This window comes from Nocardioides perillae (assembly GCF_013409425.1).
In the GTDB taxonomy this organism is placed as follows: Bacteria; Actinomycetota; Actinomycetes; order Propionibacteriales; family Nocardioidaceae; genus Nocardioides; species Nocardioides perillae.
On sequence record NZ_JACCAC010000001.1, the window covers coordinates 1715778 to 1773448 of the forward strand.

At 67.3% G+C, this 57671-nt stretch carries 52 protein-coding genes, 1 tRNA gene, 1 pseudogene and 1 other annotated feature (1 of these 55 only partly in view); of the genes and pseudogenes, 26 read left to right on the forward strand and 28 right to left on the reverse strand.

What is annotated here, in order from left to right; genetic code table 11:
- Positions 1-18 precede the first annotated feature (18 nt).
- The 3 genes from BJ989_RS07905 (at position 19) to BJ989_RS07915 (ending at position 1015) form a co-directional block, all read left to right on the forward strand.
- On the forward strand, positions 19-342 hold the full coding sequence (locus BJ989_RS07905; protein ID WP_179517738.1) for a WhiB family transcriptional regulator: 324 nt from the start codon (positions 19-21) through the stop codon (positions 340-342).
- A gap of 116 nt (positions 343-458) precedes the next feature.
- Entirely contained in the window at positions 459-587 is a 129-nt protein-coding gene (locus BJ989_RS18225) for a hypothetical protein (RefSeq protein WP_281363162.1), read from the forward strand.
- A gap of 167 nt (positions 588-754) precedes the next feature.
- Complete coding sequence (locus BJ989_RS07915) at positions 755-1015, forward strand: hypothetical protein (RefSeq protein ID WP_179516469.1); 261 nt, start codon at positions 755-757, stop codon at positions 1013-1015.
- A gap of 19 nt (positions 1016-1034) precedes the next feature.
- Here BJ989_RS07915 and BJ989_RS07920 read toward each other — a convergent pair whose 3' ends face one another.
- Positions 1035-2018: a hypothetical protein gene (locus tag BJ989_RS07920; protein WP_179517740.1), complete on the reverse strand. Its 984-nt coding sequence runs from the start codon at positions 2016-2018 to the stop codon at positions 1035-1037.
- Positions 2019-2186: 168 nt separating this feature from the next.
- Here BJ989_RS07920 and BJ989_RS07925 point away from each other — a divergent pair, with 168 nt between their 5' ends.
- The 3 genes from BJ989_RS07925 to BJ989_RS07935 all read left to right on the forward strand — a co-directional run bounded on the left by BJ989_RS07925 (position 2187) and on the right by BJ989_RS07935 (position 5002).
- Positions 2187-3005, forward strand: coding sequence for an enoyl-CoA hydratase/isomerase family protein (locus BJ989_RS07925; RefSeq protein ID WP_179517741.1), 819 nt, complete (start codon positions 2187-2189; stop codon positions 3003-3005).
- Between the two features lie 319 nt (positions 3006-3324).
- The gene (locus tag BJ989_RS07930; RefSeq protein ID WP_343049183.1) at positions 3325-4392 is read left to right on the forward strand and encodes a PHP domain-containing protein; all 1068 of its coding nucleotides are present in this window, start codon (positions 3325-3327) and stop codon (positions 4390-4392) included.
- A 79-nt stretch (positions 4393-4471) separates the two neighbouring features.
- Positions 4472-5002 (forward strand): M48 family metallopeptidase, encoded by a 531-nt coding sequence (locus BJ989_RS07935; protein WP_343049493.1) that lies wholly within the window; start codon positions 4472-4474, stop codon positions 5000-5002.
- Here the strand turns inward: BJ989_RS07935 and BJ989_RS07940 are convergent.
- Together BJ989_RS07940 and BJ989_RS07945 are read right to left on the reverse strand one after the other, a co-directional pair.
- Positions 4921-5565, reverse strand: coding sequence for an NUDIX domain-containing protein (locus tag BJ989_RS07940; protein ID WP_179517743.1), 645 nt, complete (start codon positions 5563-5565; stop codon positions 4921-4923). The two genes, BJ989_RS07935 and BJ989_RS07940, sit on opposite strands and share 82 nt — an antisense overlap.
- Positions 5562-7025, reverse strand: a complete 1464-nt coding sequence (locus tag BJ989_RS07945; RefSeq protein ID WP_179517744.1) for a zinc-dependent metalloprotease — start codon at positions 7023-7025, stop codon at positions 5562-5564. Before BJ989_RS07945 ends, BJ989_RS07940 begins: the two co-directional genes overlap by 4 nt.
- A gap of 37 nt (positions 7026-7062) precedes the next feature.
- Between BJ989_RS07945 and BJ989_RS07950 the strand changes: the two genes are divergently transcribed.
- The 8 genes from BJ989_RS07950 (at position 7063) to BJ989_RS07985 (ending at position 18527) form a co-directional block, all read left to right on the forward strand.
- Positions 7063-7500 carry a molybdenum cofactor biosynthesis protein MoaE gene (locus tag BJ989_RS07950; protein ID WP_343049184.1) on the forward strand — a complete coding sequence of 146 codons (438 nt, stop codon included), beginning with the start codon at positions 7063-7065 and terminating at the stop codon, positions 7498-7500.
- Between the two features lie 57 nt (positions 7501-7557).
- Positions 7558-7800: a hypothetical protein gene (locus BJ989_RS07955; RefSeq protein ID WP_179517745.1), complete on the forward strand. Its 243-nt coding sequence runs from the start codon at positions 7558-7560 to the stop codon at positions 7798-7800.
- Positions 7801-7846: 46 nt separating this feature from the next.
- Complete coding sequence (locus tag BJ989_RS07960; RefSeq protein WP_179517746.1) at positions 7847-8947, forward strand: YlbL family protein; 1101 nt, start codon at positions 7847-7849, stop codon at positions 8945-8947.
- The gene (locus BJ989_RS07965; protein WP_179517747.1) at positions 8947-9552 is read left to right on the forward strand and encodes a PPA1309 family protein; all 606 of its coding nucleotides are present in this window, start codon (positions 8947-8949) and stop codon (positions 9550-9552) included. Before BJ989_RS07960 ends, BJ989_RS07965 begins: the two co-directional genes overlap by 1 nt.
- Positions 9545-12538: a UPF0182 family membrane protein gene (locus BJ989_RS07970; RefSeq protein WP_343049185.1), complete on the forward strand. Its 2994-nt coding sequence runs from the start codon at positions 9545-9547 to the stop codon at positions 12536-12538. The genes BJ989_RS07965 and BJ989_RS07970 overlap by 8 nt, the downstream gene beginning before the upstream one ends.
- A gap of 94 nt (positions 12539-12632) precedes the next feature.
- Positions 12633-12709 (forward strand) — tRNA-Met (locus tag BJ989_RS07975).
- 392 nt (positions 12710-13101) lie between these two features.
- On the forward strand, positions 13102-16902 hold the full coding sequence (locus BJ989_RS07980) for a GTPase (RefSeq protein WP_179517748.1): 3801 nt from the start codon (positions 13102-13104) through the stop codon (positions 16900-16902).
- Positions 16899-18527, forward strand: a complete 1629-nt coding sequence (locus BJ989_RS07985; RefSeq protein WP_179517749.1) for a GTPase domain-containing protein — start codon at positions 16899-16901, stop codon at positions 18525-18527. Before BJ989_RS07980 ends, BJ989_RS07985 begins: the two co-directional genes overlap by 4 nt.
- Positions 18528-18789: 262 nt before the next feature.
- Here the strand turns inward: BJ989_RS07985 and BJ989_RS07990 are convergent, their stop codons facing one another.
- From BJ989_RS07990 to BJ989_RS08025, 8 genes are all read right to left on the reverse strand, one after another.
- Positions 18790-20109: a PGN_0703 family putative restriction endonuclease gene (locus tag BJ989_RS07990; RefSeq protein WP_179517750.1), complete on the reverse strand. Its 1320-nt coding sequence runs from the start codon at positions 20107-20109 to the stop codon at positions 18790-18792.
- Positions 20110-20149: 40 nt separating this feature from the next.
- Positions 20150-22588, reverse strand: a complete 2439-nt coding sequence (locus BJ989_RS07995) for a GmrSD restriction endonuclease domain-containing protein (protein ID WP_179517751.1) — start codon at positions 22586-22588, stop codon at positions 20150-20152.
- A complete protein-coding gene (locus BJ989_RS08000; protein ID WP_179517752.1) occupies positions 22585-24411 on the reverse strand; it encodes a DUF262 domain-containing protein in 1827 nt (608 codons plus the stop codon). The genes BJ989_RS07995 and BJ989_RS08000 overlap by 4 nt, the downstream gene beginning before the upstream one ends.
- Positions 24412-24582: 171 nt before the next feature.
- A complete protein-coding gene (locus tag BJ989_RS18745; protein ID WP_179517753.1) occupies positions 24583-25554 on the reverse strand; it encodes a DUF3039 domain-containing protein in 972 nt (323 codons plus the stop codon).
- An 84-nt stretch (positions 25555-25638) separates the two neighbouring features.
- Entirely contained in the window at positions 25639-26034 is a 396-nt protein-coding gene (locus tag BJ989_RS08010) for a helix-turn-helix domain-containing protein (RefSeq protein WP_179517754.1), read from the reverse strand.
- A 143-nt stretch (positions 26035-26177) separates the two neighbouring features.
- Positions 26178-27011 (reverse strand): hypothetical protein, encoded by an 834-nt coding sequence (locus tag BJ989_RS08015; protein WP_179517755.1) that lies wholly within the window; start codon positions 27009-27011, stop codon positions 26178-26180.
- 351 nt (positions 27012-27362) lie between these two features.
- Positions 27363-27722 carry a hypothetical protein gene (locus tag BJ989_RS08020; RefSeq protein WP_179517756.1) on the reverse strand — a complete coding sequence of 120 codons (360 nt, stop codon included), beginning with the start codon at positions 27720-27722 and terminating at the stop codon, positions 27363-27365.
- The gene (locus BJ989_RS08025; protein WP_343049188.1) at positions 27719-28114 is read right to left on the reverse strand and encodes a helix-turn-helix transcriptional regulator; all 396 of its coding nucleotides are present in this window, start codon (positions 28112-28114) and stop codon (positions 27719-27721) included. Before BJ989_RS08025 ends, BJ989_RS08020 begins: the two co-directional genes overlap by 4 nt.
- A 281-nt stretch (positions 28115-28395) precedes the next feature.
- Between BJ989_RS08025 and BJ989_RS08030 the strand changes: the two genes are divergently transcribed.
- The 7 genes from BJ989_RS08030 to BJ989_RS08060 all read left to right on the forward strand — a co-directional run bounded on the left by BJ989_RS08030 (position 28396) and on the right by BJ989_RS08060 (position 34668).
- Positions 28396-28566 carry a hypothetical protein gene (locus BJ989_RS08030; protein ID WP_179517758.1) on the forward strand — a complete coding sequence of 57 codons (171 nt, stop codon included), beginning with the start codon at positions 28396-28398 and terminating at the stop codon, positions 28564-28566.
- Positions 28567-28596: 30 nt separating this feature from the next.
- Entirely contained in the window at positions 28597-29742 is a 1146-nt protein-coding gene (locus BJ989_RS08035; protein WP_179517759.1) for a hypothetical protein, read from the forward strand.
- A 350-nt stretch (positions 29743-30092) separates the two neighbouring features.
- Complete coding sequence (locus tag BJ989_RS08040; protein WP_179517760.1) at positions 30093-30272, forward strand: helix-turn-helix domain-containing protein; 180 nt, start codon at positions 30093-30095, stop codon at positions 30270-30272.
- Entirely contained in the window at positions 30269-30565 is a 297-nt protein-coding gene (locus BJ989_RS08045) for a hypothetical protein (RefSeq protein ID WP_179517761.1), read from the forward strand. Before BJ989_RS08040 ends, BJ989_RS08045 begins: the two co-directional genes overlap by 4 nt.
- A 76-nt stretch (positions 30566-30641) precedes the next feature.
- Complete coding sequence (locus BJ989_RS08050; protein WP_179517762.1) at positions 30642-30983, forward strand: hypothetical protein; 342 nt, start codon at positions 30642-30644, stop codon at positions 30981-30983.
- Positions 30984-31084: 101 nt separating this feature from the next.
- Entirely contained in the window at positions 31085-32860 is a 1776-nt protein-coding gene (locus BJ989_RS08055) for an AAA family ATPase (protein ID WP_179517763.1), read from the forward strand.
- Entirely contained in the window at positions 32857-34668 is a 1812-nt protein-coding gene (locus BJ989_RS08060; RefSeq protein WP_179517764.1) for an ATP-dependent helicase, read from the forward strand. Before BJ989_RS08055 ends, BJ989_RS08060 begins: the two co-directional genes overlap by 4 nt.
- 20 nt (positions 34669-34688) lie before the next feature.
- On the opposite strand, the gene BJ989_RS08065 is transcribed toward BJ989_RS08060, so the two are convergent.
- From BJ989_RS08065 to BJ989_RS08090, 7 genes are read right to left on the reverse strand one after another with little or no spacing between them, the layout of a single operon-like run.
- Complete coding sequence (locus BJ989_RS08065) at positions 34689-37772, reverse strand: type III restriction-modification system endonuclease (RefSeq protein ID WP_179517765.1); 3084 nt, start codon at positions 37770-37772, stop codon at positions 34689-34691.
- A 4-nt stretch (positions 37773-37776) separates the two neighbouring features.
- Complete coding sequence (locus BJ989_RS08070) at positions 37777-39738, reverse strand: site-specific DNA-methyltransferase (protein ID WP_179517766.1); 1962 nt, start codon at positions 39736-39738, stop codon at positions 37777-37779.
- A 42-nt stretch (positions 39739-39780) separates the two neighbouring features.
- Complete coding sequence (locus tag BJ989_RS17155; protein WP_218848765.1) at positions 39781-39930, reverse strand: hypothetical protein; 150 nt, start codon at positions 39928-39930, stop codon at positions 39781-39783.
- Positions 39920-41668 carry a DNA methyltransferase gene (locus tag BJ989_RS08075; protein WP_218848766.1) on the reverse strand — a complete coding sequence of 583 codons (1749 nt, stop codon included), beginning with the start codon at positions 41666-41668 and terminating at the stop codon, positions 39920-39922. Before BJ989_RS08075 ends, BJ989_RS17155 begins: the two co-directional genes overlap by 11 nt.
- 2 nt (positions 41669-41670) lie before the next feature.
- Positions 41671-42354, reverse strand: a complete 684-nt coding sequence (locus BJ989_RS08080) for a DUF4391 domain-containing protein (protein WP_179517767.1) — start codon at positions 42352-42354, stop codon at positions 41671-41673.
- Positions 42347-45607 (reverse strand): helicase-related protein, encoded by a 3261-nt coding sequence (locus BJ989_RS08085; protein ID WP_179517768.1) that lies wholly within the window; start codon positions 45605-45607, stop codon positions 42347-42349. The genes BJ989_RS08080 and BJ989_RS08085 overlap by 8 nt, the downstream gene beginning before the upstream one ends.
- The gene (locus BJ989_RS08090) at positions 45607-45813 is read right to left on the reverse strand and encodes an excisionase family DNA-binding protein (protein ID WP_179517769.1); all 207 of its coding nucleotides are present in this window, start codon (positions 45811-45813) and stop codon (positions 45607-45609) included. Before BJ989_RS08090 ends, BJ989_RS08085 begins: the two co-directional genes overlap by 1 nt.
- A gap of 120 nt (positions 45814-45933) precedes the next feature.
- Here BJ989_RS08090 and BJ989_RS08095 point away from each other — a divergent pair, with 120 nt between their 5' ends.
- Positions 45934-46887 carry a hypothetical protein gene (locus BJ989_RS08095; protein WP_179517770.1) on the forward strand — a complete coding sequence of 318 codons (954 nt, stop codon included), beginning with the start codon at positions 45934-45936 and terminating at the stop codon, positions 46885-46887.
- An 83-nt stretch (positions 46888-46970) separates the two neighbouring features.
- Here the strand turns inward: BJ989_RS08095 and BJ989_RS08100 are convergent, their stop codons facing one another.
- From BJ989_RS08100 to BJ989_RS08145, 10 genes and pseudogenes are all read right to left on the reverse strand, one after another.
- Complete coding sequence (locus BJ989_RS08100) at positions 46971-48080, reverse strand: tyrosine-type recombinase/integrase (RefSeq protein WP_179517771.1); 1110 nt, start codon at positions 48078-48080, stop codon at positions 46971-46973.
- A gap of 312 nt (positions 48081-48392) precedes the next feature.
- Positions 48393-49541 carry a tyrosine-type recombinase/integrase gene (locus BJ989_RS18750; RefSeq protein WP_179517772.1) on the reverse strand — a complete coding sequence of 383 codons (1149 nt, stop codon included), beginning with the start codon at positions 49539-49541 and terminating at the stop codon, positions 48393-48395.
- Between the two features lie 165 nt (positions 49542-49706).
- Positions 49707-50971: pseudogene (locus BJ989_RS08110) on the reverse strand (IS3 family transposase).
- Positions 50550-50693: a sequence feature (AL1L pseudoknot), on the reverse strand. (Overlaps the previous pseudogene by 144 nt.)
- 5 nt (positions 50972-50976) lie before the next feature.
- A complete protein-coding gene (locus BJ989_RS08115; protein ID WP_179517773.1) occupies positions 50977-51438 on the reverse strand; it encodes a hypothetical protein in 462 nt (153 codons plus the stop codon).
- Entirely contained in the window at positions 51435-52226 is a 792-nt protein-coding gene (locus BJ989_RS08120; protein WP_179517774.1) for a protein NO VEIN domain-containing protein, read from the reverse strand. The genes BJ989_RS08115 and BJ989_RS08120 overlap by 4 nt, the downstream gene beginning before the upstream one ends.
- Positions 52223-52540, reverse strand: a complete 318-nt coding sequence (locus BJ989_RS08125) for a hypothetical protein (protein ID WP_179517775.1) — start codon at positions 52538-52540, stop codon at positions 52223-52225. Before BJ989_RS08125 ends, BJ989_RS08120 begins: the two co-directional genes overlap by 4 nt.
- Positions 52540-52794 (reverse strand): hypothetical protein, encoded by a 255-nt coding sequence (locus tag BJ989_RS08130; RefSeq protein WP_179517776.1) that lies wholly within the window; start codon positions 52792-52794, stop codon positions 52540-52542. Before BJ989_RS08130 ends, BJ989_RS08125 begins: the two co-directional genes overlap by 1 nt.
- Positions 52795-52863: 69 nt before the next feature.
- Positions 52864-53610, reverse strand: coding sequence for a hypothetical protein (locus BJ989_RS08135; protein WP_179517777.1), 747 nt, complete (start codon positions 53608-53610; stop codon positions 52864-52866).
- 348 nt (positions 53611-53958) lie between these two features.
- A complete protein-coding gene (locus BJ989_RS08140) occupies positions 53959-54837 on the reverse strand; it encodes an IS3 family transposase (RefSeq protein WP_179517778.1) in 879 nt (292 codons plus the stop codon).
- The gene (locus BJ989_RS08145) at positions 54834-55121 is read right to left on the reverse strand and encodes a transposase (protein ID WP_179517779.1); all 288 of its coding nucleotides are present in this window, start codon (positions 55119-55121) and stop codon (positions 54834-54836) included. The genes BJ989_RS08140 and BJ989_RS08145 overlap by 4 nt, the downstream gene beginning before the upstream one ends.
- A gap of 187 nt (positions 55122-55308) precedes the next feature.
- Between BJ989_RS08145 and BJ989_RS08150 the strand changes: the two genes are divergently transcribed.
- From BJ989_RS08150 to BJ989_RS08165, 4 genes are all read left to right on the forward strand, one after another.
- Positions 55309-55749, forward strand: a complete 441-nt coding sequence (locus BJ989_RS08150; protein ID WP_218848767.1) for a metalloregulator ArsR/SmtB family transcription factor — start codon at positions 55309-55311, stop codon at positions 55747-55749.
- A gap of 283 nt (positions 55750-56032) precedes the next feature.
- Positions 56033-56560 carry a DUF305 domain-containing protein gene (locus BJ989_RS08155; protein ID WP_179517780.1) on the forward strand — a complete coding sequence of 176 codons (528 nt, stop codon included), beginning with the start codon at positions 56033-56035 and terminating at the stop codon, positions 56558-56560.
- A gap of 37 nt (positions 56561-56597) precedes the next feature.
- Positions 56598-56942, forward strand: coding sequence for an NADH-quinone oxidoreductase subunit A (locus BJ989_RS08160; RefSeq protein WP_179517781.1), 345 nt, complete (start codon positions 56598-56600; stop codon positions 56940-56942).
- A protein-coding gene (locus BJ989_RS08165; protein WP_179517782.1) for a hypothetical protein crosses the window boundary here: on the forward strand, positions 56933-57671 show its 5' portion. Its footprint extends 626 nt past the window's final position; the window shows 739 of its 1365 coding nt (coding positions 1-739); the start codon lies at positions 56933-56935; its stop codon lies beyond the right edge, outside the window. Before BJ989_RS08160 ends, BJ989_RS08165 begins: the two co-directional genes overlap by 10 nt.

Consider the following 57671-nt stretch of genomic DNA (forward strand, 5'->3'; position numbering starts at 1 on the left):
GACGGAAGGAGGTGACACATGACCATCAGCGTTCTCGACCGCGCGACGGAGCAGCTCCCGGCAACCCTGGGCCAGCTGCACGACGCGGCGGAGGAGGTGGACGAGGAGCGGTTGCCGTGCCGGGTGGAGAACCCCGAGCTCTGGTTCGCCGAGACCCCGTCCGACGTGGAGTTCGCCAAGTCCCTGTGCCAGGGCTGCCCCGTGCAGTCGCTGTGCCTCGACGGGGCGCTCGAGCGGCGCGAGCCGTGGGGCGTCTGGGGAGGCCAGCTCTTCCTGCAGGGCGTGGTGATCCCGCGCAAGCGCCCGCGTGGCCGGCCCCGCAAGAGCGAGGCAGCCGCCTGAGCCCCCGACCGCCCGTCCCGACACCTGCACCACCGGAGAAGACCACCCTCATGAAGCACCGAGCGAACGGAAGCACCGACATGGAACTCATGCACGAACACCTGGCACGCGCACAAATGTCCGCGCGCCTGGGAGAGGCGCAGCAGCTGCGGCGCGGCCACCAGCTGGCCATCCACCAGCGGATGAGCCGCAAGGCGGAGAAGGCGGCGCTGCAGGCGCGCCTCGCCATCGCCCGCGCCCTCTGAGCAGGGCGCGGCACCGACCCTCGACGATCGACCTGGTCGTGGGACACCCGAGCCGGGTCCGGCCCCGCACGCACCGCGTGCCGGGGTCGGGCCCGGCTCTCGTGCGTGCCGCCGTGCCACCCGGAGCGTGCACGGCGAGGCCGGCCGGGTCCGGCTACGGTGGTGGGGTGGTCGGAGCCGAGCGCACGCCGCCCGAGACGGGCCCCGAGACGGGCCTCGAGACGGGCCCCGAGGCGGGACCCGAGGTCAGCCCCGCGCCCGGCCCGCGCACGTGCGACTTCTGCGGCGCCCACGAGGCGGACGCGGCCCGGGCGGCGCTGACGTGGACGACCGCGACGGAGCGGGGCCGCACCCGCAGCTTCTGTCCGCGCTGCTCGCGCGAGCACCTGCGGGCGATGGAGTCCAAGCTCGACAGCGAGTGGTGGTGACCGGCCCGCCGCGCTGAGGTCAGGCCGCCCAGTCGCACCCGCAGCGCGGGTGCAGCGGCCAGCGCCGCGGCGTGAGGTCGAGCCGGTCGTCGACCTCGACGGTCGCCGACCAGGTCTGCGGTCGCCGCCCGTCGACCCAGCGCAGGAGGTCAGCGGCCGCGAGGCCGAGCGCGACGGCGACCAGCGTCGGGTCGCCCGGCGCGGGCGCCACCGTGTCGCCGCGCACGGTCGCGCGGGCGCGGCTCAGCTGCAGGTCGACCAGCGGCGCCGCGGGATCCTGGTCGGCCCGGGCGGCGGAGAGGCAGCGCACGCAGGCCGACTCGCCCGGGGCGGTGAACGGGCCCACGCGCGCCCCGCCCCGCGGCGTGGCGACCACGTGGAGGTGCGGTGTCGCCGTGCGCAGCAGGTCGTCGGCGGCCTCGGGCCGGTCGAGCAGCACCCACGCCGCCGGGGCCGCCCCACCGCCGGTCCGGCGTCGGGGCTCCGGGTCGGTCCACGGGACGAGCCCGGCGTTCGCGAGCAGCGGGGCGACGCGAGCACACCAGTCGGCCCGCCCGGCGACCCCGACCGCCAGTGAGCGCCGCCGGGCGAGCAGCGTCGGGGCGGCCTCGCCGTGCACGGCGTACGCCGCGGCGACAGCGGCCCGCGCCGGCTCGCCTCCCTCACTCGCCGCACCGACCGCGCCTCCTGCGGCCGTGAGGTCGCGCCGCAACGACGCGGCCGGCACGACGAGTCGCTCCTCGCGCAGGCGCCGCCACACCAGGTCGTGGCGGCCCGGCGTCCGCACGGCACCGCTCGTGCCCAGCCGGTCGAGCAGGCCGCGTACGGCGTCACGGGCGCCCACCACGACCGCCCGGTCGCCTGTGCCGACCTGCACGTGGTCGGGCGGGCGGCGGACGACGGCGACCCCCGGGGCGAGGACCCACACCACCGGGTCGGGGTCGCGCCCCGCCGCGGCCGGGGCGGACGGCACGGGGCCGGGATCGAGGCGACGGCTGCTCACCCCGCGAGGGTGCCACCGGCCGGCCGTCACCGTGGGCCGCTCTCCACAGCCCCGCACCCGCAGCGTCGGCGGCGTCGGCAGAGGCTGCGGTCCGGGCAGCGGCCGTGGTCCCCGGGCTGCGGCGTCGGCTGCGACGCCGTCGTCCGCGCCGACCACTAGCCTGCCGCCATGGCTGCCAGCGCTGGGACCTCCGACCTCGACCTCACCCACCTCCGGCTCGACCGGCCCGCGCCGGGCGTCGCGCGGCTGACCCTGGACAACCCGGGGCAACGCAACGCCATGTCGGCGGAGATGACCGCGAGCTGGGTGCGGGCGGTCGACGCGCTGCGTGGTGACCCCGAGGTGCGGGTCGTCGTCGTGACGGGGGAGGGCAAGGCCTTCTGCTCCGGCGGCGACACGTCCTGGTTGGCCAGCGAGCCGGGGGCGTCGGTCGACCGGCTGCGCACGCGGATGGTGGCGTTCTACCGCGCCTGGCTCTCGATCCGCAGCCTCGAGGTGCCGACCATCGCCGCGCTCAACGGCGCGGCGATCGGTGCCGGGTTGTGCGTCGCGCTGGCCTGCGACGTGCGCCACGCCGCGGCCGGCGCGCGGCTGGGGGTGCCCTTCACCCGCCTCGGTCTGCACCCCGGGATGGCGGCGACCCACCTGCTGCCCGACGTGGTGGGCCCCGCCCGGGCCCGCGACCTGCTCCTGACCGGCCGCCTCGTCGACGCCGACGAGGCGCTGGGGCTCGGTCTCGTCTCCCGCGTGGTCGACCCCGCGGACTTCGAGGCGTCGGTGATCGAGACTGCCCAGCAGGTCGCCGGCGCCGCGCCGATCGCCACCCGGCTGACCAAGCTCGCGCTGCTGCAGGGTGGGCACGCCGACCTGGAGGCGGGGTTGCAGTGGGAGGCGATGGCGCAGCCGATCACCCTGGCGACGGCCGACCTGCAGGAGGGCATCGCCGCCGTGCAGCAGAAGCGGGCCCCGGTCTTCCGGGGGGAGTAGCGGCCACCTCAGGTGGCAGCGGGCCCCCGGCTCGTCCCTGCGGCTGGGCTTCCCCTTCCCGACCGCAGCGGACCCGCCGGGGGCCCTCTGGGCAGCAACCTAGGAGCGTCGGGCGCGCGGGTCAACGCCTGTCTGTCCACCCCTGTGGACAGGGCTGTGGACAACGTGTGGACCCAGGCACGACGACGGTGGACAGGGGTCCGCAGGTGGGGGACCGGGCTGTGCACGACACGCCCGGGCGGTGTCACCGCCCCACCGGTGACCAGCCAGGATGGGCGGGCACGGGCTGTGGAGGAGAAGTCGTCGGGAGGAGCACGGCGTGTCGTACGACGCGGGTCCGGTGGCAGCGCTGCGCCGCATCGCGTTCCTGCTGGAGCGGGCGCGCGAGGACACCTACAAGGTCAAGGCCTACCGGGCGGCGGCGGCGACCCTGCTCCCGCTGCCCGCGGACGAGGTCGCCGCCCGGGTCGACGCGGGCACGCTCACCGAGCTGCCCGGGGTCGGTGCCAGCACCGCGAAGGTCGTCGCGGCGGCGGTGCGCGGGGAGGTGCCCGAGCGGCTGGCCCGGCTCGAGGCCGAGCAGGCAGGCCCGCTCGTCGAGGGTGGGCGCGCCCACCGCGCGGCGCTGCGCGGCGACTGCCACAGCCACTCCGACTGGTCCGACGGCGGCTCGCCGATCGAGGAGATGGCCTTCACCGCCATCGAGCTGGGCCACGACTACCTCGTGCTCACCGACCACTCGCCCCGCCTCAAGGTCGCTCGCGGGCTCTCGGCCGAGCGCCTCGCGCGCCAGCTCGACGTCGTCGACGCGGTCAACGCCCACCTCGTGGCCCGCGCCGACGCCGGCCCGGGGGAGGGCTTCACCCTGCTGAAGGGCATCGAGGTCGACATCCTCGACGACGGCGGGCTCGACCAGAGCGACGAGATGCTGGCGCGTCTCGACCTCCGCGTCGCCAGCGTGCACTCCAAGCTGCAGATGGAGCGTGCCGCGATGACGCGGCGGATGGTCGCGGCCGTGCGGCACCCGCGCACCAACGTGCTGGGCCACTGCACGGGCCGGCTGGTCACGGGCGGGCGCGGCACCCGGGCCGAGTCGTCCTTCGACGCCCGCGCGGTCTTCGAGGCGTGCGCCGAGAGCGGCACCGCGGTGGAGATCAACTCGCGGCCCGAGCGGCGCGACCCGCCGACCCGGCTGCTCGAGCTGGCGCGCGACGTGGGCTGCCTCTTCTCGATCGACAGCGACGCCCACGCCCCCGGCCAGCTCGACTTCCTCGACCACGGCTGCGAGCGTGCGGAGGCGGCGGGCATCGAGCCCGACCGCATCGTCAACACCTGGCCGCGCGACAGGTTGCTCGCGTGGGCCGCGGGGGACACCTCCGTCCGCTAGCGTGCGGAGGGTGGCGGTCGCGGACGCGGGTGAGGACGCGGTCCCCCCTGCCCGAGGCCCGCTGCCGGCCAGTCCCCGGGTGGAGGTACGCCGCTCGTCGCGACGCCGCCGCACGGTCTCGGCGTACCGCGACGGGGACACCGTCGTCGTGCTGGTCCCCGCGAGCCTGAGCCGGCGCCAGGAGGCCGACTGGGTGGCGCGGATGGTCGCGCGGCTGCAGCGCGCGGAGGCACGGCGCAGCCCGAGCGACGCCGACCTGCTGGCGCGGGCGCTGCACCTGAACGACACCTACCTCGGCGGCCTGGCCGTCCCCGACTCGGTGCGGTGGGTCGACAACCAGCGAGCGCGGTGGGGGTCCTGCACCCCCGGGGACCGCTCGATCCGGCTCTCGAGCCGGCTGCGCGGGATGCCCACCTGGGTCGTCGACTACGTGCTGGTGCACGAGCTCGCCCACCTGCTCGAGCCTGGGCACGACGCGAAGTTCTGGTCGTGGGTCGAGCGCTATCCCCGCGCGGAGCGCGCCCGGGGCTACCTGCTCGGCTGGTCGGCCGCGGCCGACGTCGAGCCCCCGGCCAGCGAGGCCGACGCGCCGGGGACCGACACGCCCTGAGCCGGCGCGAGCGTCGCGAGCCGCTCGCGGGCCAGCGCCACCAGCTCGACGAGGTCGGGGTCGGGGTCGGGCAGCGCGTCGACCGGCCACCACCGCACGTCGAGGCTCTCCTCGCTCACGACGTGCTCGTCGGCCTCGGGACCGTGCTCCGCCACCGCGGCGAAGCGCACGTCGAGGTGGTGCACGCCGCCGGCACCGCCGCAGAAGGGGACGGCGTGCTCGCTGAGCTGCACCGGCTGCGGGTCGAGCCGCAGCCCGACGAGGCCGGACTCCTCCGCTGCCTCCCGCGCCGCCGCGCCGGCGAGGGAGCGGTCGCCCTCTTCGCAGTGCCCGCCGACCTGGAACCAGCGCCGTGCCTTGGCGTGCAGCGTCAGCAGCACCCAGGCGCCGTCGGGGGAGAGGACGGCGGTGCTGGCCGTCAGGTGGTCGGGCCGGCAGCCGCGCTCGACCCCGTCGGGGTGCTCGCGCAGGTGGGCGGTGAAGCGGGCGCGCAGCGCCTCCTGCGCGGGCGAGGGGGCCGCCCAGCCGTCGAGGGTGTGCAGCGCGTCGGCGTGCAGGCTCACGCCGGCCGGTCGCCGGCGTCCCCGCCGTCGTCCTCGGCCTCGCCGTCGGTGCTCCCCTCGGTGCCCCCGTCCGGGCCTCCGTCGCTGCCCCCGTCGCTGCCCCCGTCGCTGCCCCCGTCGGTGCCCGGGGCCTCGCCGGAGAGCAGCCGCTGCAGCTCGGCGTCGAACTCGTCCTCGCTCAGCGCGTCGGGCGCGGCGGCGTCCTCGCGGAAGCCGAGGGGGTCGTCGAGGTCGGCCGCGGTGGGCAGCAGGTCGGGGTGGGTCCACACCCCGTCGCGGGCCTCGGCGCCCTGCCGGGTGCGCAGCGAGCCCCACAGGGTGGAGGCGTCGCGCAGACGGCGGGGGCGCAGCTCGAGGCCGACCAGGGAGGCGAAGGTCTGCTCGGCGGGGCCGCCGGCCGCGCGGCGTCGGCGCACCGCCTCCTGCAGCTTCGCGGCCGCCGGCATCCGCTCGGCCGTCGCCTGGCCGACGACCTCGTCGACCCAGCCCTCGACGAGCGCGAGCGTCACCTCGAGGCGCTGCAGCGCGGCCAGCTGGGCGGGGGACTGGGCGAGGTCGAAGAGCCCGCCCTCCATCGCCGACTGCAGGGCGGCGGGGTCCATTGGGTTGAGCCCGCGCACCTGCTCCTCGAGGCCGCTGACGTCGATCTCGATGCCGCGGGCGTAGTCGGTGACGGCGCCCAGGAGGTGCTCGCGCAGCCACGGGACGTGGGCGAAGAGCCGCTGGTGGGCGGCCTCGCGGAGCGCGAGGTAGAGCAGCACGTCGTCGGCGGTGACGTCGAGGCCGTCGGCGAAGTCGGCGATGTTGGCCGGCACCAGCGCGGCGACCCCGTCAGGGCCGAGGGGGAGGCCCACGTCGCTGGCGGTGAGCACCTCGCCCGCGAGCGCCCCGAGGCCCTGACCGACCTGCGTCGCGACCATCGCGCCCGTGGCGCGACCCAGGATGTCGAGCACGGGTCCGGCCATCGCGCGCGCCTCCTCGGGCAGCGCGTCGGCCAGCGCACCGGTGGCCTGCGCGGCGATCGGCTCGACCAGGCCCTTCCAGACCTGGGTCGTCGAGGTGACCCACTCGGCGCGCGACCAGGCGGCAGTGGTGGTGACGCCGGAGGGGAAGCCGGTGGCGGTGTCGAGCCAGTGGTCGGCGAGGCGCACCGCGTCGGCGACGGCGTCCCTCTGCTTCTGCGTCGGCGAGGGGTCGGGCTCCTGCGCGACGGCCTTGCGGGCGACGTCGAGGGCCAGGGTCCAGTTGACCGGCCCCTCGTGGGGGGCGAAGAGGTGCTGCACCTGCCCCATCAGCGCGGCCAGGTCGGGCATCCCCGGGATGCCGCCCGGGGCACTTGGGACCCCGAAGCCGCCGACACCGCCGGCGCCCCCCGACAGGTTGCGGAAGAGCTGCTCGAAGGGCGTGCCCTCGAACGGGTTCTGCCCGTCCCCGGGCCGGTCCGCGGCGTCGTCGCTCATGGGGTCCACGGTACTGCCGGCGCACTAGGGTGGCGGCGTGGCCGCCGACCTGCACCCCGCCGTACGCCTCGTGGACCTGCGGGAGACCCCGCTCGACGTCGCCGAGGTGGTCGGGGCCCTCGACGACGACGCCTCCGGCGGTCTGGTGCTCTTCGTCGGCCGGGTGCGTGACCACGACGCCGGCAAGGGCGTGGTGGGCCTCGACTACTCCGCCCACCCGGCCGCCCTCGACCGGCTCCGCGACGTCTGCGGGCGGGTGGCCGAGGAGCACGACGTGCAGGGCGTCGCCGCGGTCCACCGCGTCGGGAGCCTCGGGATCGGCGACGTCGCCGTGGTCGTGGCGACCACCGCCGGCCACCGCGGCGAGGCGTTCACCGCCTCGCGCGCCCTCATCGACACCCTCAAGGCCGAGGTGCCGATCTGGAAGCACCAGCGCTTCGGCGACGGCACGGAGGAGTGGGTGGGCACGCCCTGAGCGCGCGCTCCGGCGTGGCGGCGCCGCGACCTCCGGCGCGCGCCGCACACTGCGGTGGTGGAGATCCTGCTGTGGCTGGTGCCCCCCGCCGCCGTGACGGCTGCGGCGATGGCGTGGGCCGGGTGGTCGGGCCGCAAAGGTCGCGACGAGGTCGACCGCGAGGCCGCGCTCGCCCGGATGGCTGCCGCGCTCTCGCAGGAGCCGCCCGCGCGGGCCACCGGCGTGGCGCGGCCGCGCGACCGCAGCACCGGCATCGCGGTGCGCCCGTCGCGACGCGCCCCCGGCGCCGGTCCGCGCTGACCCGGCCCCCGGCCCGGACCCTTCTCCGGGGTGAGAGGCTGGGGCCATGACGGGCGCCACCGAGGTCGACGCCGGTGCTGACGCGCCCGCCGGACGACCGAGCCAGCGCACGGTGGCGGGCCTCGTGGCCGTGCCCCTGCTGCTGGTGCTGTGGCTGGCGGCTGCGCTGCTGCCCGTGCCGTTCGTGACCTACGAGCCCGGCCTGACCCTCGACGTCCTCGCCTCCGACGACGGCCGCGAGCGCATCCAGGTGCAGGGCGCGCGGACCTACCGCACCGACGGCGAGCTGCGGATGACGACGGTCTACGTCACCCAGCCGCGCGCGCGGGTCAACCTGTTCTCCGCGATGGGCGCCTGGCTCGACGACGAGCGGGCGGTCTACCCCTACGACGCCGTCTACGACGAGGACGAGACCGCCGAGGAGACCCGGCGGGAGTCGTCGGTGCAGATGGTCTCCTCGCAGGACGCCGCCACCGCCGCGGCGCTGCGCGAGCTCGGCTACGACGTCACGCCGGTCGTCGAGGTGCTCAACGTGACCGAGGGCCTGCCGGCCGAGGGGCGGCTGCAGGTGCGCGACGTCATCGAGGCCGTCGACGGCCAGGAGATCTCCTCGGCTGAGCAGGTCGGGCAGGTGGTGCGCGCCGCGGGTGCCGGCACCCCGGTGGAGTTCGAGGTGCGCCGCGACGGCCGGGAGCGCACGGTCACCGTCGAGCCTGAGGCGACCGAGGACGGCCCGCTGGTCGGCATCCTCCCCGGACCGGGCTACCGCTTCCCCTTCCAGGTCGACGTGGAGGTGCCCGACAGCATCGGCGGGCCGAGCGCCGGGCTGATGTTCTCGCTGGCGATCTACGACACCCTCACGCCGGGCTCGCTGACTGGCGGCCGCGTCGTCGCCGGCACCGGCACCGTCGACGCGCAGGGCGACGTGGGGCCCATCGGCGGCATCGCGCAGAAGATCCCCGCCGCCCGCGACGCCGGCGCCGGGCTCTTCCTCGTGCCGCCCGACAACTGCGCCGAGGCGCTGCGCGCGCCCCGCGGCGACGTGCGGCTCGTGCGCGCCGAGACCATGCACGACGCGCGGCTCGCGATCGAGGCGTGGGTCGAGGACCCCGACGCCGAGCTGCCCGCGTGCACCGAGGAGGGCTGATGAGCGACCACGACCCGCTGGCCGACCTCGACGGCGACCCCGCGCTGGCCGCCGCCGTCCTGGAGATCGAGGCCCACAGCGCGGAGGGCGGGTGGGACCGGCCCGCGCAGCTCTACGCGCTGGTCGACACCGCCGAGCTGGTCGCCCGCGAGCCGGCCCTGGCCTCGCTCATGGGCCTCGACGACTCCTCGGCCGCCGGGTCGCTGACGCCGGTGGAGCAGGACACCCTCGCCCCCGACCGCCCCCTCGAGCAGGTGCTCGAGCAGATCACCTGGCCCGACGGCGTCGCCGGCTGCGCCGCCGTCGTCGAGCGCCTCGTGCTGCCCCCGGGGGCCGACGAGTCGCTGCCCGAGGATCCCTCGGCGGCGCAGGAGTTCGCGCGCGAGCACCCCGACCGCCAGGAGGTGCGCATCGTCGCCGGCGTGACGCGGGCGGGTGCGTCGTACTGCGCCCTGCGGCTGCGCGCCCACGACGACGCGGCCTCCGTGGTCGGCGGCACCGACCTGGTGCCGGCGCTGCTGCAGCTGCTGCGCGACACCCTCGACGACGGCCCCGAGCCGACCCCCGACACCCCGCACCCCCACCAGGAGGACGCACGTGAGTGACCTGTTCGGCGACCAGCCCCGGCGACCGGCGCCCCCGCCGCGACCCCAGGCCGCCTCGGGGAGGTCACGGGCCCTCGTCATCACCGCGGTGGTCCTGGCCGGCCTGTTCGTCCTGCTGACCGCGCTGTCGTCGGTCTACACCGAGCGGCTCTGGTTCGACGCCGTGGGCTACCTCGGCGTCTTCAGCACGGTGCTGTGGACCCGGGTTGGGCTCTTCCTGGTCTTCGGCGCCCTGATGGCGATCGTCGTCGGCGTCAACATGGCGGTGGCCTTCAAGACCCGCCCGCTCTTCCGCCCGCCCTCACCCGAGCAGGGCAACCTCGACCGCTACCGCGAGGCCGTGCTGCCGATCCGCACCTGGCTGCTGGTCGGCGTCGCCGTCGTGATGGGCATCTTCGCCGGCACCTCGGCGACCGGGCAGTGGCGCTCCTACTTGCTGTGGCGCAACGGGGTGGACTTCGGCACGACCGACCCCTACTTCGACCGCGACGTGGGCTTCTACGTCTTCGAGCTGCCGTGGTGGCACTACCTCGTCGACTTCACCATGGCCGCCGCCGTCATCGGCGCGATGGCCGCCGCGGTCGTGCACTACCTCTTCGGCGGCATCCGGCTCCAGGGCCGCGACCGCCTCACCGGCGCCGCGCAGGTGCAGCTGTCCGTGCTCGTCGGCCTCTTCGTGCTCGCCAAGGCCGTCGACTACTGGCTCGACCGCTTCGACCTGCTCAACGACGCCGGCGGGCTGATCACCGGCATCACCTACACCGACGACAACGCGGTGCTGCCGGCCAAGAACATCCTGGCCGGGATCGCGGTGATCTGCGCGCTGCTGTTCTTCCTCAACGTCTGGCGCCGCACCTGGATCCTGCCCTCGATGGGCCTGGCCATGCTGGCGCTGTCGGCCGTGCTGCTCGGCGCGGTGTGGCCCGGCGTCGTCCAGCAGTTCCAGGTCGACCCGACCGAGGCCGACAAGGAGGAGCCCTACATCCAGCGCAACATCGACGCGACCCGCGCGGCCTACGACCTCGAGGACAGCGAGGTGGTGCCCTACACCGCGGGCGGCGTCGAGGTGTCGGCCGCCGAGGACGAGATCGTCGCCCAGCAGGCGATCGAGAGCTCCGGTGTGCGCCTGGTCGACCCCAACATCATCCCGGCCGCCTTCGAGCAGAGCCAGCAGATCCGCGGCTACTACTCGGTGGCCGACGTGCTCGACGTCGACCAGTACGACGTGGAGGGCACGCCGCGCGACCTGGTCCTGGGCGTGCGCGAGCTGAACCAGGCCGGCATCGCCGAGACCAGCCAGAACTGGGCGAACCTCCACACCGTCTACACCCACGGCGACGGCGTGATCGCCGCCTTCGGCAACCAGCGGCCCGCCGACAACAGCGCGCAGACCGCCTCCGGCAACGAGGAGCCGCGCTGGGCCAACCCGCCGCTGGGCGACCTCACCGACATCGTCGGGGAGTACGAGTCGCGCATCTACTACGGCGAGAACGCCCCGGCCTACTCCGTGGTGGGCAAGCGCGAGGCCGACGACCCCGACCTCGAGCTCGACCTGCCGATCTCGGTCGGCGGCGAGGAGACCGAGGAGTCGGAGGCGACCTCGACCTACGACGGCGAGGTGGGCGTCGACATCGGCAGCCTCTTCCGCAAGGTGCTCTACGCCGTGCGCTTCGGCGAGCCCAACCTGGTGCTCTCGGACCGCGTGCACGAGAACAGCCGCATCCTCTACGACCGCGACCCCGCGCTCATGGTCGAGAAGGTGGCGCCGTGGCTCACCGTCGACGCCGACCCGTTCCCGGCGGTCGTCGACGGCAAGGTGCTGTGGATCCTCGACGGCTACACCCTCAGTGACCAGTACCCGCTCTCGGAGCGCGAGTCGTTCGACGAGATGACCGACGACGCCCTCGACGACGGCTCGGCCTTCCAGACCCTGCCGACCGACGAGATCAACTACATCCGCAACTCGGTCAAGGCCACCGTCGACGCCTACGACGGCACGGTCACGCTCTACGCCTGGGACGAGAGCGACCCGATGCTCGAGGCGTGGATGAACGCCTTCCCCGGCACGGTGCAGGCCAAGGACCAGATCCCGGACGCGGTGCTCGAGCACATGCGCTACCCCGAGGACCTGTTCAAGGTGCAGCGCTTCCAGCTCGCCCGCTACCACGTCACCGACGCGGCGGACTTCTACCAGGGCAACGAGCGCTGGGAGGTCCCGACCGACCCCAACCAGCAGGCGCTGCAGCCGCCCTACCGCCTCTCGGTGGAGCGTGACGGGGCGAACCGTTTCTCGCTCACCTCGACCTTCGTGCCGGTCAACCGCGAGAACCTCGCGGCCTACATGACCGTCGACGCGGAGGCGAACAGCGAGACCTACGGCACGCTGCGGGTGCTCGACCTCGCCGCCGGCGGCGGCCGCCAGGTCTCGGGCCCGGGGCAGGTGGCCAGCCGCATCAACGCCGACGAGGACCTGCAGGACGCGCTGCTGCGCTTCACCGCGGGCTCGGAGTCGCGAGCGGTCTACGGCAACCTGCTGACCATCCCGGTCGACGACCGGCTGCTCTACGTGCAGCCGATCTACACCATCCGCCAGACCGGCGACGGGTCCTTCCCGGTGCTGCAGTACACCGCGGTCTCCTTTGGCGAGGACGTCGGCTTCGGCGCGACGTACGCCGACGCGGTGCGCGACCTCCTCGGCATCGAGGAGGGCGGTGTGCAGACGCCGAGCCCCGAGCCCCCGGCAGGCGAGGGCGACCCCGGTGAGGGACAGGTCCCGAACCAGCCCGAGCCGGGTGCGGAGGCGACGGTCGCCGAGCTGCTGCGCCAGGCCGATGGCCTCTACGACCAGGCGCAGGACGCGCTGCGGCAGGGTGACCTCGCCGAGTACCAGCGCCTGAACGACCAGGCTGCGGCGCTCGTCAACCGCGCGCTCGCCGCGGCCGACGCCGAGGCGGGCGGCGGCGCCGGGCAGGAGAGCGGCCGCTGAGCCCGCGGCGTGGGCCGGCCCTCGGCTGAGAGCCGGCTCACGCCACCCCGGTTTGGTGCTCCGCGGGTCCGTCCCGTAAAGTCGGGATCACCGACGCGGGGTGGAGCAGCTCGGTAGCTCGCTGGGCTCATAACCCAGAGGTCGCAGGTTCAAATCCTGCCCCCGCTACCAAGAGAAACAGCAGGTCAGGGGCGGTTTCCGGAGAGATCCGGAAGCCGCCCCTGATTCGCGTTTTCGGCTCTTGTCCGCAACTTGTCCGCAGATGCTGCCGTGTGCCGTCGGTCGCGACGGCGCTGGATTCGGCTGGATCTCAGCGGATCCGGCTGGAATCTGCGATGGCCCGGTCAGAAGTTCGCGCGGTAGTCCAGGCCCTATCTGCACACGGTCCGGGGACATCACCGAGCTCGTTACCGGCAAGTGGAAGTCGGCGACTCATCTCAGCACCTACTCTGAGGAGAGCAGGACCATTGAGCTCGTCGGTCTCCTCGCGGTGGATGCCTCGCGGCCAGTGGGGCTGTAGACGGCCGAGCCTCGCCGCCGTTGAAGACGTGGTTGGAGGTTGTATGCAGGGCACCGAGCAGGCGCTTCTCGATGCCGTCGCGCGTTCGATCCGCGAAGGTGAACTGGCTCTTGATGAGATCGCTCAGATCGTGGACGCGTCTACCGGGCAGTTGCGTGCTGCCGTCGGTGACTTAGATGAGAACAGCTCTGGATCGGAATCGGCTCTTGCAAAACTCGCACTGGCAGCCGCTGATGATCTTGAGCGGCGCGTCGCTGATAGTCGCGCACGTCTGAGTAGTTTCAACATCGTCTTCTTCGGGCGAACCGGCGCCGGCAAGAGCACGCTGATGTCGGCGATGGGGCGCTTGGATGGCGGGCGGGTGTCACCAGGTGACAGCGACTGGACGGTCGAGGTCGACGCCATCGACTGGCACGGATGCCGCCTCTACGACACCCCGGGGACCGGGGGTTGGGGAGGCCGACGCAGTCGAAGCGAGCTCGAGGACAAAGCGCGAGAGGCTACGGAGATCGCAGACGTCGTGATCCTCTGCTTCGACAGCCAAAGCCAGCAACAAGCCGAGTTCGCCAAAGTCGCCGCCTGGGTGCAGGAGTACGGTAAGCCAGCCATCGCTGTGCTCAACTTCCGAACGGACCGATGGCGGCATCCCATTCGCACCCAGGACCGCGAGAGTCGAAGATCGCTCAACGCAACGGTGCGCCAACACGTCGACAACATCAACGCCGAACTGGCCCGGATCGGCCTTGCCGGTGTGCCCGTTGTGGCGCTGAACTCGCGTCGCGCCCTGGTTGCCAGAGCAACTCGCCCCTTTAGGGGCCCCGAAGCGCCAGCCGTTAACGCCGAGCTTGAACGTTTCGGGGCGGAGTACCTCGAGCACTGGTCGAATCTCCCCGCATTGGAGGCGCTCCTTGGAGCGTGTCTCTCAGTCGGCGGACATGATCTCCGACTGGCGGCGCTGCGCGACGGTCTGCGTACCACGTTCGGGCAATGGGTGTCCGCACTCGACACGCTCGCGCAACTACGACTCGAGCAGGCCGTCGTGTTGGAACGAAGCATCGCGCAGATGCTCGCCGTTCTCGGCTACCCCGATGAGGACCTGCGTGTGCAGCATCTCGGACCGGCGTCCTCCGAAGTTCCCGATCTGCTCACCCGGCTTGAGGCCGCCAGAGGCGAGCCTTTCGATGCTCCGGTGACCGGTAGCCTCGCACGGCACGCGAAGTCGCTACTCACGTCGCATCTCGGTGCCGAGCGATCCAAGTCATTGCGCCGCGCGGAGAATCTCGTCACTGACGCCTTCGACAGACGCAAGAAGGTTGGCGGAAAGGCCTTCGACAAGGCCGTGTATCGGCCGAAGGATGTCGCTGCGGCCTTGCAAGCGGTGGGCCGCGACGTCGATCAATTCATCAACGACAACCTGAAACTTACGGGCACTGAGGGGCGCGAGGATCTCGACCTGATGGGTCGTCGGTCGTCCGCGGTGCACGGGGCCGCTGGCAAGGGGCGTAGGCAGATCGCAACCGCGCTCCAGGCCGGCGGTATCGCGGCCAGCGGCACAGGCGCTGTTCTGGGAATCGTCGCCACCACTCAGTTCTGGAATCCAGCAGGCTGGACCGCTGCGGCCATCCTTGGCGGCCTCGCGATCGGGGCCGCGATGGCTGGCTTCCTTGGCCGGAAGAACCGCAAGAAGGCCGAGCAGAAAAGGGTGGCTGCCCGCTCGTCTGCGATTGGGGAGGCGAGGTCGGCTGTCTCCACGCAGTTTGACGAGTGGCATTCCAGTCACCTTGCGGCGCTCTTGGGGACGGCATGGGCTGAGGCAGCGGAATCCGTGCGAACTCTCATCGAGGAGACCGTCGACGCACACGAAATGCATGACGAGTTGGAACGCCTCGCTGAGGTCCTCGAATCCCACGCGGGAGGGATTCCCGCCGCACCGTCAGCAGCGACAGTCATCCAGCATGGAATCCAAGTCGTGCTCGACTCCGCAGGCTACGGCACTACTGAGAGCGATGTGCTGCTCGGCGAGAGCTGGGAGCTCGTCGACGTTGCCGAGGGTGATCACCGCTCCTTCTCGCCCCACGACGTGGAAGAGTTCCAGAAGCGAGCGGGCCAAGGCTTGCATAGGTTCCAGGACTTCGTCACTTCATTGTCAGCGACGGTTGATACCGATGAACTACAGAAGTGGATCGAGGATGCACGGCTTGCGGTGCATCTCGAGGATTCTGCGTCTAGGGTTGCGACCGGTTCGGCCGGCCCGCCGCGGATCGTCCTCCTGGGTGACTACAGCTCCAGCAAGTCGAGCCTGGTCAAGCGCCTGCTCGTCGAACTAGGAGAGCCGGTCCCTCCCGGACTCAAAATTCACGCCGCTCCCGAGACCGCCAAGGCCTCGGTCTATCAGGTTGGCCACGTGTCGCTTGTCGACCTTCCGGGATTCCAGGGTCACAACAAGGCGCATGATGAGTTGGCGGTCGCCGAGTCCGCCGATGCTGCTTTAGCCGTGGTCGTGCTCAGCACGAACCTCTTGCTGGGAAACACGGCTGCACTGGTCGAGGTGCTGGGCGGATCGCGGCGCATGGTTGCCAAGGCGGCGAGAGCCTTCTTCGTGGTGGGTCGCATCGACGAGATCGGAGCAGATCCGGAGGAGTCCCCACGTGACTTCTTGACGCGCTGCCGGCGCAAGGAAGCCGAACTCGTTGCTGCTTTGCATTTCCACGGCATTCCGGTGACTCCGGAGCGTGTCTGGTCCGTGTCTGCGGATCCGTTCGGCATGGTCGGCAACCGTGTGCCTGTGACCGCAGCTGACTACGTCGACCGTCATCGCATCTGGGACGGGATCCGCCCGCTCGTTGACGGGCTAGTGAGCATCGACGCGTCAACCGCATCCATCCTCGCGGGAGTCGGCGAGCGCGACGGCCTTCTAGCGCTCTTGATGACTAGTTCTGAGGCCGAAGGCCTCGCGATCGAGGAACTTCAGGCAGAGGTTGCCGATTGCATCGATCTCGCTACCACGTACGACGAGGGCCTCGCCGATCTCCGACTTCTGATGAAGTCACTGATCCGGCAGGTCGAGCAACTCGTCGACGACCATGCCAATGAGCTGATCGGCGAGGCGTTGGGCGCCGGACCCGAGGAAGCTGATGCTCTTGCTGACGCGTTTGAGGAGTGGTGGCGAGATCCACGTCTCAAGGCCGGCCTGACGGCATTCTTCGCTTCGGCCAACCGAGAAGTCGACGAGTGGTGGGCGAACAACGCGTCCGCCATTGACCGCAGGGTCCGCAAGATGGAGGCTCGAGTCAACGCGAGCAGTCGGAACGGTGCCCTGCGAACGTCGTCCGGTGCCGGAGGTGAAGCGCTCGCGCGCCGTGTTCTCAACGAAGCATCTCGAATCGTGTCAGCCTTCGGCAGCCGCGAGCCGGTCTACAAGATCGGCAAGGCGCTTGGGGTCAAGTTCCCGCCTTGGGGCGCCGTCAAAGGCGGAATACGAGTCGCCAAGGCGGGTGCAGTCCTTGGCGTCGTCGCAACCGCATGGGACGTCCTTGCCTTCCTCCAAGATCTCAAGGCTGAAGATGGTCGTGAGGCTGCGCGCCATAGGGCGGTCGATTACGTTCGGGACACGATGTCGGAGGTTGTTGCGAGCATCGTGCGGGGAACAGACGAGAAGCCCGGTTTCATACTCGATCTAGAAGAGCAGGAAGCCATGCTGTTGGCTCAGGTGGACGCGCTCACCGACCGTGGTGCCTCGATCGAGGTTGCGATCGAGGAACTTCGTGCTCGACGCGCGGCTTCGCTGCGTTTGATCGAAAGGGCGCCTGGAGTCCAGGCCGGCGCCAAGGAGGAGTTCTCGTGAGTGAAGTGCTAGAGGACCGGCGATTCCAGGAATGGCTTCGGCGCGCGGTGGGCGAGGATCGGGCCGACGAACTTCGCAAGTCGCTCGATGAGTTCGCCCAACGCGAGAAGCCGGTGATAACGCTGTTCGGCGCCTTCGACACGGGCAAGAGCGCGATTGCTCGCCGCCTGCTGGTGGATGCTGGCCTCGATGTACCTGAGTGGCTCACGATCAGTGCTCGTCACGAGACCTTCGAGTCGAGGCACGTTGAGGTCGATGGGTATGTCTTGCAAGACACTCCGGGCATCTCGGACCCTGACGTAGATCTCCCCACGGACCTGCGCGCCGAGGTCAACACCAGACAGGCGATGGACGCCATCGCCTTGACCGACGTCGCGTGCATCGTCGTGAACCCGCAGCTTCCGACGGGGGAGCGGGATCAACTTCTCGCGCTCATCGAGGAGGGCTGGATTCCTGGATCTCTGATAGTCGTGATCTCACGCTTCGACGACGCCGGTGCGAACCCGCTCTACGACCTCGACGGGTATCGCGACCGGGCAGCCAACAAGGTTGCCGAACTGCGACGATCGCTGGAGCTGGACGAAACGATCCCCATTCATGTAGTGGTGCCCGACTTCGAGCAGGTTGCCGGCGCTTCGTCGTCGCCGGACCCCACTGTATGGGATGAATCCCGCGACTTCGACGGCATGAGCGACCTTGCCGCGGCCTTCTCACATGTGGCGACTCGCGACACCAGGGCCTTGCGTGCGGCGGCGGTGGCTCGTTTCTGGGCTTCTCACGTTCGACGAGCATTGCTGAGCAGCGAGGCCGAGCTCGAAGATCTCGAGGCAGGACTCAATCACGCCGAAGGTCTCATCAAGCGGAGAGACATCCAGATCAGCCAGTTGGACGTCCTGGATGCGGCGGCCAGGGTCTCGATTATGGGGGCGGTTGAGGACGCCATCAACGCGTCAGTCCGGCGGCAGTCGGTCAGTGCCGAGGGGATCCAGTCGTCCGTCGACCACGTGCTTGAAACGTGGTGGCTGCGAGAGTGCGCTGCCCTCGACAAGCTCGCGAGCGAAGCGGGAGTGACGTTCGAGCGGCAACGGGAACGTCCCGGCTGGCAGGTCCTAACTCAGTTGTTTGAGCCTGACGCTGGACCTGCGGCGAAGGATGGGCAGCGCAAGTATGCCGGCCGGCTCGGAGGCGTCACGGACAAGGTCAAGTCGAGTTTCGACGCCGTCAAGAAGCTCGAGGAAGCGGCGAAGGAGACCCCCAAAGAGGCTTCCGGCGGTGCGACGAAAGCCGTGGCAAACGCGAGCAAGTCGGTGCCGAAGGTCGAAGTTGCCGTCCACGCACTACCAGCCATCGTCGAGCTCGCTGGCTTAATCGAAGACATCGTCCAGGACAAGCAGGCTGCCAAGCGGAGGCGCGAGCGTCGTGACGAGCTCCATAAGCAGGTGCGGGGAATCGCGCAGGACGCCGCCGATCAAGCACTTGTTAGCTGGCAACATGAAGTCGAAGCGACGCGCGCGACGATCGCCGAGTCGGTCGGGATCGACGACGAACAGGTCGATGCGCTCAAGACTAGTGTCGACGAAGTCCGTGCAACCGTGGTGGCCGGACGGCGCCTGATGGCCATCTAGGGGTCGGAAGGCCTAGCCGACCCTCCCATTCTGCGCCCGCGGTGCACCGAAGGGCTTACGCATCAAGTCCGCCAGCGCGCCGCGCTCCTGGAGCAGGTCAGGGGCGGGCGGTTTCCAGGAGAGATCCGGAAGCCGCCCCTGATTCGCGTTTTCGGAGCTTGTCCGCAACTTGTCCGCAGACGTTCGCCGAGTGACGTCGGTGCGACGACGCTGGATCGGCTGGATCTCAGCGGATCCGGCTTGGAAATCTGCGATGGCCCGGTCAGAAGTTCGCGCGGTAGTCCAGGTCGATCGGTGGCCAGGTGCTCACGACTTCGCTGACCTGCGCGGGCCAGGAGTACGACGTGAGGCCATTGGGCTCGTGGAGTCCGGTGGTGACGACTGCGCGGAGGAAGGCGCGGGCGTACTCGAGAGGGCCCACGATCATCGTCTTCTCGTCGTCGGCGAGGACGAAGTATTCACGATCGGGCAGCGCGGCGAGCGCGGCCCTGTCCGTAGGTGCCTCGGCGAAGGGGCGGCGGTGGCACCACTCGAAGCCGTCGCCGTAGACGTAGGCCGCCGCCACGATGCGGTCGTCGTCGCGCCAGACGCTGACGCCCCAGGGCAGGTCACCGGTGCCAGTGGGGGAGTAGCGGTCGACGTAGTCCCAGCCGGTGATCGCCTCGTCGAGGAACACCGAGGGGTCCACGTGACGGAACCTGTCGGGCCTGCGAAGCAACTGGGCCCAGACCTCGTCGACGTTGTTGCCCAGGGCGCGATGCTCAGGACGCACCAGGGACTGCTGGTAGGCGAGGTTGCGGGGCGGCAGCACATGGAGAACGCGCACCACGTCTGCACCTTCGGCGTGGTCATTCTCGAGCCGCCAAGCGAGGAGTTGCTGGCGCATGAGCTGGTAGAAGGGCTCGTCGAGCATCCACTCGATGTCGATCAGCTCGGACCGAAAAGGCCCCGCGGGGTCGTGGTAGTCAGCGCCGTAACGCTTGAGCCGGGTCCTGTCGTAGCCGGGCTTCGGCGGCCGCGTCGTCGTGTACTTCTCGGTGTACTTCCACTCGACCAGCGCGAGCTCCGTGCTACCTGCGCTGGTGCGGTAGAGGAACGCAGCGTCGACGCTCGTGCACCGGGTGCCGCGGACGCGCGGCTTGCCGGCTCCCTCGCCGAAGTAGTCCTCCGGCCCGATGTACTCGAACGTCAGGTGTCGGCCCGGCTCGATCTCGAGGACCTCGGCGATGTCGGCAACGTGTCCGAAGGCCCGCTTGATGCGCTCGGGGTCATCGACCATGGGCATCAGGGCGTTGACGCACTGGACCTGGCTTGAGAGGAGGTTGTTGCCTGGGCCGCCGTCGATGCCGCAGTGCCAGGGGATGCCGAGGTCCTTGAACAGCTCGGTCGAACCTTGGGCGTGGGGCAGCAGGTTCGCGTTGGCGTGCTCGGGCGGAAGACAGTGGGCGTAGTGGCCGATCGCAATGCCGTCCTGGTTGATCCACGGCGCCGGCTGGCGCGCGGGCGACCACAGGTTGGGGGTTCGCTTCTTCCAGGCGGCTGCGAGAGCTTGCTGCTCGATCGCGTAGTCATCGTTCGTCATGTGCCTCAGGAACCTACGCCGAGCGTCCGACACTAAGGTCTCAGCGACGTGTCGCATGGTCGGGCTGTTGGCCTGCCAGATCCCGCACGAGGCGGATGCACAGTTGGACCCGGTCCTCGCTGTCGATCGGCCGTCCGGCTCCGGAGCGACGCTGCTTCACGAGCACCCGTCCGTCGTCGCTGGTCCGGTAGACCTCGCGGACGCGCGCGACCGCAGCGCGAATCTCGGCATCTGCATCGTCCGGCACCTGCACGGAGAAGCCGTCCTCCGCACACTTGACCGTCGCCTGACGGACAGCCATGCCGGTGTTGACGCGATACCACTGGGGTTTCGACGCGACGTCGGAGAGCCCGCCGTCAGTCCAGGCAGCGAGGAGCAGGGCGTCGCTGAAGTAGGCGCTGTAGTGGCTTCCGTGCAGGATGTGCAGCCCGGCGTACCCGAAGCCACCGTCTGCAGCGTCGTACTCGCCGTGGTAGAAGCCTTGACCGACCTTGCTGCGCGCTCCGGGGTAGCGGACGAGGTAGTAGCGCCAGTCGAAGTGGCTCCTCGACTCCCTCTCGGCGCACCAGTCCAGAGAGATCTTTGTCAGTACGTCGCGAGCCGACGTCGGCCCCGCTGTCAGCCGTGCTTCCACATCATCGAGCAGCTCCATCAGTGGCCCGCGGACACGAGTCATGCTCTCTCGAGAGCCGATCGTCAGGATCTCCCGCCAGGACTCCTCCAGCTCGGAGCTGCCTAGCTGCCGCTTGCGGCTCTCCCACCCGACGTCGCGGGAGTAGTCGCCGTACGTGAGCAGCGCGGCCCCGAAGAGGTCCCGTAGCTCTGGCACTGCGACGAGGGCGAACGTCGCGGCACGTCTCGGCAGTGTTGCGGCGTCCAAGTCGAAGGACAGTAGTCGTCCGCGGACCATCGAGTGGTCCTCAAGGCCGTGAACGGCGTCGCGCACCTCCGCGGAGCTTTGGTCGATCAACCCCCAGACGCGTACCTGATCGGCCGCCCAGTCGGCGTTGAAGGACTGCTGCTTCTCGTCGAGCACGCCGTCAACAACGAGGCTTTCGACGGTCGGGAGATAGTCGGGCATCCGCTTGCGCTGGATTACCGCGGACTCGACGAGGTTGCGCAGGGTTCGGAGTCGGCGGTGCAGGTCCGACTTGCTCGGTTCGCGGCCCGGCTGGCGAGCGAGCAGGACGGCGTACAGAAGAAGCATCTCGGGGAGGGTCAGCCCGTTCTCTGAACTCACGCAGATCCCGACCAAGTCGGGAGCCGCCGAGACCAGGAGTGGCAAGGGGCCGGTGCCCACGTCACCCACCCGGAACAGTTGGTCGAAGACGGCCGTCGGGTGTTCGCCCTTCTGGCACCACGTGTCGAACGCGTGGAGAAAGAAGTCCCGGTTGCTCGCGGCGCGCTGGTCGTCGGTGCCGCGCCCGACGAGCGCGAGCCGCGCCCTTTCCTCAAGGGTTCGCTCGTGTTGTTGTTCCTTGTCGCTCCATCGGCGACCAGTTTCGCGGTCGCGCCACTCGCACACCTCGATGAGGAAGCCGATGTAGCGCATGAATGCGCCGTCGACGGTGACCTTTGGGGGAGGCCTGACGCCGGCCTCCTCGGCGGCAGCGGCGGCTTTGCGCGACGCCTTCTCGTACTCCCAGAAGAGGTCGGTCCACGCCCCGTCGAAGTTCCGGATCACGTGCTGGTGCTGCGTCGGGGCGAGCACGCTCGTCAGCGCGTCCTCCAGGTCGGCCTTGAACACCTCGAACTTGGTGAGCGCCTTGCCGCGGGAGTTCATCTTGAGATAAAGGTCCTCCCCGCGGCCGAGGTCGGCGACCGGTAGGAAGTGGAACCAAATCTTCGGCGCGGCGCGGTCCCGCAACCGGGCCCAGGCGACCGCGGCGTCGGCTTCCGCCGTGGCCGCAATCTCGAGTGCGGCATCGTGGATCGCATCGAGCATCACGAGCATCGAGGCGATCGTGGGGTCGTCCTGCCAAGGGTAGAGGTACCACGGTTGGTCGGTGATCCAGGCCGAGGGCATCCCTGCCTCGTTGGGGAGGGGGTGTTCGCGCAGCGCTGCGGCGAAGTAGCGCGCGCTGGGCCGAGTCGCGTATGAGAACTGGAGCCACTCCGCGTCGCGGTCGAGCACGCCGGCGCGGGACGCGACGTACCAGTGCAGTAGGAAGAGGGTGGTGAGTCGCTGCTGCCCGTCGAGCGGCTCCAGCAGGTGGTGCTCATGGGCGTCGCGCTTGCGGACGTGCACGCCGCCGTACACGAAGTCGAGCCCGACCCCGCCTTGGGGCACGCCGGCGGCGCCGTAAGCTGCGCGGACGAGCATCCGGGCGAAGCGACGACGGATCGCGGTGGTCTCGTCGTCGGCCCGGCCCTGCGCGTAGTCGCGCTGGATGATCGGGATCTCGATCCCGGTGATCCGGGGCCGGTCGCCCTTGGGCTCGTCGAAGAGTCCTAGGTACGTCGTCTGGTGCCCCTTCACGACGAAGCCTCCTCGTGGCTTTTCGTCGCTGCCTGATCGGCCTCGACCGTTTCGTCGGCCACCGCGCCAGGCGCATCGGTCAGGAACGACCGGACCTGACGGACCATCTCGTCGTAGTAGGACTCGCGATCGCCCGCTCCCCACAGAGACGCGTGTTCGGTGCCCGAGGTGTAGTACTTCAGGAACACGTTGCGGGTGCACGGCAGCAGGTAGACCCCCTGCTTGTCGAGCTTGAGCATGCGGTCGCGTTTGAGTGCGAACACCGCGTTGTTGAGCATGCTGTTGATATCGCGCTGCAGGAGCGCGAGGTTGCCGAGGCTGTGCGTGTCGTCATCTGAGGGAGAGTCCGGTGCGTCGAAGAGTGTGATCACCCGGTCGCGCAGGCGCTCGAAGCCAGGCTCGTCGACTTGGCTGAGCGGACGAGCAAGGTGCGTCGTGATGTCGGCGAGCAGCGGATCGACTACCTGCAGCGAATCGCTCGGCCAGGGCTGTCCCGCGATCTTTTCTTGGTGCATCGCCAGCCACTCCCGGCGACCCTTCTCGTCGTTGGGCGACTCGGAGCGCTGGGCGTGAATGTGCTCCAGCGACCACCCGGCGGCCGCGTAGGCGTGGAAGCTGAACCGATTGGCGGGATCCGCGCTGGCCAGCACGGTCTCGACGTTCATCAGGAGCAGCACTCGGGTGCAGTCGCGGTCGGCCTTTGCGCTCTTCCCGTAGCGGAGCAGCGAGACGTCGTCGCTCGAAAGCCCGAGGCGCTGGCGGGTGCGATCCTCGAGCGCTTTGCGGAAGGCCGAGTGCGTCAGGTCTCGGGACAGGGTGACGAGATCGGCAATCGTGTCCCCGATCGCCACGAGGTAGCCGATCCGGTGGTAAAGCTCGTGGTCCTTGAACCACCCGGTCAGCAGGCCGTGGTGCGCGACGACGGCGCTCCAGAACGTCTCGACGCCCCTGGACTGGATGTGATCACGCGCGCGACCGAACAACCAGTGGCGTGAATCGTCTCGCACGACTTCACCGGTGCCCGATGGGGCGGGGATGGTCTCGAGGAGGAAGTCGATGTATGTCCCGGGCTCGGAGTCGCTGCCCGTGAGGAACGCCCACAGTGGCCGGTCACGCAGGTCCAGCTCGAAGCGGTCCCACTGGGCCGCCACCTCTTCACGGCGCTCGACACCGCTGGACGAGAGCACCAGGGCCTTGACTAGTTCGGACTCGGTCAGCGGGATCCGGTCGCGGTTGAGTCGGATGAAGAGGTCCGTGGCCGCCGTGCCGGTCGGCGCCTCATACCAGATCACGTAGACCCATTTGGCGAGTGCCGTGTGCATCGACGTGGCTGCGAGCCCGGCGTTGCCCTGCTCCTCGAACCACCTCTCGATCTCGGCGTACGCCGTCGCGATGTGGCGGTAGTCGATGTTGCTGTCGGCGAGGCCTGGGTCGAGCGAGTCAAGGAACGTCGCGCTGTCTTCACGGGTCTCGTAGGACAGCCGGTAACTGAGCTTTGCGCTCGGCAGGTGTCGCTGGATGTACTTCACGATGAGGTAGAGGGTGGTGAGACGCTGCTGCCCGTCGACGAGTTCCCACGACTTGACCGCCGGGTCGTTATCGCGGCGGATGACGACGATGGGCTGCAGGAAGTAGTCGGAGACCTTGCGGTCCTCGGCCTCCGCGTCACGCTCGTTGGCGGCGATGTCATCCAACAGCGCGCGCACCTCGTCGCGGCCCCAGCGGTAGCCGCGTTGGTACGCCGCGACCAAGAAGTCGCCCTCAACGTACGGGACGCCGGCCCTGCCCTGGATTACGAGCCGCGGCTCCAGCGTGGCGTCCAATGGCGTTGCCCCCGAGATGTCGTCGTACCGTTTCGGCGACCCTAACGCGGCCGCCGCACGAGTTCTCCTTGTTCGGCAAGATGGCTCCAACCCGCTGGCAACGGAGATGCGACCGTTCCTGAACAAGCTCGCCCTATCGAGCTGCGGTGTGGCGCGATGGCGGGGGCCTTCCTAGCCTGGGAGCTCCTCGAACCTCTGGGAACACGTGGGGCATTCGGGCAGGGCTTCGTGGTCCTGGGTGGGGACGAAGAAGGCTCCACAGAGGGCGCGCACGGCTTTGCCCTCGACCGTGCTGCCGGCGAGGTGCTTGCGGTGGCTGTAGTGACTTGTGGACCCGGACACGGACTCCGCGAGTGTCTGCGAGTCCACGAAGTTGTCGAGCTCAGCCACGCGAGCGGCCCAGGCGCCGACCTCGCCAATGTTGGAATAGGTGTCCTTGTAGCGGTCCCAGCTCTGCTCGGGCGGGCTGATCGAGATCAGGATTCGTGTCGTCAGGTGCCAAGCCAAGTTGCTGCCGGCAAACTGGCTGTTGGCTGCGATGTCGAGGTCGATCTCGTCGGCCTGGTAATCGCCGTCCCTAACGGCAGCAACTGACAGGTCGACCCGTGCGATGGGCCCCTCAGCGGACAACGGATGGTCGATCGTCATCGTGTGAGTCCCGCCATGCTGGACGGCGCGGAGCGCATCCCGGACCTGTCGTTGAACGTTGAGCTCCCATTCGGTACGAATGCGCGCGGCGGTCTCCTGCTTGAGGAGGCGGCGATCGTCGTCTGTCGGCAGCCAGCCCTTGAGGTCGCCGGCTTCGTTAGCCCGCTGCACGCGCTGGTAGAAGTCGTCGCGGTCCTGGTGGTCACCCTTCGCCAAGCCGGCCACGACTAACCAGCGCACGCCGGTCTTCGTGTCCTGCCAGACCCCGCCTCGCCACTGCGACTGCTTGATCTCGAGGAGTCGCAGCTGCGTCGCGCTGGCGATCGGCCCCACGTAGTTGTCGTGCGCCGCGTCCGGACCGAAGGATTCGGTTGCCTTCGCGATGATCGGATGTGGCAGCTCGCTCACCGGATGCAGTTCGCTGTGCTGTCCGGCTGCGATCTTCCGCTGAGGTACAGGGGAGTCCCAGCCCGACGTCAGGTCCTCCTTGAGCACGCGAAGCGTGGGACGAGCGCGGCGGTTGTGCACTCAGCCAATCTTGCCCAACGGAGCCGACGAAGATCGCCGGACCCGCCAAAGTCAGAGCAGGTCGGCGATCTCGTCGGTCGCTGCGGCAGCGGTCTGGCGCTGGTGTGCGAAACGCTCTGCAAGCTCGCGGCGGTCGCGCTGGCGCTGCTCCTCGAACTGAAGAAGGTCGTGAACTCGAATGCGACGGTCACGGCCGACGCGATGGAACACGATCTCTCCGCGGTCGAGCAGCTTGTAGAGGTGGGTGCGGCTCATGCCGAGACGCTCAGCTGCTTGGCTGGGCGTGACTGTCTTTGAGCCGTCGATGACGACGACCTCGTCGCCCTCACGAACGCAGCGACTCAGGCTCATCAGGACATCGCGAAGCTCGGGGCCAGCGGTGGCGGCGAACTGGTCGAGTTCGTCGAGCTGGTCGACAGGGATGTTGGAAGTCTCAAGGGTCTTCATGGCGCACCTAGGTTGGATAGTGTCACAGATGATTCAGGTGTCACAGATGACACTAGGTTAGTCGAAGGTCCGACGCAATCGAAATCCATGAGCTGCACGTCACCCCGGGGGCGGACCGGCGCAGGGGCGGAGGGCGCTCGCTGTCACTCTGGGGCGTAGGTCAGCGTGATCGGACGGGTGCCGGCGACCGTGACGCCGGGCAGCTTCGCCAGGACTGCACAGACGAGCGACGAGCGCTTGACGTTGAGGTCGTCGGTGGCGAGCAGTTCGCGATTCGTAAGCTTTCGCCTGGTCGTGAGCCGCTGCCAGGCCGCCTCGAACATCCAGGCCGGAACGTCCTGCGGTCCGGTTCCGGCCTTCCGGCTGCTCTCGGTCTCAACCAGAAGTCGCTCCGGGGTGATCTCGATGATCCAGTTCGGCTGGCCGGAGGAGACGGTGAACACCCGCTCCGAGGTCGACAGATGCTCGCGGAGCAAGTCGAGAAGCGCAGGGCTGAACGGCTCGGTCTTCACTGAATGAGTGTGACAGTCGACCGGTGTCTCGTCCTGGTAGTCGTCCCCCACGGCGCAGGGGCGCCTGGGCAGCGGTCCTGAATCACGGCCTGGCCCAGCTGCAGTCAGAGATGGGGAAGCGGTCGAGGTCCAGCGCGACCAGCGCCAGGTGTGTGTGCCGATGACCTTGAGACGCACTTCTTCATAACCGGCATCTGCTGCTTGAGTGAGCAGATCCAAGGCTGTGGCGATGAGCCGCAAGGGTGACTCTGTGCTGACCTCAGCCCCTTCGATGGCGAGGTCCGCCGACGCCAGCCCCGCCAACGCGTCGGCCACCAACGCGAGCTCAAGACCCGTCAGGCGCAGCGAGCCCCGGCTGGAGGTCGCCGACTCGGCTGCCAACACCGTCACCTTGACGGCAGCGTCGTCGAGGACCCGAACGGCGGCCTCGACCCGCACTGTTGCCTGCTGGTTGTCGGACTCCATCGCTGCCCCCTCGGTCGTTGATGGCGTCAGGAGAGCGCGTCCGCGACGCTCGACTCGGACGAAACAGGCGTGCCTGTGGACAACCGGCCCCCGGTCTGGCTTGGGCACAGGAACTGGGGCTGGCGATGCTTGGCGCCGAGGTCGAGGCGATCGTCGCGAACGTTGACCGGGTTGAGCGAGGACGCCGAGGATCTGCGGCAGAAAGCTCCGTTCGCGGGAGTCCTCAGCGAGCAGCGGCGTGACCAGGCGCTCGTCGCCTTCGCCGACTTCTGGCGGACCGCGCCCGCCGGTCAGGACGTTATGGACGTTTATGGAAGCCCCCCTTCATAAAGCCCATCGCGCCCCCGCCGATCATCGGAGTCGGTCCGGTGGCCGCGGTGCTTCGGGCCGTCGCAGTCGAGCGAGCTCGTCTGCGACACTGCTCCACTTCGCGTCGAGGAGCTTCCCTGCGGCGGACCAGTCGCCGATCTGCCGCAGCACCCGGCGGCATGCGGCCGGCGAGGACAGTACGGCGGCGACGTGATCGTCGAGTGCCGGTTCGACCATGACGACGCGAACGGCGATGGCGCCGGCCTCGGCTGCTCGTCGCTCCTCGAAGGCGCGCCGCCGGCAGGCGTCGGAGCACCACTTCCGCGGCCGTCCCGGCCCGGGATGGTCGGGGATGAAGATCTGGTCCGCGCAGCCCGGACGGGCGCATGGCACGGTCTTCACGACTCCCGCTCCCGGACCCATGCGTCGACCGTCTCGGGGCGCCAGCGAAGGTGCTTGCCGACTCGGAGTGCTGGCGGCCCGTAGTTGCTCTGGCGCCACCCGTAGATGGTCTGTACGGGGACCCCGAGGTACGTCGAGAGCTGGTCGATGTTCCACAGGGCCGTGCGGCACAGACGCGTGCCGGTGGGCGCTGAGGCCTTGGTGGAGGTTCTCGAGGCTGGCGGCGCCGATCTCCTCGGGGGCGTCGGTTCCGGGAGCTCGTCCCATAGCGTCGGCTGGTCGTCTTGGTGGTTGTTGGGCATCGTTTGGCCTCCTCGGTGATCCCTGACGGTTAACCCCCGTCGATTACCAAGGGCGGCCAGACCGCCTTCGGCGATCACCTCGGGCAACATCGGTCCAGGATTTTTTCCGGGAAGCTGAGCCGCTCAGCCGTCCGCCCAGCCGATGCCTCGGCGATTTCGTCCGGCGAAATCGGCCCAAGAATGCAAGAGGTGTGTGGCACTCGGCGAGGCAATGCGGATCGCGGAGGGACGCGAAGTGAGACATGGTCTACCTACGACCCGCTCGACCTTGGGCTCGTTCGGCCGGGTAGTTGATCGAAAGCCAGCACATCCGTCGGATCCGTGGCTTAGCGTTGGCCGATCAAACGAATTCCAGAGGAAACGAGGATCCGATGGGCATCGACAAGGACGACCTGATCACTGCCGCTGCGACTGCTGCCGCGGCCGCGGCCGGGGCAGCAGGTGCAGGAGCGCCCGGCGCCCTGCTCGCAGGTAGCGCCGCGAACGTGGCTACGAGGAAGTACCTCAGCTCCGAGCAGGACGAGTCCGCCGACCAGGGCTGACGCGCCTCAGGAGATGTGAGCGGGAGAGGCATGAGCGACGAGGACGACCAGCTACCGATCATCTGGACCCGACAAGGCGATGCGCTCGTAGCGGTCACGGCGGTCGAGCGTCGCATCGGAGGTTGGACCTCGATCGCCAGCCCGCATCTGCACCAGGCACTGGCCCGCCTTGTCAGCGCACCGTCTGGCTCCCGCTCTGGGAGCGTGCAGATCCGGACGTTCACGATGCGCGACGTCGACCTCGCTTGGTGGGATGCAGCCCAACGCAAAGGGCAGGACGGCTACTCGTACGGCACACTTTGGGGGCCGAAAGGCAAGTTCGTCAAGAACGTCCAGATCAAGGAAGTGAGTCCGCCGGCCACCGCTGGCGCAGGTGTGGTGAAGGCACCTCCGATCGACCCGGCGATGCTCGCGATCGCGGCAGCGATGCATGAGGTCCAGCAGACCCTGGAACGTATCGAGGCCAAGGTCGACCAGATCATTGACACCGTCCAATGGTTGGAGGAGCGCCGTCAGCGCAAGCAGGAGGCCGAGCTTCTCGCAGCGGTCGCCACTCTGACGTCGGTCGCCCGTCGCTGCTTCGCGAGTGGCACGGTCGACCCCGAGGACCTGTTCCGTATCGGGCACTTGGAGCAGATCCTGGGGACGGTTCACCGCGAGATATGCACGGAACTCAATCACCTCGCGAAGGTCATCTCCTACACCGACGTCGACGGCGCGAAGAAGGCGCGCCGCATCGACCCTGGAAGAGTCGCGGGCCTGGTCGAGCTGGACGTGTTCGCCCTCAACGGCCTTAAGGCATACCACCAGCTGATGCTGCTGTCTAAGGCTTCAGCCGGCCGCCTCACCGCGGCAGAGATGGAGAGCTCCCGAGAGGAGCTACACCGGCTCCTGTCTACCACCGAGGCCGCGGTTTCGAGCCTCGCAGCGGTCGATACGAAGATGCGTGACCGCTCCCTGTGGACCTACATGCTGACAGTCGGGATCCCTGCGGGCCGTGCCGCCGACAGGCGACTGCGGCAGGAGGCGAACGGCCGCCGGAAGGAAGCACAGAAGAAGGCCGTGAAGCGCGCGAAGAAGTTGGCGGTCCTTGACGCTTCACTTGAGCAGCTGCAGGTCGTCCTTCCGAGGAGCACGGCGCCGCTGCAGCTGCTGTCCGCGGAGCAGGCCGGCTGAGGGCGAAGTTGATTCGTGGGCGAGGGGCGCCCTCCTGGCCATCTACCGCGCGACCTAAAGCGGCTGCCGGGCTTGAGTACCTCTGCGGGGACTGGCAGTGGCGGGGCGCTTGCGCAGAAGTGCCACCCGACTCGACCGCGATCCCTGACAGAGGCTTGGCGTCCACGGTGGGGGCCTTTCCGCCGCCGGCCGCGATCCACCTACGCATCCGGTTGAAGGGGTGTTCAACAACCCGCACCCGAGGCCTTCGAGGCCGGCGGACCAACTTTCTCGGACGAGATTGATCGCCGGGAGACGATTTCGGACCTAGGTGTACGCAAGGACATTTCGTTGCCACCTGGAGGAAGGTCATGAATGACAAGCTGCTCTACCGCATCCCGGAGGTCGCCGAGCATCTGAACATCAGTCGCTCGAAGGTCTACGAGCTCCTCAAGTCCGGCGAGCTTCCGTCGGTCCACATCGCCCGCACTCGTCTGGTCCGCAAGGTCGACCTCGAGGCGTACGTCCAGAGCCTCCCGGAGGCGTCATGAGCCAGACTGACCGCCAGCGCGCCCGACAGAACATGCGGGAGAAGAAGTCTCTCAAGCACCTGCGCCGTGCTCAGCGGCTCGACCAGCTCGGCGCCCGCCTCGCCCAACTGGTCCAGCTGCGCGAACGAACGGTCGGTCAACTCGACCTCCGGATCGCCGAGGCCATCGCCGAGATGAGTAACGAGCACCGGGCGACGGTCGCCGACATCGTCAAACACGCCGGCGGCAGCCTCGATCGTCGAGAGGTCACGCGCCTGAAGTCCCGCAGCACCCGGTGCCGTCAGAACATCTGACGACGCGCTCCGTCGTCGACCGGCATCACTAGACTTGGTCGAGGCAGCATCGTGTAGCCATGAAGCAGGAGGACGCGTGGACCGTGACGAGAAGAAGCGCCTTCGTGATCGTATCGGCGAGTCCCTCGACGTGTCCGGCACCCGCTTGACGGACGATGAGGCCAGGAGGCTTAGCGACTTCCTAGACGAGTACGACAACAAGTACAGGGGCCGGAGCCGATCGCGGACCACGAGCCACACGGGCTGGAGCTCCGACGGAAAGTTCATCCGCAAGGAGACGTTTACCGACACCTTCACGGACGAGCCCGGCATCCGACAGGACTACGAGTACCACGATGACGACGGCCAGCATGGTGCCTCGTCGAGGGAAGTCACGGATGCCCGTGGGATCCTGAATTGGCTCCGGGACAACCCCTGACCAGCTTGGTCGCAGTTGCTCGGCATCGCGAGATAGGAACTTGTGCTACTGGATCAGCGTGGAAAGCCGAGCATCGGGGTGGCCAGCACTAACCTCGGCACGTGACTACTGCTGCCGCCGCTCCTGTCTCGAAGCACGCGGCGCTGTACGTCGAGAACGTGATGATTCGGAACTTCCGGGGGATCGTTTCCTGTGAAGTGGAACTTGAGCCCGGGCTCACCCTCCTCGTCGGGCGGAACAACGTCGGCAAGTCAAGGGTGCTATCTGCGCTGCACCTAGCGTTGGGCGGTCGTGTCGCTGATGTGGATGACTTCACCGTCGGATCCTCTGCGGAGCCCGAGATCGATGTCGTTCTCGCGCCCAGCCCACCTTCCGCATCCACAGACGAGCAAGCGTTCGACGATGACGAAGGTCGGCTGATGGGCGGCGATGCACAGACGATCAGCGACCCCCCGTTTCGTGAGCGCTTCGCCTGGCGCACGCACGTCCGACGTTCGGCCGAAGGGCTTGGCGCTCGGTCCGAGTTCAAGATTCTGACGTTCGACGCCGCCAGTGACAGCTGGGTGGAGCGCGCGGGCGCCAAGGATCTCGGAAGAATCGCTCGCGGGCTGGTCGCCTCGGACCTAGTCAATACCGGTCGCGACCTAATGGAGGAGCTCGGACGTCGTGGCTCGGGGGTTCGAAAGGTGCTCAGCGATCTGGACGTCGCCGACGTGACGCGGGCAGATCTGGAGCTCCGCTTGGCGGGTCTCAGCGCCGACATCGTCGCGGGAAGCGGGACCCTCGCCTCGGTGACTCGGTCACTGGATGCGCTGAACCGCGCCGTCGGGAGCATCGGGGCCCCGGGGATAAATCCGATCCCCATCACGCTTGAGGAACTCGCCCGGTCGCTGTCCATTGACCTTGATAGTGGGCACGGGGCGCTTCCGATTCGGATGCACGGCGCCGGCGCACGGAGTTTGGCCTCGCTCCAGATTCAAGGCGTGCTGTACGAACGGTTGCTTGGCGCCGATGGCGGCTCGCTCCGTCCTCATCCCGTGACCCTCGTTGAGGAGCCTGAAGCGCATCTGCACCCACAGGCCGCATCCGAGCTGCCGCACCTGTTGAAGTCGATCGGCGGGCAGGTCGTTGCGAGCACACACTCCAGCCAAGTCGTGACGGCAACCGACCCACGAGCCATACGGCTTCTGCGAGAAAGCGCAGGCTCGCTGGTCGTTGTCGACCTCGGTCCCGCCGCCAAAGATTCTCCAGGTACACCTCGGCCGTTTCGCCCAAGTCGACATACCGAGGAGATGGAGAAGCTCAAGCGCCTGGCCGAACGACCTTTTGGGGAGATTCTCTTCGCAAGTGCCATCGTCATCGGGGACGGAGCAACGGAGCGCGGCTTTCTACCTCCTGTTCTGAGGCATGCCCTCGGCCCGAAAGCACACGGGGTCTGTGTAATCGACCCGGAGTCAATGTCAACACCGACTGCTCTTTCGGTCGCCAAGTTCGCAAATGTCGTCGGGGTCCCGTGGTTCATTTTCGCTGACGGAGATCCGGCTGGCGTCGCCGCCGTCGAAGGTCTTGCGACGGCAGGAAGGTCCGTCGCGACTGTGATCTGGGTCGGCAAGCCGGACGCTGCCGCAGCCAAGGGCGTGTCTGGCGCGATCGAGGCAATGATTGTCGACTTCGATGAGGAAGTCGGTAGGACCGCGTGCGAGCGGGTGCGCCCCGACCTAGCGCCGGTCGCCAATATTCTCGCGACAATGAAGGCCTCGAAGGGTTCGATCGGTCAGACCCTGGCAGACGTCTTGATCGAACGCTACGGCGACTTCCATAGCTGGCCGTCGCCGATGCAGAAGCTGATCCAGGCTATCGACGGGGTCCTGTCATGACCACGACTGACGACTTCAACGATCCGGTCCTGAGTGCTGAGCAACAGGCGGCCGTCGACAGCAACGCGCGTGCGCTCGTGGTCGTAGCGAGCGCGGGTAGCGGCAAGACAGAAGTGGTCGCTCGGCGCATCCAACGTCTACTCCTGGCCGACCCCGAAAGCAGTGGCCGCGTGCTCGCCTTGACCTACACGGTGAAGGCGGCCGACGAGCTTCGCGCGAGGCTCGATAGCCGGCTGGGTGCTCTCGCACGTCGGGTCGACAGCGAGACCATCCACGGGTTCGCCCACAACCTCCTACGCACTCATGGCACTCGAATTGGCCTTCCGCTGGAGCCGGAGCTGCTGGCTCGAGATGAGGACCGCGTGGAGCTCTTTCGCTCCTGGCTGCGCGACCACGGCGAGGCTGAGCCCGAGGACCTCAAGGGCCGCCTAGCGGGCTTTGACTTGGCCCGTGCTAAAGGGGAGCGTGTTGCGGGCCTCAACGATTGGCTCCAGGCACTCGAAGACAACGGGGCTCTGGATTATCCGGCGCTCCTCGCGAGGGCCACCGAGTTGTTGACTGTCGCCTCGGCGCGTCGCCAGACTCGGCGCCTCTACACCTCCGTCGTCGTCGATGAGGCCCAGAACCTGACGAGGGCGCAGTACGACCTACTCATTGAGCTGGCGTCGGACGAAGGAAAGATCGCCGTCCCGATGATGCTCGTCGGTGATGACAAGCAATCGATCGTAAGTTTCGCTGGAGCAGACCCGCGCCTCATCAGAGCCTTCACCGAAGCCTTTGCTGCCGAGCGTCACGAACTCCACACCAACTTCCGATCTGCAACCGCGCTCGCCGCCGCATCAAGCAAGGTAGCGGCTGCGCTGGGCCACCCTGCTGGTGAGGAGGCGGCATTCGCGGCTCCCGGCATGATCGCTGTCGAGGCGTTCGCAACAGAAGCGGACGAGGGCGAGAGAGTTGCCGCTTGGGTCGCAGGATTGTTGGAGCGCGGGCTACCTCAGGAGGCGCTCGGCGACGACGAGAATCACTTGCTTCGTGCGGAAGAGATCGCGGTACTGTCCAGGTCAGCCGCCGGTCTTCGCCTTGTAGCGTCCGCGCTGACTGCTCGTGACATTCCGTTCGCGCTGTCCAGCACGCCGAATGAGTGGCTCACGACTATGGCCGGCCGGATAGTTCTTGAGACGGTATCCCTGAAGGCTGCGCCCGATCACCACTCGACCTACTGGGAGATAGGCAGGCTCCTTGGTGTGGATCTTGCAGAAGAGTCGGCGAGCGCCGTGCGACACGCGATCCTCGGATCGGAGGACAAGCTGATTCGTGCGACGGCAGGCGTGGTCGACCTTACCGACGTTTCGGAACTAGTCCCTTTCCTGCAGGCGGTGCAGGTACAGACGGGGCTGGCCGACGCAGAGGCGGCGAATTGGCAGACTGATGTGCTGCAGTTCGCGACAAGCTGGGCCCAGTTTGACAGGCTGACCGGACGGTCAGAGCTCACGTGGGCGAACTTCAAGCTGCATTGCTCCCGCGCGCAGCGTGGGGACGACCTTGCGTCCGGCGTGCGCTTGCTCACCGTTCACAAGTCCCAAGGACGCGAGTATGCCGCCGTTGGGGTCGTTGGCCTCAACGACGGTCAGTTTCCAGACTTCAGAGCGACGACGGAGTCGGCATTGCGGGACGAGCTGCGAACCTTCTACGTCGCCATTACGCGCCCACGTAGAGTCCTCTTGCTCACGCGGGCGAAGGTGCGAGACACCAGGTACGGTCCGAGAGCCACGCAGCCGTCGAGATTCCTCTCGCTCGTGACGCCTTAGAGATCGGCGACCGCGCGGGCCTACCCGGCCACGAGCTGAAGCAGAGAGTCGTACGTGTCGACGACGTCGTACTCCACTCCATGGTTCTCGGACCTGGTGTTGAGGGAGGCAAAGAACTTCTTCGCGCACTCGATCTTGGCGTTCTCAACCCCCTTGAGTTGGAGGGTCGACATGGAGCCCTTGGTCTCGGCGACGAAGTAGACGTGCTTGATCTTAGTGGTGTCGTCGCGGAAGGCGATGGCCCAGTCGGGGTTGTAGTCGCCGACCGGGGTCGGGATGAAGAACCCGCGCGGGAGCTTGGAGTAGACGACTACCTCGTCGCTGACGTCGAGCTTCTCGACGAAGGACCGCTCGACCTTGGAGTCGGTGACGACGTACTCGTAGACGCTCTTCTTGAGCTTCTCGCCTGCCTTCGACAGGTCTTGGGCGGTTTGGTTCTCGGTGAAGATCGAGGAGTCATAACGGTTGTCGAGCGGGTCGTAGGTCAGATGCTCGACGATCACGGTGGCCTTCTGCTCGTTGATGAGCCGGGCGCCTTCGGTGATGAACTGCTCGGGGTTCTGCTTGAACTTCGCGAACGTGCCCGGGTTGATGCCGGTGAGGATCGCCGCGCAGGTGCGCCGCGTGAGCTGCGTCTTCTCGGCGATCTCGCCGAGCAGGTCGTACTTCACGGTCGAGCCCGCAGACACAGCCGAGTGCTCGACCTTCGTCTCCGAAACCTTGAAGCCGGTGCCTGCTTCGAGTTGTTCGACTTCGAGTCCGACGACCTGCTTGCCGGCCTCTACGAGGTACTGCATGACCGTGACGTTCAGAGAGGTGTCGAGCACGCGGATGCAGTTGCGGATGAGCTCGTTGGAGTCGAACTCGACCTGGTAGACGGCCTTGTGGTTGATGCGGCCCCACAACTCCTGGAATTCACGCTTCTTGAAGTTAGCCTCGTTGAACGGGATCTTCTTCGGCTTGCGGCCGTCGGTGGGCTTGGGCACGTCGAGATAGAGAGCGTCGACGAGCGGCCACACGAAGTCGATGACCGGCTTGAGCGCCTCCGCGGTGGGTGCGGCGAGGGTGCCGTGGGCGCGGGCGTCCTTGTAGGTCTGGGTGACGAAGCCGTCGTCGTCGATGTAGTCGTGGCGGATGAGGTGGTTGTAGAGCGCTTGTGCGAGCGCCTTCTCCATGACGCTCGTGGAGCCGTCGCCAAACTTGATCTGCTTGCCGGTGAAGTAGTCGACGCTCGCCTTGCGCGGGCGCGTTGACAGGGACTCGATGATCTCCCTCTGCAGGGCGGTGACGAAGTCGGTGTAGGACTCGTCGGTGACGACGGTCAGCTCGTTGATGTCGTGGACGGTGACGGGGTTGTCCATCCGTTCGCCGTGCTGGTCCACTGACAGCCGCAGTCCGCGGCCGATCTCCTGGCGCCGCGTCGTGGTGTTGTCGCTCTTCTTGAGCATGCCCATGACGAATACGTTGGGGTTGTCCCAGCCCTCCCGCAGAGCCGAGTGAGACCAGATGAACCGCACGGGTTCCTCGAAGGAGAGCAGCCGCTCCTTGTCCTTGAGGATCAGGTCGTAGGCGTCGACGTCGTCGGATTGGCCTGCGAAGTCGCCGCGCGCGGCGATCTTGCCGTCGATCGATCGGCCGGTCTTCTTGTCGATCGAGAAGTAGCCCTCGTGGGTCGAGCGCACAGGGATCGCCTCGACGTGTTTGCGGTAGCGCTCGGCGGCCTCGTCGAAGTCGAGCTGGCCGAGATAGTCGTGGAGGACCGCTTCGTACTCCTCCTCGAAAACCCGCGCGTACTCGCCGAGGCCGTCTTCGCGGTCGTAGTCGCGATACTTGGCGACCTCGTCTACGAAGAACAGTGAGAGCGCCTTGATGCCCTGCGCGAACAGCTCGCGCTCCTTGTCCAGGTGGGCTCGGATGACCTCGCGGATCTGGATGCGCCGTTTCTGGTCTTCGGCCACGTCTTCGGTGACCTCGCCGGCACCGATGATGTCGCCGTTGCTGAGCTCGATGATGTCGCGGTTCGCGTCGACATCCCGGATGAACAGGCCCTTGTATGCCTCGATGCCGCCGGAGATGTCGTGCAGGTTCATGCCCTGGCTCAGCCGCTTGACCTGTCGCTTGATGCCGGTGGCGGTCTGCACCTCCAACTCGACTCGCGCCTTGGGGAAGTCCGCGCCCTTGCCGATCTCCAGCCCGTCCACATAGAGGTACGCCGTGCTGCCGGCCAGATGCTTCACGGTGATGCCCCGCACGGCGATCTTCTTCACCAGCTTCTGGTTGTAGGCATCGACCGCATCGAGGCGGTGTACCTTGGTGCGCTCAATCTTGTGGGTCGCCGAGTAGCGCAGCGCGAACAGGGCGTTGAACAGCCCGAGTGCCTCCAGGGACTTCGAGGGCTTCTTCGCGTCACCCTCGATCTTCTGCGGCTCGTCGATGATCAGAATCGGCCGGTTCGCTGCGATCACGTCGATCGGCCTGCGCGACTGGAAGTCGTCGAGCACCTCGTAGATGCGGCGCGCGTCCTTGCCGGTGGCGTTGAACGCCTGGATGTTGATGATCATCACCTGCACGCCCGCGTCGGAGGAGAACCGCTCCAGCTCGTGGAGCCGCGAGGAGTTGTAGACGAACGTGCGTGGCTTGGTCCCGTACATCTGCTGGAAGTGCTCGGCGGTGATGTCGAACGACTTCTTCACGCCCTCACGGATCGCGATCGACGGCACAACGACGATGTACTTCGACCACCCATACCGCTTGTGCAGTTCCATGATGGTCTTGATGTAGACGTAGGTCTTCCCGGTGCCGGTCTCCATCTCCACGTCGAGATTGAGCGGTGCTGCGGACTTCTTGACCGGGTCCCTGAGGTCCTTGGACAGCTCCAGCCCCCGCGTCTGCTGCACCCGGTGGACGTTCGTCAGGAGCTGCGGCGGCGTGAGCGCGATCTCCGCGTTGCGCAGACCCGCGTCCTCCAGCAGGGTCGCGGCCGCGTCCTTGCCGGGGTCAATGCGGTACTTCACCCCGTCGGCGTAGGGCTGGCCAGTGAAGACGTCGACCACGGCGTCGACAGCCTCGGTCTGGTATTGCTGGACCTTGAACTGGAGCTTCATCGGGTCAGATGGTCCTTACCTCGGTCTCGGGCGACACCTCTCGGAAGATCTGCTCCGCATTGATGCGCGCCGCATCGCTCGCGAAGCCCGCGTCGAGGAACACGGCGCGCAGTGGGCGGCGGCCGGCGATCTCCTTCACGACGTCGTCGGTCATCTCGTCCGCGAAGCACGCAATCAGAGCACCTTCGGCGACCGAGAGAACCCGTCGGGAGCCTAGATCCTCGACCGCGATCGGCTCGGCGAGGTCGAGCCCCCAGTCAAGCAGCACTTGGAAGAGCAGGTCTTCGTCGGTGCGATCCGGCTTCACGCTACGGACTGCCTCGGTAAGCGTGTACTGCTCAAGGTCGTCTGCCGTCGCGAGCGTGTCAGCCATGTTGGTGGTTGCGACGTGCAGCGAGCGGAAACCGATGTCTAGGGCGGAGTTGAGGAGCCCTGCCTGCTTGACCTGCGCACCGGCTCGACGCAGGCGCTCACGGGCGATGCCCGCGATGGTTTCGTAGTGCGGATGATCGACCGGCTCGTCAAGCTGAACGAGGATGTATCGGCGATGTCCGCCATCTGCTGCATTGAGGTCCATGACAGCGTGTCCAGTCGAACCAGAGCCGGCGAAGAAGTCGAGGATGACCGCGTCCGGGTTGTCTCGGGTGATCGCGCCGAACCAACGTGCCAGCACGGCGGTGTCCTTCGGGAAGTCGAAGACATCGGCCTGGAGCAAGCCATCGAGTTTCTTGGTGCCCGGCATGCGTGACTGCGTGAAGGTCGGATACGGCACGCGGTCGCCCTGCTCCGCTAGGAACCTCTTGATACGTGGCGAGGTTGTCTCATCAGGTCCGAAGAGAACTCGGCCCTGAGCGATCAGTTCGTCCATCGTCTCCCGCGAGTAGCGCCAACCATTTGCCGGCGTCCGAACTGCCCTTCCCGTCTTCGGATGCGTCAACTCGTACATCAGGTTGGGACGCGGGTTCGGGCTCGTGATGTCGGTCGCTTGGAAGACTCGACCTTCGTCGTCGATCTGGTCGTACCGGAACACGGCTGGCTCCAAGTCAGCCTTGATCGCCCTGACTCCATTGCGAAAGATCGTGGTTGCCTTCGCGGGGTCTCCATCCGACTCCTGCCACGCGCGGCGAGCGACCGCTTCGACTTCGTCGATCCCGGGCTTGGGTTCCTTCCATCGAGTGTCGAGAGAACGAAGCAGACTCTCGTTCTTCGCGTAGATGAGCATGTAGTCCACGCCGCCCGCCGTGTAGCGCGCGTCGTTCTTCCCGGTGCCCTGCCACGTCACATTGGCGATGAAGTTCTCCGACCCGAGAACCTGGTCGAGGAGTGATCGCAGGTTCGCATGTTCGTGGTCGTCGATGGCGACGATCACGACCCCGTCGTCGGCCAGGAGGCTGCGCGCAAGCTTCAGCCGGGGGTACATCATGCTGAGCCAGTCTGAGTGGAAGCGGCCACTTGCCTCCGAGTTGACCTTTGTTCTCAGCCGGTTGCCCTCGTCATCGAGGACGGCGGAGCTGCGGAGATGCTCCGCCGTGGTCTCAGCGAAGTTATCCTCGTAGACGAAGTCGTTCCCCGTGTTGTAAGGCGGGTCGATGTAGATCAGCTTGACCTTGCCGAGGTACGACTCCTGGAGCAGCTTGAGGGCGTCGAGGTTGTCCCCCTCGATGAAGAGGTTCTTGGTGGTGTCGAAGTCGACTGACTCCTGCCGCACGGGACGCAGAGTCTTCGCGATGGGCGCGTTGGCAGCGAAGGCAGCAGCCCGCTTGCCAGGCCAGTCGAGCTGGTACCGCTCCTGAGGTCCTTCTACCACGTGGTCGGAGAGTTCCTGGCGAAGGAGGTCAAGGTCAACGGCGAGCGTCACGTTGCCCTCCGCGTCCCTCGACTCGGTCATGACCTGCGGGAACACCTCGGCGATCCGTTCGATGTTGCGCGTTGTGACGTTGGGCGAGTGCAGCGTGCGCTTCTCCATCACCCAGCACCGCCCAGCGCGGCGAGGTCCGAGGCAGCGTCATCACAGTGTCTTGACCTCGGTGTGAGGCGAGACCTCGCGGAAGATCTGCTCGGCGTTGATCCGATCCGCGTCCGACTTGAAGGCCGAATCTCGGAAGACGGCGCGCAGCGGCTGGAGGTTCGCGATCTCGGTGACCACATCAGCGGACACCTCCTCGCTGAAGCACGCGACCAGCGCATCGTCCGCGACGCGGAAGATCTCTCTCTCTCTCTCTCTCTCTCTCTCGCTTGATTGGCAGACTCAGATCGAGCCCCCAGTCGAGGAGTACCTGGAAGAGTAGGTCCTCGTCGGTGCGGTCCGGTTTCACGCTGTCGATCGCTCCCAGGAGCGAGGTCTGCGCCAGGTCATCCGCCGCAGCGTCAACCTCGGCCATGTTGGTCGTATCGATCCGAAGCGAGCGGTACCCGACGTCCAGTGCGGTCGCGCCATCCCCCGCCTGGTCGGCAACCACAGAGCCAGCGCGTCGAACTCGATCCCGAGAGATGTCGGCGATGGAGTGGTATCCCGCCTTTGCCGCTGCCGAGCTGGCATCGAGGTCGTCAGGAATCTGGACGAGCAGGAATCGCCTGTTTCCCCCGTCAGCGGCGTTCGCACGCATCACCGCATGCGCCGTCGTACCCGACCCCGCAAAGAAGTCGACGACGATGTCCTCCGCGTTCTTGCGCGTTGCGAGCTGAACCACTCGCTCGATCAGGCGTACGGGCTTCGGGAAGTCGAAGAAGGTCTCACCGTTCCTGTCGAACAGCGCGCGCACCTCGCGTGTCCCCTCTTGGGTATGACCAACTTCCGAGTTGGGCCACCAGGTCCACGCGGACTTGCCGTTGCGCTCCGCCAAGTAGGTCTTTCGCCGAGGGATCCCCGTGCCGTCCGGGCCGAACCAGAATCGACCTTCAGCGACCTGCTTTTTGTACTCGTCTTCGAGGTTCATCCAGCAACGACCGGGCGGGGGGTTTACGACAGTCCCCGACGGGGTCGTGATGGCGTACATCTGATTCGGCCTATACCCGGGTGCGGTGAAGTCGGACGACACCCAGGGGCCCCGCGGGTCGTTGTCAGGGTTTGAGAAGGCAGCCCGGTCGCTGTCGTCGAGAGGCAGAGGCGAGAGGGCTTTCTCAATCAAGCTGGCGTCCCGGGCGTAGACCATGACGTACTCATGCCCTGCCGCCAATCGCTTGCGTGCTTCTGGGGACGTGCGCTTCTGCCAGATGACGGAAGCGACAAAGTTGCGCTCGCCGAAAACCTCGTCGGCGACCTTCCGTAGAGATCCCACTTCGTGATCATCGATGGAGATGAAGATGACGCCGTCTGGGGCCAGCATCGTGCGAGCGAGCTTCAATCTGGGCAGGATCATGCTCAGCCAGTCCGAGTGTAAGCGCCCGTTGGCCTCGGTGTTCGCCACGAAACGGGTGCCGTCCGTTCCCACCTGACCTGACCCGACTAGGTAGTCGTGAGTGGTCGCGCCGAAGTCGTCCTCGTACACGAAGTCACTGCCCGTGTTGTAGGGCGGGTCGATGTAGATGAGTTTGACCTTGCCGAGGTAGGACTCCTGGAGCAGCTTCAGGGCGTCGAGGTTGTCACCTTCGATGAAGAGGTTCTTCGTCGTGTCGAAGTCGACCGATTCCTCGCGTACGGGGCGGAGGGTCTTGGCGATGGGCGCGTTGGCGGCGAACGCGGCGGCGCGCTTGCCGGGCCAGTCGAGTTGGTAGCGCTCCTGCGGTCCCTCGACGATGTGGTCGGAGAGCTCCTGGCGGAGCGCGTCGAAGTCGACCGCGCGGACGGGGTTGCCGTCGGCGTCGAGGGACTCGGTGATGACCGTGGGGAACAGTTCGGCGATCTGGTCGATGTTGCGCTGGGTGAGGTCTGGCGAGTGCATCTTCAGCTTGTCCACGGTCATTCCTTGTTGCTTGGTACGGGGGCGGTCAGTTCGTCGAGCACGGTGGTGCGTTCCTTGATCTGCCTGCGGAGTTCGATCTTGCGATTCAGTTGCGGTTCGGTGCGCAGCTTCTTCTCCAGGGCGGCGACCTCGCGGTTGAGCCCGCGGACGCGTCCCATCCTGTCGAGAGCGTCCGACAGTTTCTCCGCCGGCCAGAGGGGGTGGGGTAGCAGGCGGCCCAGCAGTTGGGTGTACAGGCCGTCCATGTCGAGCGCCGTGGGGAGCGGGACACGCGGCTGGTCGCCACTGATCCAACCAGTGCGGAAGTAGTCGGTGCCTTTGGTCTTGCCTCCGGCCCGCTTGTAAGCGGCGGTCATCGCCTGCTCGGTCCAGAGGCCGTCCTCGCGGCGCAGCTCGAAGATGATCTGGCTGGGGATCGCCTTATCGATCGAGGCGAGCACCGATTTGTCGAGACCGGAGCCCTTCAGATCCACGACGAAGACCTGGATCTCCGTGACGGTCTCACCCGGTGCGAGGCGCAATGACTCCTCGCCGAGCTTGTAGGCCCAGCGGACGCGCTGAACCTCGTCCACGAAGCGCTGCTTGAGAGCGGCGCCCGCGCTGGCCTCGGCGTATAGACGCTCCTTCGGAATGACCCGGTCGACCTTCGCGGTCTCGGGCCACTGGATCAGCTCAGTCACCGACACCCTCGGTCTCGACGATGGCGAGGAAGGCGATCAGTTCGAAGTCATCGAGTCCCTCGAAGGTCTGCTGCAACGCGGTGGTCTTCGCCCCCGAGAAGAGGCTGTCGATATCGCGCTTCTCGGTGACGTCGATCAGGGAGTTGATCGCCTCGTTGAGCAGATTGGAGTAGGCGCCCATCTCGGCACCTTCACTGGTGAGCTCGTTGAAGACTCGGTAGGCGGCCGGGATCGGTTCGTGCGCACCCTGACAGCTCGCCCGGATCAGGTCGAGGAGTTGCTTGACCTCAGTGTGGTCGGTCATGACGTTGCCGTCGGTGTCGAGATAGATCAGGTAGTGCGGGTGGAGGCGATTGTGGCGGTTGAGCGTCGCCTGCTCATCGACACTGCGCAGAGCGAAGATCACGCCGGGGCGAAGGCCGCGCTCGGGGTTGGCGGGGACGGCTGCATGGAGGCCTTTGGGCGATGAGGCGAGGTCGCCGTACTTCTCCATGTAGTTGAGCAGGTCCATGCGGAAGTCGTTGAGTCCGAGGTCCGTGATGGAGACGCCCGTTCGGACGTCCTCCAGCTCGATGACTTCGTCCTGGAGGCGGCGGAGCTGCTCCTTGCGGAACTTGGTGTCGTTGGACTCCTGTGTGAGGAGGTTGTCGTCCGCCGTGGCCGCGAGGTCGGCGATCACCATGCGGTTCTCGACGCGCTCCTTGAGGTTGATGTATTCATCCAGGCTGATGTCGGGCCAGAAGTTGACCATCTGGATCACGGAGTTCTTGGACCCGATGCGGTCCACGCGGCCGAAGCGCTGGATGATCCGCACCGGGTTCCAGTGGATGTCGTAGTTGACGACGTAGTCGCAGTCTTGGAGGTTCTGGCCTTCCGAGATGCAGTCGGTGCCGATCAGGAGGTCGATCTCACCGGGCTCGTTCGGGAAGACGACTGCTTTGTCCTTGGAGCCTGGGGAGAAGAAAGTCAGGAGCTTCTGGAAGTCGAAGCCGTCGCCCAGTGTCGTCTTGGGATGCGTGGAGCCGGTGACCAGTCCCAGCTCGAGCGAGGTGTCGGAGTGGACGGTCTGCTCCAGGTTGGCGTAGAGATAGCGGGCAGTGTCGGCGAAGGCCGAAAAGAGCAGCACCTTCTTGTTGTCGCCGTTGAGCGGGCGCGCGACCTTGCCCCTGATGACTTGCTGGAGCCGTTGGAGCTTGCGGTCGTGCTCCGGAGTGATGAGATCCATCGCGTCGACAAGCTCACGGATGGTCTCGCGGTCGTGCCACAGGTCGTTGCGCCACGACGTGGTGTCCATGTCGTTGAGATCGATCTGGTACTTCTTGCCGACCGATGGGGTGGACGGGACCTCGAAGTCGTCGTCGTCGGCCTCGATGTCGCCGAAAGCCGCGCCGATGTCGGCGATCTGGCCGTCCTTGTCGTCGAGGTCCTCCAGAGCGTGATCGATGGCGGCTTCGACCTTGCGGAGCGTGATTCGGAAAGCCTCGACCGAACTCTCCAGGCGCTTGAGCAGGTTGACCGTCATCAGCGTCTTCAGTCCCTGCTCGCGGCCGGCCATGCCGAGGTTGCCGCGTGCCGTGCCGCCCTGGACTGCGTACCTGTCCACGTACTTCTGCATCTTGCTGGGGAAGACATACGACAGCGGGGTGTAGACAGCGAGATTGAGCACTTGGAGCTGGTCGAAGATCTCGTTGAACGTCGGCGCGTGGGGGAGGTCGGTCAGCGGTTCGCGGATTGACTCCGGCGGGAGACGGCTAGGGAACGCGCCGATGTCGGCCGTGTCGTAGAACGACTGGATGTGCTTGCGGGAGCGCGCGATGGTGACCGCGTCGAGGAGTTCGAAGAAGTCGAAGTCGAGCATCCGTAGGATCGCATCGGTGGTGCGCTCCTCGGCGGGCAGTTCGGACCACTTCTTGAAGGCGACCTGGGCTTCGCGGAAGACCTGCTCGACCGACTTGCTGATGTCGAGCTTCGCGGAGAGTTGCTCTGACTCGCCTTCGTAGGCGAGCTGGAGTTGGTTCTTGAGATCGTTGAAGCGGTTGTTGACTGGCGTGGCTGACAGCATGAGGACCTTCGTCTTCACGCCACTCTGGATCACCTTGCGCATGAGCCGCTGGTAGCGGCTCTCCTTCTCCTCGGAGTAGTCGGCATTGCGGAAGTTGTGGGACTCGTCGATCACGACGAGGTTGAAGTTCCCCCAGTTGACCTTGCTCAGGTCGAGCTGCCCGGAGTAGCCCTTGTCGCGGGACAAGTCGGTGTGGGCGAGGACGTGGTAGCTGAACCGGTCGGCTGAGAAGGGGTTGGTGACATAGGGGCTGTTGTAGGTCGTCCAGTTGTCTTCGAGCTTCTTCGGCGCGAGCACGAGGACGGACTTGTTGCGACTCTCGTAGTACTTGATGACCGCGAGTGCCGTGAAGGTCTTCCCGAGGCCGACGCTGTCAGCGAGGATGCAGCCGTTGTACGTCTCCAGCTTGTTGATGATGCCCACGGCGGCGTCGCGCTGGAAGTTGTAGAGCCTCTTCCAGATCTCTGAGTCGCGCCAGCCTGTCAGGTCGTCGGGGAGTACATCCTCGCTGATGTCGTCGAGGAACTCCGAGAACAAGTTGTAGAGGATCAGGAAGTAGATCCGCTCGGGGCTGTTCTCGGCGTAGACGCTGGCGATGTGGTCGCGGACAAGCTCTGTGACGTCTTCGACCTGTTGCGGGCTCGACCAGATCTGATCGAACGTTGAAAGGTAGGCCGAAGCGAGAGGGGCTTCGTCGATCTTGTTCACAAGGTTGGATACCGCGTCGCCGCGCTCGTAGCCGAGATCGGCCGACGTGAAGCCCTGGAGCGGCATGTAGGCGGCGCGGTCGTCGACCACAGCGAACTGCTGCATCGGGGCGCCGGTCTTGTTCGACTTGAAGGTGACCTTGCGCTTGATCCAGTCCGCGCACTCCCGGGCGATTGCCCGTTGGGTGAGCTTGTTGCGCAGCCGGATCTCGAACTCGGAGCCGTAGAGACTCGACTCGCGCTTGGCCTGTGGGATGTAGAACTCCCGTCGCTCCTTCATTGCCTTGTCGGTTGCCTGACTGGCGACGAAGGTCGGTGCGGTGAAGATGAACTCAAGTTCCTTGACGCCCTCCAACTCCTTGCGGAGTGCCTCGAAGGCGTAGATCGAGAACGTCGACGCGGCGATGCGGAGCTTGGAACCGCGGTTGAGCTCGACCTTGATGTCATCGCCGAGCAGCTTGTTGAGGTTGTCGATAACCTCCATCAGTCCGCCCTCTGCTTGGAGGGCCTCGCGGATTCGTCGGCGCCGCTGCAGCGCACCCAGTCGTCGACCTCGGTGACCTTGAACTTCCATAGACGTCCGACCCGGTGGGCGGGCATGTCCCTTTTTGCGATCCAGGTGTAGATGCTGTCCTTCGTGACGCCGAGATGCTCGGCGATCGCGTCAGCAGACACCCAGGGCTCAGTCACTCATCCGACGTTAGTGGGGATTGCCACCGGTCTGTGCCGGTTCTTGCCGATTTCTCCGTGTGACCCGCCGGCTTTCGGGTTTCCACGCCGACCGGCACCGACCTACACCACACTTGCTGCGTGGCCGACATTCATCTGCTAGCTGGCGCCATGGGGATCGCCTCGTGGAGGGCACGGGCCCTCATGCAGGAGTACGCGAAGACCGTCGAACTACGCGGATCCGCCCTGCGGATGCATCGCGGCCGGGTCATGACGGGGCGGCCGGCGCCCTGGGCGCTCAGCGAGCTCGGGGTAACGGATGCTGCCATGACGGCGCTCTGGCGCCACGGCCCCGAGGACAGAACCTACGCCGTATCCTCCGGTGTTGAGGCGCAGGTGCTCGGAGGAGATCTGGCGATCGTCGATGCGGTCCGCACGGTCCGTGTCTACCAAGCCAAGTTGGTCAAGGAACTTGATCTGGCAACCGGCGAGTACGTACTCAAGTCCGCTTTGACTGATGTCCACGCTGGTCATCTGGCAGCGCCTACGTTCCGATGGAACGGCCAACTTCACCAGATGCAGGGCTACCTCGCGTTGTACCAGAGGGCGCTCCCTGTGGCTCACGGCATCACGAGCCCCAAACGCTCGGCGTGGTGGGCTCGGACAGCGACTTCCGTGAACGCTCCGGGACTCGGTGGGTTGTACTACTGGGACATGATGGATGGCGCTCGTGGTCGTCCATCTCGGATGGCGACGGCTCGCGGCATCATGGCGGCGCCGATCCCGCTCGTTCCCGCTGGGCAGAGCGTCGACAGAGTCCCCGCGGCCAACAGCTGGCCTTGGGAATACGGCCTTTCAAACCGCTGGCGTGGACTGGCGGCTCTGGCCTCATTGCGCCGGGCGAGAGGCGAAGCCGCTGCAGATTCGACTCCAATAGATGACGACGACGACACCACTCCAGACGGGCCGGAGCCGCTTGTGGAGTCCGGTGGCCTCCCTGGTGCACTCGATAGTGAGCGCGAGGACTTCGCCGCACGGCTGTTCGACCACCTCTATGGCGACAGGCCAGGATCGTTGACCGTGGTCTTCGTGTGAACGGAGCCGCCCGAGAAGGCCTCTAGCAGTGGCGTTCGTCAGAGGAGCTGTCAAGCGCGACCTCCCGCGGTCAAGCATTGTTGCTATCCATGTCTGCCGGCGACCCGGTCAAGGGCGTCGAGGTTCTTCTGGTCCGCGTCGGGGAGGGAGTGGAGGTACTTCTGCGTCGTCTGGATCTGGTGGTGGCCCATCCGGTCCATGACCGACTTCAGGTCCGATCCGCCGGCCAGCAGCCAAGAAGCGTGGGCGTGTCGAAGGTCGTGGACGCGGACCGGGAAGTCGACGCCGCTGGCCTTCACGGCCGGTAGCCAGACGTGGGTGCGGAAGCTGTTGCGCGAGATCGGGGTGCCAACCTTGGTCGCGAACAACAGGTCATCGCGGCCGAGCTCCTTCGCCCGGACGTGCTCGGCGATGGCGTCGAGCCATGCCTGACGGACGCCGAAGGTGCGGGGCTCGTTGTTCTTCGGGTAGGGCTTGACGATGAAGCGTTCGCCGGTGGGGGAGTGGACCTTGGATGTCTCCACGATCGTCTCCTCCACGCTGATCGTGCGACGCAGGAAGTCGATGTGCCGTGGACGGAGCGCGATCAGCTCGCCCCAGCGCATCCCTGTCTCGATGAAGGTCTCCAGCATCAGCCGATACTGCTGCGGCACAGCGGCAACCAGCCGCTCGAACTCCTCGGGCGTCAGGGTCCGCGACTTCCGCGCGATCACCTTCGGCAGCTCGGTGTGGTCGCAGGGGTTGTAGACGAGGATCCGGTCGCGGACCGCCCGCCGGAAGATCGACGACAGGAACACGTGGTACTTCTTGATCGAGCGCGGCGAGAGGCCCTCGTCGTACGCCGTCGTCACCCAGTCCTGGATCACCATGGGCGAGATCTTGTTGAGCTTCTTCTTCCCGAACGCCGGATAGAACTGCTTGTTCAGATAGGAGACGTACGAGGCCCGCGTCGTCACCTCGAGGTGCTTGTGGGGAAGCCACTCCTTCTCGACGTAGTCGAAGAACGTGATCTCTCCTTGGCTCGCGTCGTGCCAGGAGCCGGACAGCACGCGCTGCTCCTCCCGGTGGGCCGCCCGCAGTGCCTCGCGGCGGGAGGGGAACGATCCGGCAGACCGCTCTCGGCCGTCGGGGTCGCGGTAGCAGCCGGTGTAGGTGGTGCCGCGGGCACCGTGTCGTTCCTTCACCCAAGCCATCTGCGACCTCTTTCCTGGCGCGACCTCTTTCGCGGTGTAAGTCCACCTTCGTCGTCCGCAATTTGTCCGCAAACGTTGCCGGATCCGGCTGGATCGACCTGGACGTCCATGGAATCCGAAGTGGCCTCTGACCTGCGAGTTTACGCGAATCTTGCGCTCGGCGACAGGTGGCGCGACACGCCGGAAGAACTGCTCATAACCCAGAGGTCGCAGGTTCAAATCCTGCCCCCGCTACGAAGAAACAGCCCCTGACCTGCGGAAACGCGAGTCAGGGGCTGTTTGCTGTTTGAGGCTCCCAGCGCTGTTGGCCGTTTACTGGTCGTTTTCGTCCGCGGTCGGCGTCCTGCGCGGCCCGGCGAAGGCCTCCAAGATGTGGCTGACGGACGGGGCGGACCGATCCTTTTCGATGTAGAACTCAGCGGTGATGGCTGAGGAGGAGTGGCCGAGCTGTCGAGCAGCGGTCTCCTTGTCGGCGAGCCGGTCGATGAGCGTCGCAACGGTCTTGCGGAAGAGATGCGGCTTGACCCAGTCGAGGCCAGCGTCCTTGCGAACGGCTCGCCAGCGCCGCTCCATGTTCCCGACTTGGTGCCACGTGCCGTTGCGGGTCGCGAAGACCGCGTTGAAGTGGTTCGGCGGCTGCTCGACCCGACGCCGCAGCAGCACTTCCACGGCAAAGGGAGGCAGCTCGACGCTTCGGATGGAGGCGTCCGTCTTCGGCTTCGCCTTGCGGTAAGTGCCCCTGCCCGTCTCAGTCTTGATGGTGCCGTTGATGTAGGCGACAGGCTGCGCGGCGGCCAGGTCGACGTCCACCCAGCGAAGGGCAAGCACCTCGCCGATGCGCGCACCGGTCGCGAGCATCAGGTCGATGACGTCGCGTAGGTCGGGGCGCGGGTTCGGTCCCGGCTTCGCCCGCTGCCCCTCCATGTGCGCCGCGACCGCGCTGCGGACAGCGTTCAGGTCCTCAACAGACAAGGCGCGGACCTGCTTGACGTCCCGCCGGAGCCGTGAGGTCTCCCGCACCGGGTTCGATGGAATGGCGCCATCGAGGACAGCCGATGCCATGAGCATTCCGAGGACCGTCTTGACCTTCTTCCGGCGTGACTCCGTCGGCTGGCCGTGAATGAAGCGCTCGCAGCGTCCCGCGTTCAGCTCGGAGAGCCGGAGACTCCCCAGGGCCGGGTTGATGACCTTGTCGACGAGCCGCTTGTACTCGGCATGCGTCGAGGCCTCTCGGTACGTCGAGTTCTCGATGGAGGCCAGCCAGGCCGCGGCCGCGTCGCGGACCTTCATCGATCCCGTCATGAGGTGCTCGGAGGGGGCAACCCGCTCGGCGCAGAGTCGCTTCAGCTCACGTTCGGCGGCCGCCTCCGTCCGAGCCGTCGCAGTCACTCGGCGGGTGACGCCGTCGACGTCACGGAAGCGCGTCAGCGCGCGGTAGACGCCCGGGCGGGCCTCGGACACGGTGATGCGCCCGTGCGCATCGATGGGGAGAGGAGGCCGGCCCATCAGCCGGTCGCTCGCAAGCCGGGTGCGGGGCGGCGACGGCGTGTCATCGAGCCGAGCGCGTTGTGCGCCGGCGCCCGGCCTCGGGCGGAGTCGGCGGTGGCGAAGTGTCGCGTGCCGGGTTCAGTGGAGGCTCTGAACTGACGCGCCGACGGTAGTCGGGGCGGGGTTGTGCCGGTAGTGCTCGTCCTCGAACTCGACGGGTGGGACGAGTCCGATCTCGCCGTGCAGGCGTCGGTGGTTGAACCAGTCGATGTACTCCGCGACGGCGATCTCGAGGTCGTCGATGATCTTCCACGGTCCCTTGTTTTGGACCAGCTCGGCCTTGAACAGCGAGTTGAACGCCTCGGCCAGGGCGTTGTCGTAGGAATCGCCTGTCGACCCGACCGACGCGACGGCGCCGGCCTCGGCCAGTCGCTGGGTGTAGCGCACCGCGAGGTACTGAACGCCCTTGTCGGAGTGTGCGATCACGCCGGTGGTGTCCTGGCCGGCGTGCTGGCGAGTCCACAGGCCCATCTCGAGGGCGTCCAGCGCCAGGTCGGTGCGCAGGCTCTTCGACAGTTGCCAGCCCACGACGCGGCGGGAGTAGACGTCGATGACGAAGGCCGCGTAGACCCAGCCGGCGAAGGTGCGGCAGTAGGTGATGTCGGCGACCCAGACCCGGTTCGGTGCCGGCGCCTTGAAGTCGCGGTCCAGCAGGTCCGGCCTCGTGTCGGGTCCGCTCCCGGGGATCGTGGTGCGTGGGCCCTTGCCTCTGCTGATCCCACGGAGCCCGTCGGCGCGCATCAGCCGGTGCACGGTGCACCTGGCGATCCGGTGGCCGCGCCGGTTGAGCTCGGCGTGCATCTTCCGCACCCCGTAGACGCCGTAGTTCTCCGAGTGCACCCGGCGGAGCACCTGCAGGTGCTGCTCGTCGGCGACCGCTCGCGCCGACGGCGGCCGGGCCTTGGCGGCGTAGTAGGTGCTCGGGGCGATCTGCATCCCGGCCCGTCGTAGGACGGTGCAGATCGGCTCGACCCCGAACCGGCCGCGGGTGCTGGTCGATGTAATCGACCAGCACCGCCGTGGTCACTTCAACTTGCGGTCGAGCTCCGCCGCGGCGAAAACGCCGACGCCGTCCGCAAGATCTCGTTCGCCCGCCGCAGCTCGCGAACCTCACGCTCGAGCTCGACGATCCGCTGCGCCTCGGCGGTGGTCACGCCGGGGCGGTGCCCCTCGTCGATCTCGGCCTGCTGGACCCGGTTGCGCAGCGTCTCGGGGTTGATCCCCAACTGCTCACCGACCCGACGCAGAGCGCCCGTCTTCGTCGCCGGGTCACGCCGCAGGTCGACCGCCATCCGGATCGCCCGCTCCCGAAGCTCCTCGGGATATTTCCTCGGTGCTGCCATGACTCTCATCCTTCTGTGGAATGAGAGCCTCCATCAGACCCGGCACGCGACACTGGGCTGATCGGCCGGGCGTCCGCCGGCAGCCGCAGTGCCTTCAAGAGAGCCGAGCGTTGTTCCGGCCGCCCCACCAGACGCAGCGGCGTCGAAGAGCTCCCGTCCGAAAGGCGCAGCACGCCGTTCACCGTCCGCGTGTGCTCCGTGACCTGAACGTTGCGGCGCACCATCCTCCGGAATCGGTCGGTCATCAGCGTCCACGACAGCAGGCGTTCGGAGGTGACGGCCACGAACACGTCCCGAGAGCCGTCGGTGAGGACGTCCAGGTACAGCACGAGCTCGCTCTGGTCGAGCTCGGCGAGGAGGCGTCTCCACACCCGAGCGGTCGGCATCGCGAGGGACACCGACTGCTTGGCCGCTGCCCAAGCCTCCTGGGTGCGCGGGTCGGCGCTCACGTCCATCGCTGAGGTCATTGAGCGAGGTTGACGCGGTAGACGGTCGGATCGGCGGCCGCGGTCACAGACTCTCGATCGAACTCGAGGAGCGTCGGATCGGTGAGCGTGTTGGTCACCACGGCCAAGAGCCAGTCGGGGTCGGTCTCGGCGCTGCGCAGCTCGTTGCGGGTTAGCAGGATCGAGGGCATCGAGCTCGACACGCCCTTGACCTCGAGGTGGCGCTCCTCGCTGTCGCGGGCCGCGGCTAGGTCCCAGCCGCACTTGAGGAGGGCGACGCGGGTGACTGTCCAACCGGCCGCTTCGTAGTGGCGCTGGACCACGGCCTCGGCGGCCAGTTCGACCTTGCGGTTCGTGGCTGCATCTCCGTAACCGGCTCCCCAGGCTCCGACGGCGATCGTGCTCGAGGTCGCGCGTGGGTCGCCGGGGTGGACTGGGGTCTCTATCGGACCGCTGTACTCGCGAACGAGCACTGGCACTGACCGTGGGTGCGTCCGGTAGCCCAGGCCTCGCTGCGTGAGGACCTTGACCAGGTCAGTGCGGAGAGGGATCAGGCGGTGACGGGTCTCCTTGCCGATCTCGAGCAACTCGGCCCACAGGGTCATGATGTTGCCGGGGGAGCGATGCCATTCGTCGTCGTAGGGCGCGGCGGTGTCCCACAAGTAGGCGTGGAGGAGCGTGAGGAGTTCTTCCTGCTCCTCGGGGCGGTAGAGCTTGAGCGGCACCCGTGCTCGGCCGAGCTCGTCGGCTCGGCTGAGGCCGGCCAGGATGAGGTCAACGAGCCGAGCGTTGGAGTCGTGCGAGCTCACGGGCGATCGCTCGGCGAGCCTTGCGGGTACTCCACGCCGAAGTGGTCGGCGATGAGGCCGGTCGTCTCACAGCCCCAGGTCGAGCGGCGATCCATGGGGTCCGGGTCGTCATCGAGCGAGTCGCAGACGCCCGTGCCGGCCCCGCAGTCGCGGTGCAGTGCCAGGAGCTTGCGGGCGAGCGGGTCGTTGATCGTGTTGAGGCGACGCATCGCGTCCACCCACCGGGAGACCGGTGTGGGGGAGTCGTCGACCTCGTGTACGACGTCCATGTGCCAGGCCTCGCTGGCTTCCTCGTCGTACTCGTAGCGGGTCATCAGCGCATCCCGAAGTACGAGGTGATCCGGTCGACCTGCTTCTGGTCCAGCAGCGCCGGCCGCCAGGCCCCGTAGGCGTTGGTCAGGTCGATGACGAGCTGGCGGGTCTGGTCGAGGCTGAGGTCGATGGTGACCGTCTCGCCGTCGGTATTAGTGACCTTGAGGTCGACGCGCTGGACGTCCTCGTCGACGTAGCGGGCGTGAGCCCCGATCTTCTTGGCCCTCACGGCCTCGCTAGGCTTGAAGAATGCCACAGGTGAATCGTGGCACGCCGGGCTCCTCGGCAGGGCGTGAACGGCTGGCGACGCAGGCCAGCCATCCGTCTAGCGAAGCTGAGGCAATTCGCCAGATCCCGAGCGATCTCGTCGCCCGAGGATGCTTGCCAGTTCAGCCAGGGTGTCCTCGCCCAGCATGGCGGGGTTGGTCGCCATGGCCTCCAGCAAGCTCTTGACCTGGTCAGACGGGAGTTCGGCCAGAGAGCGCTGCAGCTCGGGCACGCCTTCGCCATCGACGATGTTGGCGTTTGTTACGAGCCTCATCTGCTCGTCGCTGTACGCGCGGGCGGCGAGGGCCGCGAGGTAGCGTGCCTGCGCCTCCGCACTCGACATGCTGGGGCGGTCTTCTGCCGGCGCCTCAGCCAGTTCCCGCGAGGGCTCGACAACAGTCGCCTCGACAGGGACAGCCTTCTTCTCCGCCAGGCGGAGTGAGCGTCGCTCGCGCATCTTGGCCCGCCGCGCGTCGATGGCTGGGCGAGCCGTTTCCCGCCACCATTGCTCTGCGAGGGGCTTGGCTTTGGCGATCCCGCGGTCGATCAAGTGGGAGACCAGGTCAGCGATGAACTGTTCGAGTTCTTCCTCTTCGCGAGTGCGGCGCCGCTGTTCGACGGGGACGTAGACCGTCTCAGTGACGACAAGAGGCTCGGGCTCGCTACCGTCGTCGGGGATGAATCGAGCGCTGCCCTTGAGGTTGCCCTCGCTGTCGAAGAGGTTCTGGTGAAGGCCACCTTCCCTCTTCTGGCCAGGGGTGAGGTCGTCGTCGTCCCACTCGTAGTGCCCCTTGATGCGCCCCATGCGCCGACTCTAATTGCTGGTCCGCGGGTGAATCGGGGATCGTGCAAGGGAGAACGCGGTCTTCAGCACCGTGAGGCCCGTAGGCGGGCTCTACGGAGAAGTCAGTGCCCGGATGTTCTCGGGCATGAGGGACATGTCGGCGCCGAGCGGAACGACGGTGAAGATCTTGCTGACGTCGTTCATGCTGATCGAGGTCGGGTTCAGGGTCGGGAGAGTGGCGCCAAGTGGGTGGATGCGCTCCACTCCGACGTGAGCTGCGGCCTCGTCCAGGCGCTCGTTGTGATCCGGACCCGAGGAGTAGGTGCGACGGAGCCTGACCCGGTTCCCCGGACACGGTTGGTGTGGTGATCATGCAGCTGTTTCTGCGGCGGTGTGAAGCGTTTCGAACTCGACGGGGCTGAGCATCCCGAGGCTGGTGTGGCGACGTCGCGGGTTGTACCAGGCTTCGATCCATTCGAAGATCGCGGAGGCGAGCTGCTCTTGGCTGGTCCAGCGGCGGGTGTCGAGCAGCTCGCGCTGCATGGTGGCCCAGAACGACTCCATCATCGTGTTGTCGACTGACGAGGCCACCCGGCCCATAGATCCCAGCAGCCCCGCGGTGCGCAGCCGGTGGCCGAAGACCCAGCTGGTGTACTGACTGCCCCTGTCGGCGTGGACGATCGTGCCGGGCTCGGGGTGGCGTCGCCAGGTGGCCATCTGCAGGGCATCGACGACCAGGTCTGAGCGCATGTGGTCGGCGATCGACCAGCCCACGATGGCGCGGCTGAAAACGTCGAGGACCGCGCAGCAGTAGACCTTCCCGGTGGTCGTGGGGTGCTCGGTGATGTCGGTACACCACAGACGGTTCGGTTCATCAGCAACGAACTGGCGCTGCACGAGGTCCTCGTGCGGGGCCGGCATCGGTTGCTTGCGCCGCTTCTTGTGGGTGTTCCCGCCGATCCCCGAACGCCCGGTCAGCCGAAGCAGCCGCGCGACTCGCTTGCGACCGACCCGAACGTCGAGAGCCATCCGCAACTCGGCGTGGACCCGCGGGGTGCCGTAGGTGCCACGCGACATGGCGTGGATGTCGACCATCGTGTTGGCCAGGTAGGCGTCCTCGAGATCCCGCACCGAGGGTGGCCGGTCGCGCCACTCGTAGAACCCTGATCGAGAGACCTTCAAGATCCGGCAGGTCACCGCGACGTCGATCCCGTCATCGGCGAGTTCCTGGACCAGCCGGAACATCATTTTGGAAGGACGTTCTCCCTAGCGAAGTAGGCACTGGCCCGCTTCAAGATCTCGATTTCCATGTCCTTGACGCGCAGCTCGCGACGCAGTCGCACGAGCTCGGCGCGCTCGTCGGTCGAGAGCCCTTCCTTCAGGCCCTCGTCGACGTCCGCGCGGCTCATCCAGTTGCGCAGGCACGACTCGCTGATCCCGAGATCCTTGGCGATCGCAGAGACCGGCTTCTCGCCCATGCGGGCCAGCTCGACGGCTCGCTGACGGAACTCCAGCGGATGTGGTGCAGGCATCGCGAACTCCCTTCCGAGAGGCAGTGTCCCCTCAGATCAGGTGTCCGGACTACCGGGTCAGGCTCCTCTCTGGTTACGGCGACGGGTCATCCGTCCGATTGGTGAGCCTGGATCCGCCACTCTGCTGACGCCTGTAGCCCCCCAATACAGCATCACCCGCATAACCACACGGATGTTGGGTACTTCAGTGACCGTGACCGACGACGAGCTTGTGCGCGCTTGGGAGGACGAGCCCGACCAGATCACCGGTCGCGGCAAGCGGCACGGGCACCCGGTCGACTCGAGACGGGTTGCCATGGCCCGCGAGCGCCTGCCATCAGCAGCGGAGGGGGACCGGCTCACCAGCGTGCTCTCATTGATAGCCGATCCCACTCGGACGCGACTGCTGTACGCCCTTGACGTGGTCGACGAACTCTGTGTGGGCGACCTCGCCATTGCTTTGTCGGTGAGCGAGGACGCGGTCTCCTACGGACTCCGGCTGCTCCGTACCGCCGGGCTGGTTACACGACGGAAGGAGGGCCGGATCGTGTACTACCGGCTCGCAGAGGGCTTTCCCGAGCCACTTCGACAGCACTGCCTACGTCAGCTCATCGAAATGTCTCGCGCTCCGGCCGACGACGACGGCTGACGCCAAGATGAATGACATCAACCACCGCAACCCACCTCGATCGGGAAGGACCACTCCCCATGTCATCGCACCACGGGCAGGAGCCGTCCGTGCCAGCAAGCCGCGCAGGGAGCCTCCGGTGCCTGCCCGCCGCCGGGCGCACGCTCCTTGACCCCGGAGCCGCGGGGGGCGGGACGTGCGATCAATGAGGAGCTATCAATGACGAGAGGAATCTGAGCATGAGCATGCAGAGAGGCAGGACCAGCACTCCGAGCACGACCAGCACAAACAGCACGAGCGGAAGATGTACCTCCGCTTCGCGGCGATGATCCTGACCGCGATGGTGGTCATGTACTGGGCGATGTTCGCCGGCACCTACGAGTGGAGCCACGTCCGCTGGAGCGAGAGCCGCTTGTTCATGGCGCTCACCATGGGCGGCACCATGGGCCTGGTCATGCTGGCCTGGATGCTCAACATGTACAAGAGCACCCGGCTCAATCTGGTCATCGTCGGGGTGAGCCTTCTTCTGCTGGCCGGAGGGATCTTCCTGGACCGTAGCCAGGCCACGGTCCAGGACCGGGCGTTCATGCGGGCGATGATCCCGCACCACTCGCTGGCGATCACCCGCTCGGAGCGCTCGGAGCTGACGGACGTCCGAGTGTGCGAGCTGGCGGTGGAGATCAGTGAGGCGCAGCGGCGCGAGATCCTCGAGATGGACTGGCTCATCCAGGACATCGCCGAGAACGGGGAGGCCGATACCCCGGCGGAGGCGGAGGCACGCCCGGTCCCCGACTTCGACCGGCCGGCCGAGCGACAGTGCCCCACGGGATGACCGGCACAGCACGCCCGCGGCCGGCCAGGAGCGGACGATGTACACCGGCATAGCGATCGCCGGCGCAACGGCTCTTCTGGTGGTCCTGGGCACCTACGGCATTCAGCGCCTGCTCACCGTGGCGTCCGACCCGCTCATCGTCCTCCCCTTCGACTCGGGGGCGATCGCGGAGCAGCACGCACTGTCGCGCTACCACGCGCGCTGGTACCTGGCGACGCTGCTGTTCCTGGCCTTCGATGTGGAGATGCTGTTCATGTACCCGTGGGCGGTCGTTGTCGCCCAGGTCGGGGCGACCGCGGTCGTGGAGATGTTCCTCTTCCTTGCAGCACTCTTTGTCGCTGTCTTGTGGGCCTGGCGCGAGGGAGCGCTGCGGTGGGTCTGAGCGACATGGTCGCGCGTGCGGCGGCGCGGCACGCCCATGTCCTTGTGGTGGAGACCCCGGGGTGGTGGCGCACCCGGGCGATGGTTGAGCGTGAGGTGCTCGCCCGAGGGTGGAGCCTCGCGTTCGCGCCGGCGGACGCGGACGTGCTTGTGGTCTGTGGCAAGCCTGGGCCGCAGCTGGCTGAGGCCGTGGAACTGGTGTGGCACCAGATGCCGGGCCCGCGGGTGCGCGTGGGCGTGACTGAGGACGATGACGTTGCCCCATGCCTCGACGGCGCCCATAGCAGGCTCCTTGACACCGACCACCACATGGACGATGCACGGCAGCGCCCCGCCGCGTCCGAGCTGCTCGCCGAGCACAGCGGCATGGACCACGGCGGCATGGACCACGGCGGCATGGACCACGGCGGCATGGACCACGGCGGCATGGACCACGGCGGCATGGACCACGGCGGCATGGACCACGGCGGCATGGACCACGGCGGCATGGACCACGGCGGCATGGACCACGGCGGCATGGACCACGGCGGCATGGACCACGGGGGTGGCCACGGCGGCATGGACCACTGGGGTGGCCACGAGGGAATGGACCACGGCGATGGCCACGAGGGAATGGACCACGGCGGTGGCCATGAGGGGATGGACCACGGAAGGCACGGCGATATGGACATGTCCCCGTCCGGGATCCCGCTGGCCCAGGGCGGCGACGACCGTGACGGACTGGAGATGG

What these genes read in the sequence shown, in the direction of transcription:
- BJ989_RS08065 (WP_179517765.1), bottom strand. Translation starts at nt 37,772, where the DNA reads ATGAAGCTCCAGTTCAAGGTCCAGCAATACCAGACCGAGGCTGTCGAC.
- BJ989_RS08060 (WP_179517764.1), top strand. Translation starts at nt 32,857, where the DNA reads ATGACCACGACTGACGACTTCAACGATCCGGTCCTGAGTGCTGAGCAA.
- BJ989_RS08045 (WP_179517761.1), top strand. Translation starts at nt 30,269, where the DNA reads ATGAGCCAGACTGACCGCCAGCGCGCCCGACAGAACATGCGGGAGAAG.
- BJ989_RS18225 (WP_281363162.1), top strand. Translation starts at nt 459, where the DNA reads ATGTCCGCGCGCCTGGGAGAGGCGCAGCAGCTGCGGCGCGGCCACCAG.
- BJ989_RS07925 (WP_179517741.1), top strand. Translation starts at nt 2,187, where the DNA reads ATGGCTGCCAGCGCTGGGACCTCCGACCTCGACCTCACCCACCTCCGG.
- BJ989_RS08160 (WP_179517781.1), top strand. Translation starts at nt 56,598, where the DNA reads ATGTACACCGGCATAGCGATCGCCGGCGCAACGGCTCTTCTGGTGGTC.
- BJ989_RS08025 (WP_343049188.1), bottom strand. Translation starts at nt 28,114, where the DNA reads ATGTTGCCCGAGGTGATCGCCGAAGGCGGTCTGGCCGCCCTTGGTAAT.
- BJ989_RS08085 (WP_179517768.1), bottom strand. Translation starts at nt 45,607, where the DNA reads ATGGAGGTTATCGACAACCTCAACAAGCTGCTCGGCGATGACATCAAG.
- BJ989_RS08070 (WP_179517766.1), bottom strand. Translation starts at nt 39,738, where the DNA reads ATGGAGAAGCGCACGCTGCACTCGCCCAACGTCACAACGCGCAACATC.
- BJ989_RS08010 (WP_179517754.1), bottom strand. Translation starts at nt 26,034, where the DNA reads ATGAAGACCCTTGAGACTTCCAACATCCCTGTCGACCAGCTCGACGAA.
- BJ989_RS07965 (WP_179517747.1), top strand. Translation starts at nt 8,947, where the DNA reads ATGAGCGACCACGACCCGCTGGCCGACCTCGACGGCGACCCCGCGCTG.
- BJ989_RS08030 (WP_179517758.1), top strand. Translation starts at nt 28,396, where the DNA reads ATGGGCATCGACAAGGACGACCTGATCACTGCCGCTGCGACTGCTGCC.
- BJ989_RS08040 (WP_179517760.1), top strand. Translation starts at nt 30,093, where the DNA reads ATGAATGACAAGCTGCTCTACCGCATCCCGGAGGTCGCCGAGCATCTG.
- BJ989_RS07960 (WP_179517746.1), top strand. Translation starts at nt 7,847, where the DNA reads ATGACGGGCGCCACCGAGGTCGACGCCGGTGCTGACGCGCCCGCCGGA.
- BJ989_RS08115 (WP_179517773.1), bottom strand. Translation starts at nt 51,438, where the DNA reads ATGACCTCAGCGATGGACGTGAGCGCCGACCCGCGCACCCAGGAGGCT.
- BJ989_RS07945 (WP_179517744.1), bottom strand. Translation starts at nt 7,025, where the DNA reads ATGAGCGACGACGCCGCGGACCGGCCCGGGGACGGGCAGAACCCGTTC.
- BJ989_RS08140 (WP_179517778.1), bottom strand. Translation starts at nt 54,837, where the DNA reads ATGATGTTCCGGCTGGTCCAGGAACTCGCCGATGACGGGATCGACGTC.
- BJ989_RS08035 (WP_179517759.1), top strand. Translation starts at nt 28,597, where the DNA reads ATGAGCGACGAGGACGACCAGCTACCGATCATCTGGACCCGACAAGGC.
- BJ989_RS08145 (WP_179517779.1), bottom strand. Translation starts at nt 55,121, where the DNA reads ATGCCTGCACCACATCCGCTGGAGTTCCGTCAGCGAGCCGTCGAGCTG.
- BJ989_RS07990 (WP_179517750.1), bottom strand. Translation starts at nt 20,109, where the DNA reads ATGACGAACGATGACTACGCGATCGAGCAGCAAGCTCTCGCAGCCGCC.
- BJ989_RS08100 (WP_179517771.1), bottom strand. Translation starts at nt 48,080, where the DNA reads ATGGCTTGGGTGAAGGAACGACACGGTGCCCGCGGCACCACCTACACC.
- BJ989_RS08155 (WP_179517780.1), top strand. Translation starts at nt 56,033, where the DNA reads ATGTACCTCCGCTTCGCGGCGATGATCCTGACCGCGATGGTGGTCATG.
- BJ989_RS07905 (WP_179517738.1), top strand. Translation starts at nt 19, where the DNA reads ATGACCATCAGCGTTCTCGACCGCGCGACGGAGCAGCTCCCGGCAACC.
- BJ989_RS08015 (WP_179517755.1), bottom strand. Translation starts at nt 27,011, where the DNA reads ATGGAGTCCGACAACCAGCAGGCAACAGTGCGGGTCGAGGCCGCCGTT.
- BJ989_RS08125 (WP_179517775.1), bottom strand. Translation starts at nt 52,540, where the DNA reads ATGACCCGCTACGAGTACGACGAGGAAGCCAGCGAGGCCTGGCACATG.
- BJ989_RS08135 (WP_179517777.1), bottom strand. Translation starts at nt 53,610, where the DNA reads ATGGGGCGCATCAAGGGGCACTACGAGTGGGACGACGACGACCTCACC.
- BJ989_RS07980 (WP_179517748.1), top strand. Translation starts at nt 13,102, where the DNA reads ATGCAGGGCACCGAGCAGGCGCTTCTCGATGCCGTCGCGCGTTCGATC.